The organism is Petroclostridium xylanilyticum, assembly GCF_002252565.1.
Classification (GTDB): Bacteria; Bacillota; Clostridia; order SK-Y3; family SK-Y3; genus Petroclostridium; species Petroclostridium xylanilyticum.
In genome coordinates this window covers 230,686-288,356 of sequence record NZ_NPML01000007.1, presented here as the reverse complement: position 1 = coordinate 288,356, position 57,671 = coordinate 230,686, and the positions used below count along the sequence as shown (strand labels likewise).

The 57,671-nt window shown below is 36.5% G+C and carries 62 protein-coding genes and 1 pseudogene (1 of these 63 running past the window's edge); 56 read left to right on the top strand and 7 right to left on the bottom strand.

All coding sequences use genetic code 11. From position 1 onward, the window contains the following. Positions 1–98 precede the first annotated feature (98 nt). Positions 99–464: a helix-turn-helix domain-containing protein gene (locus CIB29_RS04685; RefSeq protein ID WP_094547284.1), complete on the bottom strand. Its 366-nt coding sequence runs from the start codon at positions 462–464 to the stop codon at positions 99–101. A 131-nt stretch (positions 465–595) separates the two neighbouring features. Between CIB29_RS04685 and CIB29_RS04680 the strand changes: the two genes are divergently transcribed. The 19 genes from CIB29_RS04680 (at position 596) to scfB (ending at position 11,508) form a co-directional block, all read left to right on the top strand. Then, the gene (locus tag CIB29_RS04680) at positions 596–847 is read left to right on the top strand and encodes a helix-turn-helix transcriptional regulator (RefSeq protein WP_094547282.1); all 252 of its coding nucleotides are present in this window, start codon (positions 596–598) and stop codon (positions 845–847) included. Between the two features lie 126 nt (positions 848–973). Further along, positions 974–1,240 (top strand): DUF6291 domain-containing protein, encoded by a 267-nt coding sequence (locus CIB29_RS04675; protein ID WP_094547280.1) that lies wholly within the window; start codon positions 974–976, stop codon positions 1,238–1,240. A gap of 335 nt (positions 1,241–1,575) precedes the next feature. After that, positions 1,576–2,169: a hypothetical protein gene (locus CIB29_RS04670; RefSeq protein ID WP_094547278.1), complete on the top strand. Its 594-nt coding sequence runs from the start codon at positions 1,576–1,578 to the stop codon at positions 2,167–2,169. Further along, positions 2,147–2,575 (top strand): hypothetical protein, encoded by a 429-nt coding sequence (locus CIB29_RS04665; protein WP_198543752.1) that lies wholly within the window; start codon positions 2,147–2,149, stop codon positions 2,573–2,575. The genes CIB29_RS04670 and CIB29_RS04665 overlap by 23 nt, the downstream gene beginning before the upstream one ends. A gap of 82 nt (positions 2,576–2,657) precedes the next feature. Then, positions 2,658–2,969: a hypothetical protein gene (locus tag CIB29_RS04660; RefSeq protein WP_094547274.1), complete on the top strand. Its 312-nt coding sequence runs from the start codon at positions 2,658–2,660 to the stop codon at positions 2,967–2,969. A gap of 90 nt (positions 2,970–3,059) precedes the next feature. Beyond that, positions 3,060–3,854 (top strand): sigma-70 family RNA polymerase sigma factor, encoded by a 795-nt coding sequence (locus tag CIB29_RS04655; RefSeq protein WP_157910206.1) that lies wholly within the window; start codon positions 3,060–3,062, stop codon positions 3,852–3,854. After that, positions 3,826–4,137, top strand: coding sequence for a helix-turn-helix domain-containing protein (locus CIB29_RS04650; protein ID WP_094547270.1), 312 nt, complete (start codon positions 3,826–3,828; stop codon positions 4,135–4,137). The genes CIB29_RS04655 and CIB29_RS04650 overlap by 29 nt, the downstream gene beginning before the upstream one ends. A 115-nt stretch (positions 4,138–4,252) precedes the next feature. Beyond that, on the top strand, positions 4,253–4,723 hold the full coding sequence (locus CIB29_RS04645; RefSeq protein ID WP_094547267.1) for a Wss1p-related putative metallopeptidase: 471 nt from the start codon (positions 4,253–4,255) through the stop codon (positions 4,721–4,723). Continuing rightward, positions 4,689–5,522 (top strand): glycosyltransferase family 2 protein, encoded by an 834-nt coding sequence (locus CIB29_RS04640; RefSeq protein WP_094547265.1) that lies wholly within the window; start codon positions 4,689–4,691, stop codon positions 5,520–5,522. Before CIB29_RS04645 ends, CIB29_RS04640 begins: the two co-directional genes overlap by 35 nt. A gap of 253 nt (positions 5,523–5,775) precedes the next feature. Continuing rightward, positions 5,776–5,985, top strand: a complete 210-nt coding sequence (locus CIB29_RS04635) for a hypothetical protein (protein ID WP_094547264.1) — start codon at positions 5,776–5,778, stop codon at positions 5,983–5,985. Then, complete coding sequence (locus CIB29_RS04630; RefSeq protein ID WP_094547262.1) at positions 5,982–6,284, top strand: hypothetical protein; 303 nt, start codon at positions 5,982–5,984, stop codon at positions 6,282–6,284. The genes CIB29_RS04635 and CIB29_RS04630 overlap by 4 nt, the downstream gene beginning before the upstream one ends. A 190-nt stretch (positions 6,285–6,474) precedes the next feature. Next, complete coding sequence (locus CIB29_RS04625; RefSeq protein ID WP_094547260.1) at positions 6,475–6,747, top strand: type II toxin-antitoxin system prevent-host-death family antitoxin; 273 nt, start codon at positions 6,475–6,477, stop codon at positions 6,745–6,747. Then, positions 6,734–7,048 carry a type II toxin-antitoxin system RelE/ParE family toxin gene (locus CIB29_RS04620; protein ID WP_094547258.1) on the top strand — a complete coding sequence of 105 codons (315 nt, stop codon included), beginning with the start codon at positions 6,734–6,736 and terminating at the stop codon, positions 7,046–7,048. The genes CIB29_RS04625 and CIB29_RS04620 overlap by 14 nt, the downstream gene beginning before the upstream one ends. Before the next feature lie 83 nt (positions 7,049–7,131). Beyond that, on the top strand, positions 7,132–8,262 hold the full coding sequence (gene tgt, locus CIB29_RS04615) for a tRNA guanosine(34) transglycosylase Tgt (protein ID WP_094547256.1): 1,131 nt from the start codon (positions 7,132–7,134) through the stop codon (positions 8,260–8,262). 95 nt (positions 8,263–8,357) lie between these two features. Continuing rightward, positions 8,358–8,864 (top strand): hypothetical protein, encoded by a 507-nt coding sequence (locus CIB29_RS04610; protein WP_094547254.1) that lies wholly within the window; start codon positions 8,358–8,360, stop codon positions 8,862–8,864. 100 nt (positions 8,865–8,964) lie between these two features. Then, positions 8,965–9,246 (top strand): preprotein translocase subunit YajC, encoded by a 282-nt coding sequence (gene yajC / locus CIB29_RS04605; protein WP_094547252.1) that lies wholly within the window; start codon positions 8,965–8,967, stop codon positions 9,244–9,246. A gap of 57 nt (positions 9,247–9,303) precedes the next feature. Further along, positions 9,304–9,741, top strand: a complete 438-nt coding sequence (locus CIB29_RS04600) for a TIGR04086 family membrane protein (RefSeq protein WP_094547250.1) — start codon at positions 9,304–9,306, stop codon at positions 9,739–9,741. Between the two features lie 76 nt (positions 9,742–9,817). Beyond that, positions 9,818–9,955 carry a six-cysteine ranthipeptide SCIFF gene (gene scfA, locus CIB29_RS04595; RefSeq protein WP_094547248.1) on the top strand — a complete coding sequence of 46 codons (138 nt, stop codon included), beginning with the start codon at positions 9,818–9,820 and terminating at the stop codon, positions 9,953–9,955. A 203-nt stretch (positions 9,956–10,158) separates the two neighbouring features. Continuing rightward, positions 10,159–11,508 carry a thioether cross-link-forming SCIFF peptide maturase gene (scfB, locus tag CIB29_RS04590; RefSeq protein WP_094547644.1) on the top strand — a complete coding sequence of 450 codons (1,350 nt, stop codon included), beginning with the start codon at positions 10,159–10,161 and terminating at the stop codon, positions 11,506–11,508. A gap of 569 nt (positions 11,509–12,077) precedes the next feature. Here scfB and CIB29_RS04585 read toward each other — a convergent pair. From CIB29_RS04585 to CIB29_RS04575, 3 genes are all read right to left on the bottom strand, one after another. Continuing rightward, the gene (locus CIB29_RS04585) at positions 12,078–12,956 is read right to left on the bottom strand and encodes an ISL3 family transposase (RefSeq protein ID WP_094547246.1); all 879 of its coding nucleotides are present in this window, start codon (positions 12,954–12,956) and stop codon (positions 12,078–12,080) included. Between the two features lie 3 nt (positions 12,957–12,959). Further along, positions 12,960–13,283 carry a transposase family protein gene (locus CIB29_RS04580; RefSeq protein ID WP_157910205.1) on the bottom strand — a complete coding sequence of 108 codons (324 nt, stop codon included), beginning with the start codon at positions 13,281–13,283 and terminating at the stop codon, positions 12,960–12,962. Between the two features lie 194 nt (positions 13,284–13,477). Continuing rightward, positions 13,478–14,488 (bottom strand): LacI family DNA-binding transcriptional regulator, encoded by a 1,011-nt coding sequence (locus CIB29_RS04575; protein ID WP_094547242.1) that lies wholly within the window; start codon positions 14,486–14,488, stop codon positions 13,478–13,480. 282 nt (positions 14,489–14,770) lie between these two features. On the opposite strand from CIB29_RS04575, the gene CIB29_RS04570 reads away from it, so the two are divergent. From CIB29_RS04570 to secF, 15 genes and pseudogenes are all read left to right on the top strand, one after another. Then, on the top strand, positions 14,771–15,388 hold the full coding sequence (locus CIB29_RS04570) for a hypothetical protein (protein ID WP_198543751.1): 618 nt from the start codon (positions 14,771–14,773) through the stop codon (positions 15,386–15,388). A gap of 1,297 nt (positions 15,389–16,685) precedes the next feature. Next, positions 16,686–18,317 (top strand): class I adenylate-forming enzyme family protein, encoded by a 1,632-nt coding sequence (locus tag CIB29_RS04565; RefSeq protein WP_198543750.1) that lies wholly within the window; start codon positions 16,686–16,688, stop codon positions 18,315–18,317. Positions 18,318–18,457: 140 nt separating this feature from the next. After that, positions 18,458–20,029 (top strand): acyl CoA:acetate/3-ketoacid CoA transferase, encoded by a 1,572-nt coding sequence (locus tag CIB29_RS04560; RefSeq protein WP_094547236.1) that lies wholly within the window; start codon positions 18,458–18,460, stop codon positions 20,027–20,029. Between the two features lie 27 nt (positions 20,030–20,056). Beyond that, positions 20,057–20,794 (top strand): 3-oxoacyl-ACP reductase FabG, encoded by a 738-nt coding sequence (gene fabG, locus CIB29_RS04555; protein WP_198543749.1) that lies wholly within the window; start codon positions 20,057–20,059, stop codon positions 20,792–20,794. A gap of 26 nt (positions 20,795–20,820) precedes the next feature. Then, positions 20,821–21,663 carry a 3-hydroxyacyl-CoA dehydrogenase family protein gene (locus tag CIB29_RS04550; RefSeq protein ID WP_198543764.1) on the top strand — a complete coding sequence of 281 codons (843 nt, stop codon included), beginning with the start codon at positions 20,821–20,823 and terminating at the stop codon, positions 21,661–21,663. A gap of 21 nt (positions 21,664–21,684) precedes the next feature. Further along, positions 21,685–22,878, top strand: coding sequence for a thiolase family protein (locus tag CIB29_RS04545; protein ID WP_094547230.1), 1,194 nt, complete (start codon positions 21,685–21,687; stop codon positions 22,876–22,878). 40 nt (positions 22,879–22,918) lie between these two features. Beyond that, on the top strand, positions 22,919–24,226 hold the full coding sequence (locus tag CIB29_RS04540) for an ABC transporter substrate-binding protein (protein WP_094547228.1): 1,308 nt from the start codon (positions 22,919–22,921) through the stop codon (positions 24,224–24,226). Positions 24,227–24,347: 121 nt separating this feature from the next. Continuing rightward, a complete protein-coding gene (locus CIB29_RS04535; protein WP_094547226.1) occupies positions 24,348–25,223 on the top strand; it encodes a branched-chain amino acid ABC transporter permease in 876 nt (291 codons plus the stop codon). Beyond that, complete coding sequence (locus tag CIB29_RS04530) at positions 25,220–26,212, top strand: branched-chain amino acid ABC transporter permease (protein WP_094547224.1); 993 nt, start codon at positions 25,220–25,222, stop codon at positions 26,210–26,212. The genes CIB29_RS04535 and CIB29_RS04530 overlap by 4 nt, the downstream gene beginning before the upstream one ends. 14 nt (positions 26,213–26,226) lie before the next feature. Beyond that, the gene (locus CIB29_RS04525) at positions 26,227–26,961 is read left to right on the top strand and encodes an ABC transporter ATP-binding protein (protein WP_157910204.1); all 735 of its coding nucleotides are present in this window, start codon (positions 26,227–26,229) and stop codon (positions 26,959–26,961) included. Continuing rightward, a complete protein-coding gene (locus tag CIB29_RS04520) occupies positions 26,948–27,652 on the top strand; it encodes an ABC transporter ATP-binding protein (RefSeq protein ID WP_094547220.1) in 705 nt (234 codons plus the stop codon). The genes CIB29_RS04525 and CIB29_RS04520 overlap by 14 nt, the downstream gene beginning before the upstream one ends. A 444-nt stretch (positions 27,653–28,096) precedes the next feature. Then, positions 28,097–28,597: a gamma carbonic anhydrase family protein gene (locus tag CIB29_RS04515; RefSeq protein ID WP_094547218.1), complete on the top strand. Its 501-nt coding sequence runs from the start codon at positions 28,097–28,099 to the stop codon at positions 28,595–28,597. 39 nt (positions 28,598–28,636) lie between these two features. Next, a pseudogene (locus CIB29_RS18845) lies at positions 28,637–28,932 on the top strand (phosphohydrolase); the annotation flags it as partial. 79 nt (positions 28,933–29,011) lie between these two features. After that, entirely contained in the window at positions 29,012–30,283 is a 1,272-nt protein-coding gene (secD, locus tag CIB29_RS04505; RefSeq protein WP_094547216.1) for a protein translocase subunit SecD, read from the top strand. Between the two features lie 15 nt (positions 30,284–30,298). Next, positions 30,299–31,183: a protein translocase subunit SecF gene (gene secF, locus CIB29_RS04500; RefSeq protein WP_094547214.1), complete on the top strand. Its 885-nt coding sequence runs from the start codon at positions 30,299–30,301 to the stop codon at positions 31,181–31,183. Positions 31,184–31,219: 36 nt separating this feature from the next. On the opposite strand, the gene CIB29_RS04495 is transcribed toward secF, so the two are convergent. Then, positions 31,220–31,480, bottom strand: a complete 261-nt coding sequence (locus CIB29_RS04495) for a hypothetical protein (protein ID WP_094547212.1) — start codon at positions 31,478–31,480, stop codon at positions 31,220–31,222. A gap of 343 nt (positions 31,481–31,823) precedes the next feature. Between CIB29_RS04495 and CIB29_RS04490 the strand changes: the two genes are divergently transcribed. Next, complete coding sequence (locus CIB29_RS04490) at positions 31,824–32,153, top strand: DUF6514 family protein (RefSeq protein WP_094547210.1); 330 nt, start codon at positions 31,824–31,826, stop codon at positions 32,151–32,153. 92 nt (positions 32,154–32,245) lie between these two features. Here CIB29_RS04490 and CIB29_RS04485 read toward each other — a convergent pair whose 3' ends face one another. Further along, complete coding sequence (locus CIB29_RS04485) at positions 32,246–32,899, bottom strand: HAD-IA family hydrolase (RefSeq protein ID WP_157910203.1); 654 nt, start codon at positions 32,897–32,899, stop codon at positions 32,246–32,248. Between the two features lie 390 nt (positions 32,900–33,289). On the opposite strand from CIB29_RS04485, the gene CIB29_RS04480 reads away from it, so the two are divergent. The 10 genes from CIB29_RS04480 (at position 33,290) to CIB29_RS04435 (ending at position 47,962) form a co-directional block, all read left to right on the top strand. Continuing rightward, positions 33,290–35,671: an endonuclease MutS2 gene (locus CIB29_RS04480; RefSeq protein ID WP_094547207.1), complete on the top strand. Its 2,382-nt coding sequence runs from the start codon at positions 33,290–33,292 to the stop codon at positions 35,669–35,671. Positions 35,672–35,691: 20 nt separating this feature from the next. Beyond that, positions 35,692–37,479 (top strand): glycosyl hydrolase family 18 protein, encoded by a 1,788-nt coding sequence (locus CIB29_RS04475; RefSeq protein WP_094547205.1) that lies wholly within the window; start codon positions 35,692–35,694, stop codon positions 37,477–37,479. A gap of 123 nt (positions 37,480–37,602) precedes the next feature. Further along, the gene (lepB, locus tag CIB29_RS04470) at positions 37,603–38,118 is read left to right on the top strand and encodes a signal peptidase I (RefSeq protein ID WP_094547203.1); all 516 of its coding nucleotides are present in this window, start codon (positions 37,603–37,605) and stop codon (positions 38,116–38,118) included. A 47-nt stretch (positions 38,119–38,165) separates the two neighbouring features. Then, positions 38,166–40,676 carry a single-stranded-DNA-specific exonuclease RecJ gene (gene recJ / locus CIB29_RS04465; protein ID WP_094547201.1) on the top strand — a complete coding sequence of 837 codons (2,511 nt, stop codon included), beginning with the start codon at positions 38,166–38,168 and terminating at the stop codon, positions 40,674–40,676. A gap of 22 nt (positions 40,677–40,698) precedes the next feature. Beyond that, positions 40,699–41,211 (top strand): adenine phosphoribosyltransferase, encoded by a 513-nt coding sequence (locus tag CIB29_RS04460; protein ID WP_094547199.1) that lies wholly within the window; start codon positions 40,699–40,701, stop codon positions 41,209–41,211. Positions 41,212–41,339: 128 nt separating this feature from the next. Then, positions 41,340–43,517, top strand: a complete 2,178-nt coding sequence (locus tag CIB29_RS04455) for a RelA/SpoT family protein (RefSeq protein WP_094547197.1) — start codon at positions 41,340–41,342, stop codon at positions 43,515–43,517. Between the two features lie 34 nt (positions 43,518–43,551). Beyond that, positions 43,552–44,004, top strand: a complete 453-nt coding sequence (gene dtd, locus CIB29_RS04450; protein WP_094547195.1) for a D-aminoacyl-tRNA deacylase — start codon at positions 43,552–43,554, stop codon at positions 44,002–44,004. A 10-nt stretch (positions 44,005–44,014) separates the two neighbouring features. Next, positions 44,015–44,632 carry an MBL fold metallo-hydrolase gene (locus tag CIB29_RS04445; protein WP_094547193.1) on the top strand — a complete coding sequence of 206 codons (618 nt, stop codon included), beginning with the start codon at positions 44,015–44,017 and terminating at the stop codon, positions 44,630–44,632. Between the two features lie 96 nt (positions 44,633–44,728). Beyond that, entirely contained in the window at positions 44,729–46,213 is a 1,485-nt protein-coding gene (gene hemZ, locus CIB29_RS04440) for a coproporphyrinogen dehydrogenase HemZ (protein ID WP_094547191.1), read from the top strand. A gap of 84 nt (positions 46,214–46,297) precedes the next feature. Further along, the gene (locus CIB29_RS04435) at positions 46,298–47,962 is read left to right on the top strand and encodes a nucleoside kinase (protein ID WP_094547189.1); all 1,665 of its coding nucleotides are present in this window, start codon (positions 46,298–46,300) and stop codon (positions 47,960–47,962) included. A gap of 34 nt (positions 47,963–47,996) precedes the next feature. On the opposite strand, the gene CIB29_RS18365 is transcribed toward CIB29_RS04435, so the two are convergent. Further along, the gene (locus CIB29_RS18365) at positions 47,997–48,848 is read right to left on the bottom strand and encodes a hypothetical protein (protein ID WP_117434599.1); all 852 of its coding nucleotides are present in this window, start codon (positions 48,846–48,848) and stop codon (positions 47,997–47,999) included. 170 nt (positions 48,849–49,018) lie between these two features. Between CIB29_RS18365 and CIB29_RS04420 the strand changes: the two genes are divergently transcribed. From CIB29_RS04420 to CIB29_RS04370, 11 genes are all read left to right on the top strand, one after another. Then, on the top strand, positions 49,019–49,315 hold the full coding sequence (locus tag CIB29_RS04420; protein WP_094547185.1) for a hypothetical protein: 297 nt from the start codon (positions 49,019–49,021) through the stop codon (positions 49,313–49,315). A 113-nt stretch (positions 49,316–49,428) separates the two neighbouring features. Continuing rightward, entirely contained in the window at positions 49,429–50,034 is a 606-nt protein-coding gene (locus CIB29_RS04415) for a 50S ribosomal protein L25 (RefSeq protein WP_094547183.1), read from the top strand. 14 nt (positions 50,035–50,048) lie between these two features. Then, positions 50,049–50,429, top strand: a complete 381-nt coding sequence (locus CIB29_RS04410) for a zinc ribbon domain-containing protein (RefSeq protein ID WP_094547181.1) — start codon at positions 50,049–50,051, stop codon at positions 50,427–50,429. Positions 50,430–50,521: 92 nt separating this feature from the next. Further along, the gene (gene cobT, locus CIB29_RS04405) at positions 50,522–51,583 is read left to right on the top strand and encodes a nicotinate-nucleotide--dimethylbenzimidazole phosphoribosyltransferase (RefSeq protein ID WP_094547179.1); all 1,062 of its coding nucleotides are present in this window, start codon (positions 50,522–50,524) and stop codon (positions 51,581–51,583) included. Positions 51,584–51,641: 58 nt separating this feature from the next. Further along, entirely contained in the window at positions 51,642–53,489 is a 1,848-nt protein-coding gene (locus CIB29_RS04400; protein WP_094547177.1) for an ASKHA domain-containing protein, read from the top strand. Positions 53,490–53,607: 118 nt separating this feature from the next. Continuing rightward, positions 53,608–54,021 (top strand): zinc ribbon domain-containing protein, encoded by a 414-nt coding sequence (locus tag CIB29_RS04395; RefSeq protein ID WP_094547175.1) that lies wholly within the window; start codon positions 53,608–53,610, stop codon positions 54,019–54,021. 3 nt (positions 54,022–54,024) lie between these two features. Then, positions 54,025–54,705, top strand: a complete 681-nt coding sequence (locus CIB29_RS04390; RefSeq protein ID WP_094547173.1) for a DUF2085 domain-containing protein — start codon at positions 54,025–54,027, stop codon at positions 54,703–54,705. Between the two features lie 46 nt (positions 54,706–54,751). Then, the gene (locus CIB29_RS04385) at positions 54,752–55,327 is read left to right on the top strand and encodes a 5-formyltetrahydrofolate cyclo-ligase (protein WP_094547171.1); all 576 of its coding nucleotides are present in this window, start codon (positions 54,752–54,754) and stop codon (positions 55,325–55,327) included. After that, positions 55,317–56,291 (top strand): CPBP family intramembrane glutamic endopeptidase, encoded by a 975-nt coding sequence (locus CIB29_RS04380; RefSeq protein WP_094547169.1) that lies wholly within the window; start codon positions 55,317–55,319, stop codon positions 56,289–56,291. Before CIB29_RS04385 ends, CIB29_RS04380 begins: the two co-directional genes overlap by 11 nt. A gap of 212 nt (positions 56,292–56,503) precedes the next feature. Further along, entirely contained in the window at positions 56,504–56,710 is a 207-nt protein-coding gene (locus CIB29_RS04375) for a heavy-metal-associated domain-containing protein (protein ID WP_094547167.1), read from the top strand. A 351-nt stretch (positions 56,711–57,061) separates the two neighbouring features. Further along, positions 57,062–57,671, top strand: partial view of a sensor histidine kinase gene (locus tag CIB29_RS04370; protein ID WP_094547165.1) — the 5' portion only. The gene runs 587 nt beyond the window's last position; the window shows 610 of its 1,197 coding nt (coding positions 1–610); it begins with the start codon at positions 57,062–57,064; its stop codon lies beyond the right edge, outside the window.

The following is a 57,671-nucleotide window of genomic DNA, read 5'->3' as shown; positions in this document are numbered from 1 at the left end:
GTTGGACTGTCCTATGTATTGTCCCCGTGACAGTCCTACGGACAGTCCATAGGACAGTCCTGGGACTGTCCTATAGATAATCCTTGAATAATCCAATGCTATTCTTTTATATTGCTTAGGTAAGAAATGCAATTTCTTTCCTCTGCGCTTATATAGTCTTCAAGCAAGCCCCATATAAGCTTACGGTCTCTTTCAGATGCTTTACAGTAACCAGATATAAGAACATTTATTTCTGGGTCCGTTTCTATTGATATAGTGGAATAAGGCGCAAGACCTAAAAGATAATCAACGGAAACATTAAGAGCTTTTGCAATTTTGATAATAAGGCTTATTGTAGGCATGTGAACGCCGTTTACATATCTGGAAATAGTAGCCTCTGGTATATTGGATTCGTCCGCAAGCCATTTTTGATTTACCCCGCGCACGCTCATAATATGTTTTAGGTTTTCGCTGAATGTGAGCATATTTATCCCTCCAATTGAATTATATTATTTGCTTACATACTTATCAATATTTTTATGTTTTTTAATAACCTTATTGACACTTACGATTACGTAAGTTAAAATCATAATAAAGACGTATAGGAGGTGTTAAAATGAATAGCATAGAGCTTAAATTTGCCCGACAGAGAAAGTGCAGAACACAAAAAGAAATGGCCGATATTATCGGGAAATCGCTTAATACATACGCAATGAAGGAGCGGGGCGAAGTTGCGTTTTCCCTTGATGAAATCGTCACTATTTCTTTGAGTTTGGGACTCACAGCCGAACAAATTAACGATATTTTTTTTGATGGCAACTTACCGTTGCGTAAGTACGATTGCGTAATTACCCCTCCCATAACCTAATTGTAGCTAACAAGAGCCGTAAGTGAAATAGAGTATAGTTGATGATTAGAATCAAAAACATCTATTTTTATTGCAGGAAAGAAACTGCAACATACAAATAGGCCATGAGGAGGGGGAATTAAAAACGTGAGCACAAAAAAGAGTTTTATTCTTTACCATGATTACCGACAGCATTTAGAATTGCTTTCCGATGAGGAAAAAGGAAAATTGCTCATGGCATTGTTTGATTATTCTGAGGCCGGAATACTTCCCAATTTCAACGGTATGTTGAAAATGGCCTTCTCTTTTATTAAAGCACAGATTGACCGAGATGCGGCTAAATATGCTGCCGTATGTGAGAAAAACCGGGAAAACATACAACGGAGATGGAAAAAAGAAGATGCCGAGGCATAGAAACGTATAGGAACGTATACCAGCGTATACCACTCTATACTAAATGTACCGATACTGATATTTATAATGATACGGATAAAGATAAAGAAAATGGCACAGATAAGGGGGGTTATAGGGGGGAGGTGCTTTGTGACAGTCCCAGGAATGTCCTACGGACTGTCCTTAGGATTGTCCATAGGACAAAATTTAATTAACAGCCACAAGCCGCTAAAACTGGTCCGGACGTTCATTTTACCGGGTTTTGATTGATTTACCGGTTGTCTCCTCTAATGAATGCGGTTTTAGCGGTTTGTGGGTATTAATAAACCAAAAATAACAATTATGGAGGGTTTGAAATGAGAATACCGGAAATTGTCCCACTAACGCATGACTTGTTTTCTCCATTGTTGGAATTGGAGGAACAGGCAAATAACAAAAAGGCAGAATTTCAACAAGCAGTTAATAAGCTCAATAAGCATGTCTTAAGAGTTGAGACGAGGATTAACCAGGAACGAGAGACTATTAAAAATAGGTTGTTTGAGCTTGACCGGGAAGAAAAGGAGCTTCAAGAGATAATACGGGAAATAACAAAGAAAAAGCTTGAAGCGTCCTTACGCAACACCGCCTTTGATGATGAAGGAGAGCTTCAAACAGTCAAGGCGCGAATATCGGAGATTCCGCAGGAGCAGGAGGCATTAAAAGAGCTTTTGGAAGAAATTAAGGTATCATCAGAAGAAAGGGAAAGATATAACGAGCTATACGACATAGCCAGGGGAAAAGGACAGGAAACCAATGAAGCGATGAAACAAAGATTTCCGGAGATTAAGAAGGTTTTTACTGTAATAAATGACCAATTTCAAGCTTCTGTTTGGAATGAGGGCGGTTTTTCTTACGAAAAGGCTTTAAGCAGCGCAAGCAATAAAATATATGAATTACAGAAAGGGGAATAAAACCATGAAAAGAAAAACTAATGTTCGCCAGTCAATGGCAGACAAAGCAAGGGAGCGCATGATTACCCGCCATGATGGGAGAAATGCTCATAGGACCACAGCAGAGGAGGCAAGAAAACGAATGATTGCCCGGCATGATGGAACCGCAGCCGAGGACACACAAAAGGCGATTGCTGATTCTATGCGGACCGTTACAGATGAAGAATACCGCGCAGCTATTGAAGGGCTGGAGATAGAAGCGACACTTGACGAGATGTTCAAACGAGCCTATAAGGACATATACGGCGGCAGTAACGCACAAGAGAAACCGGAAAGACAACAGCAGCGGACCGCAGACGAGGCCAGGGCTGCCATGATAGAGCGCATGAGCGGAAACTGCCCGGACAGGATACCGGGCGGGAAATAATTCCGAGTAAATGTCACACCATAAAAAAGGGGCAGGAAGAGCATTTTTCAGGCGATAAGACAATAAAAGGGAGGGAAAATCCATGGAAAACAGGCTAAGAGAAATTTCTGAAGAAGCTTACAAGATTAGCCAATCATTTACCCCGGAAATATCCACTTTGAAAACCTCAGAGGACGTTAAAAAAATTGCACTTGCCATTGAGGAAATAGATTTAAAATTTGATGAGCTGGACGATTTACGATATAAGGCCATAAGGATATGCAGCAGCTTTATTAAAGATGCCGTCTCCAGGGTTGGCCGGGAGGCTATAGAAAGGCTTTTGCAAGAAAATGAAGATGACGAACTGTCACGGAAAAGGGTATCCGTTATTTTACGGGACATAATGAACGAATAAAAAAAACAGGAGCCCCCGCTCCTGCCCTGTGCTTAATGGCTTAATTATATGGATTTATTCCATTATAACGCAGGGCGGGAGGTGCTACAAGTGACAAATGAAGAATTGGCTTTGCTTATACAAAGCGGATGCCGGGAATACATACCGCAGTTATGGACCCAGGTTAAACGCTTTGTTTTCATGAAGGCGGGACAATACGAAAAGCATTTATCCGGATGCGCCGCCGATGGGGAGGACCTCCAGCAGTCCGGATATTTTGCCATGATGGAAGCCGTAAAATACTATAGTCCTGAAAAGGGATATAAATTCATTACATACTTGGATTTTACATTAAAAAAAGCATTTAGACAGGTTGCGGGAATTGAGAGCAGCCGCAGGGATGCGGCACTTTTAGCGGTTAGCCTGGATGAGCTCATAGGGCCGGATGATAACGACATAAGGAGAATTGACCTTATTGAGGATACCGCCGCGCAAGCCCCATTTTATAAGCTTATGGAGCGGGATTCTCTTAACGAGGCAAGGAAAATCATAGAAAAGGCACTGGAGAGGGTAAACGAGCAAGCCCGGCAGCTTATAATACTAATCTATTTTGAGGGGAAAAGCCTAACGGAAGCGGCAAGTATAGCGGGATATTCTTCACGGCAGGCAGCGGAGCAAGCGCATTATAACGCCTTGCGAAAAATCAGGAACAGCAGCGCAGCCGATAGACTAAAAACCGTTTTAAATGACTTAAGCGAATTTGATTTATATTCAGAGGCATTAAAGGGAACAGGACTAAAGCCTTTCCGGGAACATTGGGAAAGCTCAACCGAAAGAACAAGTATAAAGCATATGGCATATGAAAGGAGAAAAGCCCATGACAACCAATTTAACGAAAGCATATGAAATGCGTTTTCAGAGTCTTAAAAAGCTTATGGCCGACTATCACACAAACGAACAGGCAAAAAGGATAATTGACCAGGCATTAAAGATTTATAATTCTTTTTATCCTGATTCCGTGCCTTACAACACATTCAGGAAATTTTATATTGAGCGGTCTGGCGTTTCTGTTCGCCAGATTTCCGAAGAATGCAATATTAATCCCAGGACGGTATATAAACATATTGATAAAGTATTACATGACCTGATGCCCATTGTTTACGGCGTGGACGGTATTTTATTTGAATGACGCTTTAAAAGCCTTTTTAAGCGTCATTATATGCTTAGCCTATATTATATTGTCTGTCTATGTCAAATAAAACGATGCCAGACGGCTATAAATTGACTTAAAGAGGGTTTATAGGATGTTATGGAGAGATGGAAACCAATATTATAAAAGGCTTAGGCAAAAAGGCATTATTCCGGAGGAATACCCAGATTTAAAATATAATGCCCAGCTTAATAACATTGTGCATAGTTGCATTTCAATTTTTCGTAGCCGGGTTAAAGCCGTAAGGTTAAAGCTTGTTTATTTGTACTCAATGAAAAGGCAGCATAAGCAATTTAATAATCTATTGGGGATATGTAGCAAATTTAAAACCGGAGGTTACACAATAGGAATAGCAATAGAAGCCCTGGAAAGAGGGGAAAATTATTCCATAGCGGTTTTTTTGCATGAATTGGCACACATGATAACAAGCCAAGGCCACACAAAGGAATTTTATTTAAAATTGAATGAGCTTATAGACCAATACAACCGCGAAACCGGTAAGGAAATAAAGGCTATAGGGGGGCGAGAAAATGCCAAAGATAAGTATTATAATACCCGTTTATAATGTTGCTCCATACCTTAGAGAATGCTTAGAGAGTATCCAAGAGCAGACATTCAAAGATTTTGAGGCGATTCTTGTCGATGATGGCAGCACGGACGGCAGTGGGCAAATTTGCGATTGGTATGCCAGCAAATACAAGCGTTTTAAAGTCATACATAAAAGTAACGGCGGCGTTTCGTCTGCCCGTAACATGGGATTAGATATAGCCCAGGGGGAATTTATAGGATTTGTAGACCCGGACGACTTTATAAGTCATGATTTTTACGAAAAGTTATTGCATAGGATAGAGAGCAGCGGCGCGGATATATCTATAAGCGATGTAAACGTGATAAATAAAAATGGTTTTGCAATAGCTTTTTTTGAACAAACAAAGGCACAATCAAGAGAAAGCTATGCCGGATCCGATATATTTAGAGCCTTAATGAAAGGTGAAATTGCAGGGAGTTGCTGTGATAAGCTTTTCCGGAATTCGCTATTTTACAATACGAGATTTAATGAGGCAATTTCAAAGGGGGAAGATACCGAAGTATTGTTACGAATTTTACCTAAGACAAAAAAAGCAGTATTTGAGGGAAAAGCAAAATACTTTTACAGGATGCGAAAAGGAAGTTCTATACATTCAAATTACACATTTCAAGAAATATCACAAGTATTTTTAGTTTCCGACCTAATTGGCACTACAAAGGAAAAATATTTTCCTGAAGCCGGGGGAGAATGCGAGTTTTTTCAATGGATGATAAAAACGAGCGGTATAATAAGGTTATTCGCGGATAAACGCGAAAACCGACAGTGTATAAAATAATGTAATTAACAGGAGCGGGACAGTTTCCCCGCTTTTTTTATATTCATAACTGTCATTCTTACCAATAAAGCAAGAAAAATTGTAATTTGCGTAAGTTAGATTGTAAAATGGGTAACTTTAATTTACATCATAGAAACCACAGGATAGAATGAAATTAACGGGAGCCCGTCGGCACAGGGGGAAAGATGCCGCCTCTTTTATATAGATTGTTCTTTGAAAATTCAATTATGGTAAGGTAAAAGGGGGCAGCAAAATGGCAAAGATTATTAATCTTTGTACAGTTAAAACATCGGAAAGGCGCAGCAAAGAATACAAAGTGTCTCCAGAAGCACTTTTGACCGTTCTTAAGAGGATTAAAGATACTGACCCGCACGGATACAAGAACATCATTAAGGCGGTTTGTATTTATGGAGATATTCCTATACAACATCTTATAAAGATGAGTAGGGAGGCAGCGCGATGATAAGAGCCATTGATTATGCAAAGGTTGAGACGCTTTATCCGTTTCTTGCCAAACGGATTGGCGAAAATAAATTTCAAGATGCAAAAATCATAAGCATTTACCAGGACATGAAATATTCATGCCTTTGGATAGACCTGCAAGGGCCAAATATAGGTTACGCAGGTTGGGCCGTTGCAAAAGTACAGATGACCCCAAATTGTAAGAAGTCTGCAATGCTTTTGGAATTTGAGGAAGTGGACGGACGGTCTATTATGTGTCATGATATGGGAATTCATTATATGCCCTTCAAATCGATTTAAGACCGCCAAGCAGCGTTTTATTTTGCACTGACGATATTTAATACCTGTTCAAGAAAAAATAGGCCGTATATGGCCTTTTTTGTTTAATAAAAAATAAATGTCAAATTGGTAATAAGTGTATAGCTCTTTTCTTGACAGCATATCAATATTTCGATAAAATTTGAATATAATAAATGTGGAGGTGGATAAAATGCCGATTATTAGACCAAGCTCAGACTTAAGAAACAACTATAACGAGATTTCGGAGTTTTGCCATAAATACAAAGAACCGGTATATATCACAAAGAATGGTACGGGAGACCTTGCGGTTATGAGTATTGAAACATATGAAATGCTTGTCGGAAAATTTGAGTTATATACTATGCTTGAAAAGGGATTGGACGATATTAAACATGGGCGCGTAAAACCTGCAAATGAAGTATTTGCACGGATAGAAAGCAGGTTGCGAAATGCTAAAGTATAATCTGGTTATTGCGGAAGCTGCCGAAGCGGACCTTGATGAAATTGTGGACTATATTTCATATGAGTTAAAAGAGCCAACTACGGCTTTAAAACAGCTTGCAAGAATACAGGAGGCTATGGCGACTTTGGAAGAATTACCGGAACGTCATAGCCTTGTGCAAGATAAATACTTGGCAGCGAAAGGAATAAGAAAGCTGCCGATAGATAATTACCTGATATTTTATACCGTGAACAAAAGCACAAATACAGTTAACATTGTCCGTGTTCTGCATGGTAGACGTGATTGGGAAAGCATATTATAGCGCCTATCCTGCTTCCCGTGAGCATGGGTGATGCGATGTTTATATATTAAGATTTAGATTAAAAAAGTTAAGGAATGGTGTCAGTGTTTAAATTACTCAAGGTGAATGGAAAAGCTAGAAGGGGAGAGTTTCATACTCCGCATGGTGTTATTCAAACCCCTGTTTTTATGAATGTAGGAACACTTGCAGCAATAAAAGGTGCGGTTTCAACAATGGATTTGAAAGAAGTAGGCTGCCAGGTGGAACTTTCAAATACTTATCACCTTCATCTGCGGCCCGGGGATAAGGTTATCAAGGAACTAGGCGGGCTGCATAAATTTATGAACTGGGATAGGCCAATTCTTACCGATAGCGGCGGCTTCCAAGTATTCTCACTGGCAGCACTGCGAAAAATTAAAGAAGAAGGAGTATATTTCTCTTCGCATATCGATGGAAGAAAAATTTTTATGGGTCCGGAAGAAAGTATGCAAATACAATCCAATTTGGCATCTACCATTGCTATGGCTTTTGATGAGTGTGTTGAAAACCCTTCAACCTATGAATATACAAAAGTATCCTGTGAACGGACAGTCCGCTGGCTGATTCGCTGTAAAAATGAGATGGAAAGATTGAATTCCCTTCCTGATACCATTAATAAACAGCAAATGCTGTTTGGCATCAACCAGGGCGGTATATATGAAGACCTGAGAACAGAGAATATGAAGCAGATTGCTGAACTGGACCTTCCCGGATATGCCATTGGAGGGCTTGCAGTAGGGGAGAGCCATGAGGAAATGTACAGGATTATAGATGTGGTAGAGCCTTACATGCCGGTCAATAAACCAAGATATCTAATGGGTGTGGGCACCCCGAGCAATATACTTGAAGCTGTATCACGGGGTATTGATTTTTTTGATTGTGTAATTGTTAGTAGAAACGCACGGCATGCCAACTTGTTTACCGAACATGGTACAATGAATCTATTAAATGCAAAATATGAGTTGGACGATAAACCGATTGACCCCGATTGCGGCTGTCCAACATGCAGGCATTATTCGAGAGCATATATCCGCCATTTATTCAAGGCGAAGGAAATGTTAGGGATGCGGCTATGTGTACTTCATAATTTATATTTTTATAATAAGCTAATGGAGAATATAAGAAATGCAATAGAGAATGAACAATTTCAGGAATACAAGAAAAAGAAGCTTGCAGACTTTAGTAATAGGTTATAATAATTTTATTGTCCGCTGTTCACAGTTTGTAGTTCAGGGAGTTATTACTTGATATCATTAACTGTGAACTTCTTATAGAAGTAGGAGAACATGATATGTATGACAAAGTGTATGGAAGATTGTTAAGATGTATGAGTCCTTTTCACCATAAGGTATTGAGATTTAATTATGATCTGCCGTTAGAACAATTGAAAGAAATATTGAAGACCATTGTTGAAATAATAGACCAGAGTTACAACCTGGATATTATATGCAAATCCCAGGACAGGTTGGAGTATGACGGTAGGGCGTGCAAAGGATATAAAGAATTGACATTATCGGAACTAAAAACCATATTTGATGACGAACAATTGCTATATAACTTTGGGAATGAGCATGCCTGGATGAAAGTAGGACTATTCAGTGAAAAACTGGACTGGTATTTAAGAATATTTATCGAGGATGAGAAAAACTTGAGTCGATTAGAACCCAAGATAGGGAATGTAGAGGTATATGCCTGTGATGATGTAATCGCAAAAATAGCAAAGCAGCTGGAAGATCAAACTGTGGGACATATGCTTATTGAAGGAGCCAAAAAATACATTGAAGAAATTTATATTTAGGTTTATTTAGCATTTGTACTTGAAGGAACAGCATAGAAAAGCTATAATAAATTAAGGCTGTTAATTTAGCATAAAAAAATATGAAACGGAGGTGTAATGAATGCCACAAGAAACTAATATTTTTGCAATCTTAATACCGTACATCATTATTTTTGCCGTGTTCTATTTTATATTAATTCTGCCCCAGAGAAAAAAAGATAAGAAGATTAAGGCCATGCTTGCTGCTTTGAAGGTGGGAGATGAGGTTCTAACCATCGGAGGAATCTATGGTAAGATTGTAAATATTAAAGATGATATTCTTACAATAGAGGTAGGTGCTGATAAAACAAAGCTAAGAATTGCCCGTTGGGCAGTAAGAAGTGTAGAAAATTCTGCACAATAAAGTCATAAATTGAATTCCTCCGAATAAATTTATAGTACGGAATAATTATTCGGAGGGATGATGGTGGGAAAGGCTGATTTTTCTTTTCAAAATCTAACTTCAGAAAATGGGGTAAGTATAAGTACTATTTTAAGAGGAGTAATTTTAGCATATATTATTACGTTATTAATTTTCTTGATATTTGCAGTATTTATTACTTATACCAATTTCCCGGAAAGTGCAATACCAACTGTTGTTGTAGCTACAACGGTAGTAAGTCTAATTATTGCAGGTGCCGGAGTTGCAAAGAGGGCAAAAAGCAAGGGCTGGCTTAACGGAGCAATAGCAGGTATTACTTATATGATAATATTATATTTTATAAGTTGTCTTGCTCTTACAGGCTTTGTTTTTGACAAATATGTAATCTATATGCTAATTTTAGGATTATTTACTGGTGCTTTCGGAGGTATTATAGGTATTAACCTTAAGGAGAGCAGTTCAAGAATAAAAAAGTGAGAAATAAAAAATACTTTTCATAAAAAAAATAATATGCTATAATACCATTTGACAAAAAGTAGAGGGGGAAGTCTTAATGAAACATATAAAAACGCTTAGCGGTGCTACACTGAAAGATAGTGCAGCTCATGGCGGATGCGGCGAATGCCAGACTTCATGCCAGTCAGCTTGCAAAACTTCGTGTACTGTAGCAAATCAAAAATGCGAGAAATAATTAAAAAATTTCTTGGTAAAGTACATAATCGGGGACATTCCTCGGCGCAGGAGAGGTGTGTCTTCGCACCTTAGATCTATATAATTTGCAGTAGCCCAGGCGGTGCCTGGGCTACTGCAATGAGTAGGGGAATTAAACGATAAGGGGTTACTCAGTAAATGGGAGATAAACTCCTGCAAATTAGATTAGTGAGGGAAAGTTCAATGATGCACAAATTTTCAATGAATGGTATTAATATCGTACTGGATGTCTATAGTGGAGCAGTGCATATAGTAGATGATATTGTCTATGAGGTGTTGGACCACTATATTCAAAATAGTAGGAACGATATTATAAAAATACTAGGAAACAAATATTCGGTTGAACAATTAGAAGAAGCGTACAATGAAATTGCTGAACTTCAGGAGAAAGGGTTACTGTTTACCCATGACCCATACCAGGAATATATAAATTTTTGGGACAAACAGTCGGTTGTAAAAGCCCTATGTCTGCATGTATCCCACGATTGTAATTTGAGATGTCAGTATTGTTTTGCTTCTACCGGCAGCTTCCATGGTGATAGGTTGCTGATGAGCAGTGAAGTGGGGAAAAAGGCAATAGATTTTGTAATAAATAATTCTGGGAAACGTCGAAATATTGAAATTGATTTTTTTGGCGGGGAACCATTGATGAATTTCAATGTAGTGAAGGATGTTGTTGAATACGCAAAGGCTCAAGGAGCAAAATATGGAAAAGAGTTCCGTTTTACCATTACTACCAATGGATTGCTGCTCAATGAAGAGATAAAAAAATATATAAATGAGAATATGTCTAATATTGTTTTAAGCCTGGATGGGACAAAAGAAGTAAATGATGAGATGAGAGTCAGGGTTGATGGTAGAGGTTGTTATGACGATATTGTCCCTAAATTTATTGATATGGCAGATTCCAGGGGACAGGATAATTATTATGTAAGAGGTACATTTACAAGAAAAAATCTTGATTTTGCAAAAGATGTGCTGCACCTCGCAGATTTGGGTTTTAAACAAATTTCTGTAGAACCTGTGGTTGCGCCAGAAAGTGAAGGGTACGCATTGAAGGAAGAAGACCTGCCTGTATTATTTAAAGAGTATGAAAAGCTGGCGATAGAGTATCTTAATAGGAAAAAACAACAAAAAGGATTTAATTTTTTTCATTTTATGATTGACTTAACACAGGGACCATGTGTAGCCAAAAGACTTTCCGGATGCGGTTCCGGATATGAGTATCTTGCTGTAACGCCGGAAGGGGATATATATCCCTGCCACCAATTTGTAGGAAATCCGGATTTTAAAATGGGTAATGTAATGTCTGGAGAATTTAATACAAATATTCAGAATAGTTTCCGGAAATCTAATGTTTATACTAAAGAAAAATGCAAAGATTGCTGGGCCAAATTTTATTGCAGTGGAGGATGTCCGGCAAACGCATACCAGTTTAACGGAGATATTAATGAACCCTATTCAATTGGATGTGAGCTGGAGAGAAAGCGTGTTGAATGCGCATTAATGATACAGGCTGCACTTGCACTATAGTCTTATACCTTAAAACAACAGCTACAGGTAAAAAATGTGGAGCTGGTTTTAATTAATACTAATATAACCTATTGTGTTAGTTTAAATATGGTGGAAAGAACGTTGCGGAAAGGCTCTAAGCCTTGTAGCTTCGTTCTTGGAATCATATTTAAACTATATATGTTGCAAAAAAGATTTTACAGAATCGTTCAGGAACGTGACATGAGGAAGGTTTGAAACCACTGAAAAAGTTCGATTTGGCAGGAAGAAGAGGCAAGACTCGGGGACTGGACCTCTTGTCTTGTGTGGTTTTTACAAATGTACGTGATACTCGTCCGGCAAGTCACATTCCTTCTTACGTGCTTTTATGTAACATTTTTGGTTCAACGATAAATTTTGTGATAGATAGCACACCTACTCTGTCAAGAGATAGTCTACAGGAAAATTATTGATATATCTTCCTGTAAATTGGAAACATAAGTTTTCCTACATTCCGTATATTTTCCTATGTATAGCTATTATCCCTATATAGGATAATTATAGCAATAACAGTAGTTATATGTATCCTAAGCACCTTGAAAACTAAAAATTTAAGCACATTCAAATTCGTATTTTACTCTAATTTCCCAATTATCACGGTTACGATATCCATAGGCTCTACGCTTAATGTTTTTAACCTTATGGTTATTGCCTTCTGTAGTGCCATTAGATATCGGATAGTCGTAATAATTTAGGATATATGGCATCCAGTTATCAAGAGTTTTTATGAATTCCTTTAGCTTAGGAATATCATACTCTGCTACCAGGTCTTTGTAATATGATAAGAATGCTAAAGCATCTTCCTTGGTTGTAATATCAAAGAAGATCCTGAATTCTTCTTTGAGGTAATGAAGATTTTCTAACTCCTCATATTTTGAAAAAGCCATCAGCAGATTGTTATATTCCTCAGCGCTAAGGTCTTCTATGTTTTTTAATATAGCCCAGCGTATTTTAAATACTTCACCTTTTTCGCCATGCTTACGTGCATGATTTTGAATATGCTTTCTTTCATCATCTACACAGTTATGAAGATGTTGTGATATATGGAATCTATCTATAACCGGCTTTGCATTGGGCAGGCATTCTAATACCGAATAGCAGTAGCTTTTGCTCATGTCCATAGAAATTGCTTCAATTCCAAGCCTTACATCTTCCGGTAAACTTTTAAGGTAGGATACTACATCTTCCTTCTTTCTACCGGAGAGAATAGCAACTACCTTACCGGTTTCCTGATTATAGATGATCGTATCATAGTTATGGCCTTTTCTAGTGGCGATATCATCAATACCTAAAAGTCTAAGTGGCCCAGGCTTACATGCTGCAAGGGATTCTTTTGCATAATGGCTGTATATCCTTTGGCATGCGCCTTCACTAGCGCCTACAATATTACTGACATTTTTAATAGTGTTTTTATGGGCTAGCGTAAAGATATATTACTCATAGGCAATAGTATAACGCTGATATTTTCTGATAAAAGCAAAGTATTCATCAAATGGATGTTCTGGGTTACAATCGCAGACATAACGCTTTTTCTCAAGCATGATAACCGTATCCATGCCCCATATAGGCAGATGCTTATATGTCTGATACCTTTTGTCATGCACGGTATACGTGATACGACCACAATGGGGACACACGGCAAAATCAAACGCAGATATTGCAAATACTTCAAATATACCATTATTTACATTGGAATAGATTACCTCTATCCCTTGCAATCCAATTAGTTTTCGGATAATATCATAATTGGTATTCATATCCGATACACCCCCTTTTCTATTTTGGATTGCACTTAAAATCATAAGGGATGTATCGGATTTTTTGTACTCTTTTTACCAGTGGACTGGTAATGTAATTTATGGTGAATCTATCGTTTCACAAAATTCGTGGTTGAACCACATTTTTAATGCAACTTATATAGCACAACGAGTTTGATATAGCACATGTGATTTCAATGGATTGATCTGGTAGTCTCTCTAACTACTAATTGGGGATTCAAAATAATTTTTCTATATTCGCACTGTTCATTATTAATACGTTTTAATAGGAGTTCTGCAACCATCTTTCCCATTTCATAAAATGGTTGCCTTATAGTGGTCAGGTTAATGCTGGCTGTTGATGATATAGGTATATCGTCAAATCCTATTATACTTAAGTCCTCTGGAATTCTCATCTTCATTTTTTTGTATGCTTCGATGATTCCGATAGCCATAAGATCGTTTCCTGCCACTACTGCAGTAGGTTTATTTTCTTTTCTTTTAAGCAATGATAGCCCATATTCATACCCTGTCTCCATTTTTAAATCTCCGTGGGTTACAAAATCTTCGCGGTATTCAATACCAAAGTTTTCTAGTGCATTTTTATATCCGTTAAACCGTTCCACGCTTGATGTAGAATTGACTGGACCGGTTAAAATTGCTATTTTGCTGTGTCCCAGTTCTATTAAATGTCTTGTTGCTATATAACCTGCCTGAAAATTATCAAGTATTACTACATCACCTTCAAAGGATTTAAGATATCTATTTAAAAGTACGACTGGACAATTCATGGATTTTAAAACAGAATTAAGATTGTCACTTTCCATAGCTGATGTCATAACAACACCTGCAAAGCCATATTGTTTTGCAGCTTTGAGATATAATTCTTCTTTTTCTGTACTATACTCGCTATCGCACAAAACAACCATATAGCCATTTTGACTTAATATATTTTCTATAACCCATGTCAATTCAGAATAAAATGGGTTTCTAATATCTCCAATGATCAAGGCAATAATATCTATCCGTCCAAGCACTAATCCTCTGGCAAGAGAATTAGGTTGATAGTTATAGATGTCTATTATTTTTTTTACTTTTTCCCTAGTAATCGGGTTAACGTTAGGGTTATTAGTGAGTACTCTTGATACTGTTGACCTTGATACACCGGCTATTTTTGCGATATCATTGATAGTGTTTTTTTTCATTAAAGCGCCTCCTTTCCTTCTAAGGTAGTGTCAAAAATTTTATCAACTTTTGACCTGTACCCTTTGATTTTATTGACTTTTATTTAAAATTTATCTTACCCCTATAAAATTGGAAATTGAGAATGTATAGATTTGAAAAGAGAAAGGTACTTTCCCCCTTTTATCTGGTATAATGTTGTTGTGAAGACTAACACCCCAGAAAGGAGATAAGTACCTTTGAACAACATTATATCAGTTTTACTACTATACATTCAATTACAATATCAAATTATTATATATCTTATGTGTTGCGTTCTTGGCAAACACTCTCCCCGCAAGTATTACGATGAGCCTGTTAAAAAAACCTACCGTAAGCTTGTGGTAGATGAAATGCCTATTATTAAAACCCTTGAGAAACTTGATTACAAAAAGCTTATTGCTGATCAGCTTAAAGCTACTGGCAAACTCATTACCCCAGTGAAGAGAAGGAAACCTTCTACTGTCCCTGAAACTATAACCTGCCCCAGGTGTAATGCCTCTCATGATTACCTGTACGATAATACAGGCGGCAGAGGTCAGTATTTATGCAAGGTTTGTGAGTGTACCTTCAATAAGAAGAACTACTATCTCAAAAACCTTTTATTCTGCTGCCCTCACTGTGGTAAGGTTCTTACTCAACAAAAGCAGCGTAAGGACTTTAATATCCATAAGTGTAAGAATCCTAAATGTCCATATTACCTTAACAAACTTAACTCAATCTCTTTTGTTGCCTATTTTAATTTTCTAAGGCCACACTCAACATTGGAAGGTAAAGTTCCAGTAGTATTGGAAGAACTATCTGCACTTCCCAATATGCCTGCCAGATGGCAGATACTTATTAAGATGCCACAGGCCTATATTGAAACACAACAATCAGCTTAATCATTTTCTCTATATAAATAAATCAAAAAATGATATAGCAGTAGTCACCGGATCTGTGGAGTTTGTGGGTAACCTGTGTGCAAAGTGTTGGCAACATGCTTTTCGTTGTCAATGCTTTGTGCACAGGTTATCCATGCCCCGGGCGGGTTATCCATAAACTCCATAGGTCTATTAGATAGTGCCTCGCCATTCAGGAACATGCCATGGCACATTCCTTCTTCGTGCAAATCTTCAGTATTTAAATCTCAAAGTGCAACATTACAATTTTTGTTATTATTGGTAGCTCAACCCCTTCTAAACCAATATATTTATAGAATTATCCCTAATTTAAATTTAGTTTAATAAAATGGCAAGAAAGCTCTAAAATATAAAGTAGGTTATGGTTTGGAATCGATTTCAATATTCAAGCTAATTCCTTTACTGAAATAATAACACATTTTATCTGAGTAATTCAATAAACATATTAATAATTTATCATACATTTAATTTTTACAAAGTCAAAAAGTAATGCAATAGCAATTATAGACAAATTTGAAGAAGAATCGTGCTATAAAATTGTTAAATTTTTAATGTGAATAAGATTTTCAGAGCAAATCAATGGAAATGATACATAAATAAGCTTAATACAGAATTTTGCTATTTGCAAAAACGTATATGCAGAAAGTATAATCCCATATTTGACACTTGACGAATACAAAAAGCCTGATAAGGCTTGATATTAAAGGGTTTCAGGCTTTTGATTAAATAAAAAATTTGCGTAGTTTTTTAAAATTCTTGCTAATGCTGCATTTGCTGTCATTTAACAAATCGGCAGATATGATTTGAAAATTAAGATTAAAATAATAAAATCACTAGAAAATACGCACTTTTAGAAAATCAAATTTGACACAAAAATGTGCTATTTTCAAGGCTTTGAGCACTGTTTGAAAAGTTGCAACTGTCAAAGACCCGAGAATTTTGCTATTTGCAAAAACGTATATGCAGAAAGTATAATTATTACAACAATACGATATTCTTTGCAGTATTTTTATAGATATAATCTTAGAAATTAATTATCTTTTATTGATTGTTAGGTTCAGCAATCAATTGTGTTCCAGGTAATAATTTCAAGAATGTATTTTAAATAAATTTGGGATCGGTTCCAATAGTCTAGCATAGAGATATTTTTGATTCTTTTACAACCTTGTTGGTCTACTAGGGAAAAACGTTTTCGATGTTTTATTTTCAGTAATATTAGTTCCAGGCGGTTTATTAGCAATTATATGTTTTTATGTTTTATAGAAGGAAGGTAATCCTTATGAATTCAACAGATATTGGTGTTTGGCCGCTCAACATCGTACAAGGTATGATAAAAGAGGTTTATAACAATATAGAATATGATGTTTTTGAGGAAAAGCCGGATAACCTATATATGAGTCTCGTCAATACGGCAAATTTATATCCAGATAAACTGGCACTTATAGAGCAGAATAGAAAAGTGACTTTTAGAGAATTTAAGGAATTGGTGGATATAGTTGCTTCAAATCTTTATTCCATTTATGATGTAAGAAAAGGTGATAGAGTAGCTTTATTAATGGTTAACAGCATAGATTTTTGTGTATCTTTTTATGCTTTAGCGAAATTGGGATCGATCTCAGTACCTTTAAGTACAAAGTCTAAAAGTACAGAATTAATCCATCCTTTGAAGGATTCGGGGGCAAAAATTTTGATCTTAAATGAACAATGGTGGAAAAATGTTAAAGATATTATTCATTTAACCTCGATAGAATATTGTATAATATCAGGTAGTAAATGCTGCAGAAATATTAATGGAAAGGTAATGGAGACATTATATAAAAAAGAAGAAGCTGGCATTGGTATAGAGTACGATTTACCAAAAGCTCATGATCCTGCTGTTATTATGTATACTTCAGGTACAACGGGATCACCAAAAGGCGCATTACTCTCACATTTTAATATTTTACATGGCGTTATCAGTTACAAAAGAATTTTTAATTTAAGCTCTGATGATAGTACAATTATTGCTATTCCAATATTTCATATCACGGGACTTGCCGCACTTTTAGCTTTATTTGTTCATATTGGAGGGACGATATATCTTTTACCGTATTTTGATGCTCAAAAAGTGCTTGATGTAATTAAAACCAATCATATAACCTTTCTACATGGTTCACCAACAGTATTTATACTTCTTCTTGAACAGTCTAGAAATTTTGGAGAATTAAAAAGTTTGAAAAAAGCTGCATGTGGCAGTGCCAATATGCCCCCTGAAGTTTTAGCTAAAATCAAAAGATGGTTGACACATATGGATTTTCATACCGTTTATGGTCTTACGGAAACAAGCTCTCCTGCTACTGTTTTTCCAACAGATGTCTACAGCAGCAGCAAAATTGGCTCATCGGGGTTACCTATCCCTGGACTTGAAATAAAAATTGTTGATGAGCAGGGAAATCAACTTTCTCCTAATGAAGTTGGTGAGCTCCTGGTAAAGGGACCGGTGGTTTTGGAAAAGTACTGGAATAATACTGAAGCCACTGCCAATAGCATAAAGGATGGATGGTTTAAAACGGGAGACCTGGCGAAAATTGATGATGACGGGTATATATACATTTTAGATAGGAAAAAGGACATGATCAATCGTGGTGGAGAAAAAGTTTATTGTCTTGAAGTTGAAAATGTTTTATATGACCATCCTGCCATTAAGGAGGTTGCGGTCATAGGAGTACCGGATTCTGTATATGGGGAAGTGGTGAAAGCGGTTATAGTTCTCAATAAAGGATGTACACTTACAGAAAAAGAAATTAGGGAATGGATGAGTAAAAGGCTGGCTAAATATAAAATTCCCCAATATATTCAATTTATTGATGATATGCCGCGTACCGATAACGGTAAGATAAGTAAAAAGCTAATTCGGGAAATTTATGGTTGACATTTAAGTACAAACGAAGGGTTTTATAGAAATTTGGGAACGATTCCATTAATTATTAATGTGCTGAAAAGTCTAGAAAAGAGTATTGCAATAATTTTTATTATACATTCATTATTAACTTGATACATAGGGGTGAGAAAATGAAAGCAAAATTTATTAGCAGTAAAGAAGCAGCTGCAATGATAAAAGATGGTGCTACCATTGCTACTGTTGCCATGACGTTGATAAGTGCATCTGAATCTGTGTTAAAAGCAATAGAGAATAGTTTTCTAGAGACAGGAAGACCCAAAAATCTAACTTTACTACATTCTGCCGGTCAAAGTGACAGAGTCCGTGGAATACAGCATCTTGCCCATGAAGGATTGGTGACAAGAATCATTGGTTCTCACTGGGGACTTCAGCCAAGATGGATGGAGATGATAGCAAATAATAAGGTGGAGGCATATTGCATGCCCCAGGGACAAATTGCACAACTATACAGGTCAATGGCATGCGGGCTACCGGGAAAATTATCTAAAGTGGGCTTAAGAACATTTATTGACCCAAGGTTAGAAGGTGGTAAGATGAATGAAAGGACCAAAGACCTGCCTGACCTGGTTGAAGTTGTAAATTTCAAAGGAGAAGAATATCTATTTTACAATGCAATACCGCTTGATTTTGTCATAATCAGGGGGACTACTGCCGATGAAATGGGAAATATTACTACCGAAGAAGAAGCCATGAAACTTGAAGTCCTTCCTGCGGTTTTAGCAGCTAAGCGTTTTGGGGGGAAGGTTATAGCCCAGGTGAAGAGAGTGGCACAAATAGGGACGCTTCATCCTAAACAGGTTGTTGTCCCGGGAGTTTTTGTGGATGCAATCGTAGTTTGTGAAAATCCAATGGAAGATCACAGGCAAACCTCTTCATGGTACTTTGACCCCGCATACTGTGGTGATATAAGAGTCCCTGTGAGCAGCATCAAACCACTGCCAATGTCTATCAGAAAGGTAATTGGAAGAAGGGCTATGATGGAACTTAAAAAGGATACTATCATTAATCTTGGCACAGGAATACCCAATGATGTAATAGGCTCAATCGCCGCAGAAGAGGGTATATCCGATGATATTATGATAACGGTCGAATCAGGCATATATGGAGGTGTTCAAGAAGGGGGTATAGATTTTGGGATAGGAAAAAATTTATATGCCATGATTGAACATCATGCTCAGATGGATTTCTATAACGGAGCTGGGGTTGATTTTACCTTTATGGGTGCAGGTGAGATGGATATTGAAGGAAATGTCAACTCTACCAAAATGGGTAACCGGTGCACAGGAGCCGGTGGGTTTATAGATATTACGCAGAATGCTAAACACGTTATTTTCTGCTCTACGTTTACCGCAAAAGGTTTGGAAATTAATTTTGATGGTGGAAAACTGAATATAGTGCAAGAAGGCTCAGTAAAAAAATTAGTTAGTAAAGTTGGTCAAATATCCTATAATGGATTGCTAGCCAGGGAAAAAGGACAGAGAATGCATTTTGTTACAGAAAGGGCGGTATTTGAATTGAGAAAAGAAGGACCGGTTCTAATAGAAATTGCACCCGGTGTAGATTTAAAAAGAGATATACTTGATCAAATGGAGTTTAAGCCTATCATTGATAAAGATTTGAAGATAATGGATTCAAGGATTTTTCAGGAAGGAAGTTTTGGTTTAAAAGATTTATTAAAATAAATTAAAAATAGAAAGAAGGGTTTATTGATGAGGTTAAAAGATAAAATTGCCATTATTACAGGAGCAGGCCGGGGGCTGGGAAAAGGAATCGCTTTAAAATTGGCCAGAGAAGGAGCCAAGGCTGTAGTAAGTGATATTGATGTTGAAAATGCCAATAACACCTGCAAGGAAATCCAGGAATTTGGCGGTACAGCCATAGCAGTACGGACCAATATAGCTGTAAAAGAAGATGTTGATAAATTATTTAAGGAAACAGCAGAAAAGTTTGGCGACGTTGATATATTGGTAAATAATGCTGGTATCAATAGAGACAGTATGCTGCACAAAATGACCCAGGAACAGTGGGACCAGGTAATAGCAGTAAACTTAACCGGCACATTTTATTGTACCCAAACGGCAGCAAAATTAATGAGAGAAAGGCAGTATGGAAGGATTATAAATATAGCATCTGCCAGCTGGTTAGGCAACATTGGACAGGCCAATTATGCTGCATCCAAAGCAGGGGTGGTAGGTCTTACAAAGACTGCTGCAAGGGAACTGGCAGCAAAAAATGTAACTGTAAATGCTATATGTCCCGGCTTTATAGATACGGATATGACAAGGGGAGTGCCTCCGAAAGTATGGGATATTATGATCAGTAAAATACCTGCAGGGAGAGCCGGAAAACCGGAGGATGTTGCGAATCTTGTAGCCTTTTTAGCTTCAGATGAAGCATCATACATTACCGGTGAAGTCATTAATGTAGGTGGTGGAATGGTCTTATAAATCAGAAAGGGGGGGTGAAAATGGAAATTAAAAAGGTTGCTGTCGTAGGAGCCGGCTTAATGGGCAGCGGGATAGCCCAGACGGTAGCCCAGGCAGGAATTGAAGTAATCAATATAGACATTTCCAACGAGCAGATAAAAAATGCCAGGGATAAGATAGCTGCAAATTTGGATAAATTGTTACAAAAGGGTAAGATGACGTTTGAAACGATAAATAACATATTAGACAAGTTAAGTTACAGCAACAGCTATGAGGGTGTCAAGGGAGCCAACTTAATCATAGAAGCAGTACCCGAAAAAATGGATTTGAAGAAAAAGGTATTTAGTGAATTAGATAAATTAGCAGATGAAAATACAATCATTGTTTCAAACACATCAGGTCTTAGTATATCTGAAATGGCATCAGTTACTACAAGAGTTGATAAGATAATGGGAGTACATTTCTTTTACCCAGCCCCCATTATGAAATTGGTGGAACTAATCAGGGGACTGGGAACATCCGATGAGACTTTTAATATAGTAAAGGAATTTTCATTAAAAATCAATAAAGAACCGGTGGAAGCACCGGAATTGCCGGGTTTTCTTGTTAACAGGATACTGGTACCAATGATGAATGAAGGAGCCTTTTGTGTGATGGAAGGCGCAAAACCCGAGGATGTGGATAAAGCAATGAAGCTTGGGGCGAACCTTCCTATGGGTCCACTGGAACTAGCGGATTTTGTTGGACTTGACGTTATGCTTGCCACCATGGAAGGCTTATACCAGGGCTTTGCCGATTCAAAATACAGGCCGTGCCCTCTAATCAAAACTTTGGTGAATGCCGGTCACCTTGGAAGAAAAAGTGGTAAGGGATTTTATGAATATAAATAATGAACACTGGGGGGATGTAAAGTGAGTAATTTAAAGGAGGTAGTCATTGTAAGCGGAGTTAGAACAGCTATAGGGGCCTTTGGTGGAAGTTTAAAAGATATACACCAAACGGATTTGGCCGGCCTTGTAATAAGAGAAGCGGTTAAAAGGGCAGGAATAGAAGATAAACTGGTTGATGAAGTGATAGTAGGAAATGTGGGGCAGATTGCAGAAAATGGATTTATAGGACGCATGTGCTCCCTAAAAGCAGGACTGCCGCTGGAAACAACAGCTTATTCTGTTAACAGGCAGTGCGGGTCGGGATTGCAGGCGGTAGCAGATGCAGTAATGGAAATTCAAACCGGGAACGCCGAGGTGGTAGTAGCCTGCGGTACAGAAAACATGAGCCAATTGCCCTACTATGTCAAGGGGGCAAGATTTGGATACAAAATGGGCCATGGACAGTTTGAAGATGGATTACTTACCATTTTAACCTGGCCGATGGGTCCCTATCACAATGGAATCACAGCGGAAAATGTAGCAGAAAGATTTAACGTAACAAGAGAAGAGCAGGATGCATTTGCGTTATCCAGCCAGGAAAAAGCAATCAAAGCAATCGATGAAGGAAAATTTAAAGAAGAGATTCTTCCTGTGGAGATTTCCTTAGGAAAAGGGCAGACAGCCATATTTGATACCGATGAGCATCCGAGAAGAGGCTTAACCATGGATAAGCTTGCAAAATTAAAGCCTGCTTTTAAACAGGGAGGGTCTGTAACGGCAGGTAACTCTTCAGGTATAAATGATGGAGCCGCAGCAGTAGTGTTGATGTCCAGGGAAAAAGCCGAACAGCTTGGATTAAAGCCGGTATTAACGGTCAAAGGATTTGCAGTAGCAGGAAACGAAGCTGAAATTATGGGATTTGCACCGGCACTGTCAACAAAGAAACTTTTAGAAAAGTTACATCTAAAAGTTGAAGATATAGACCTGATTGAATTAAATGAGGCTTTTGCATCTCAAGCAGTGGCAGTTGTAAGGGATTTAGGCCTGGATATAAATAAAGTCAATGTAAATGGAGGCGCAATAGCGCTGGGGCATCCTGTAGGTGCAACCGGTACTATCTTACCAGTTAAATTAATGTATGAGATGAGAAGGCGAAATGCAAAATTAGGTCTGGTGACTATGTGTATAGGAGGTGGTCAGGGGATATCAATGATCTTTGAAAACAACCTGTTATAAAAGACAAACAAAATAAACAAGTAAACAAGGAGGAATTAAAATGCGAAAAACTTTTAAATTACTTGCTCTGGTGGTTTTATTAACCTTTATGGTATCTGTAGTTTTCAGTGGCTGTGCCTCAAAACAAGTGAATAGTCCGTCGGATAAGAAAGACACAGGAGACAAAAAAGAAATACAACAAAAAGACGCACAACAGAAAGATACTCAACAGGTAATAAAGATTGCTTTCTTAAATCCTCTTTCCGGGCATAATGCCGATGCAGGACAACAGGATTTAAATGCTGCAAAGCTTGCGGTGAAGCATATTAATGATGCAGGAGGAATAAAGGCATTAGGCGGAGCTAAAGTAGAATTGGTTGTTTCCGATACAACCAGTGATCCAACTCAAGCCCAATCAGTAGCAGAGCGTACATTCAGCAGTAACAAAGTAGTGGGAGCTGTTGGTACAGGTATTAGTGCATTAACTTTACCAATCCTTCCGGTTGCAGAAAAGCATCAGATTCCAATCATCACAAATTCCATCAGTAACGATATTACAAAACAGGGATATAAATATGTTTTTGAGCCGGTACCAAAAGGCAGTATGTTTGGAGAAACTCAAGTGGCATTCTTAACAGCCCTTAACACAGACTTTAATCTAGGTATTAAAAAAGTGGCTGTTGTTTATGAAAATTCTGCCTATGGCGTTTCAACAGCAAAAGGAGTCAAAGGTATAGCAGAAAAGGCTGGTTTGGAAGTGGTTCTGGACCAATCCTATCCACAGGGTTTCACCGATGCGTCTTCACTGGTAACAGCATTGAAACGTTCAGGGGCTCAAGCAGTATTCCCGGTTGCATATACAACCGATGCAAAATTAATTATCAATACCATGAAGAGTATGAATTATAACCCGCTCATTATTGGCGGTGGTGCAGGGTTCTTATGGCCGGCCATGGGTAAGGAATTGGGAGAAAACATTAATGGATTGGTTTCAGTAGCATCCTGGAACTGGGATAGCAAAAATATAAGCCAAAACCCCGAGCTGTTAAAAATAACCGAGGACTATGAAAAGGAATTCGGTGAATTTATGACTGAACATGCTGGTCCGACTTATGTGGCAGTAATGTTATTAAAAGAAGCGATGGAAAAAACAGCATCAACAGACCCTAAGAAGATCAGGGATACTCTGGCAGAAATAGAAATCACATCAGGACCTGCATCCTTAATGCAACCCGGAAAACTAAAATTTGATTCAACTGGCTGGAACCAACATGTTCGTCCTGTCATGATTCAATGGCAGAATAACAAACCGAGGACGGTATTCCCGCTAGAAGATGCATCTTCTAAGATTATGGTTCCTAATAAATAACTGTCAATTACTTATAGACATCTAGCTTTAAAGCTAAGTATATCGCATTATTTTAAAATTGCAGGGGCAGGTCTTATGCCTGCCCTCATTATTAAATGAAAAAAATAGAAGGGGTGACAGGATGTCCTGGTTAATAGGTCAATCGATTATTAACGGATTATTAATTGGAGGCGTATATGCATTAATTGCAGTAAGCCTGACCATTATATTTGGAGTTATGAAAATCGTTAATTTCGCCCAAGGTGAATTTTTGATGGTGGGTATGTACGCTACGTGGTTGTTGTATTCTGCCATAGGCGGCAGCCCATACTTGCTAATTATACCTGTAGCTTTCATTATGTTTATATTTGGCTGGTTAGTTTACAAAATATTAATAAACCCTGTAGTAGGTAAAGGGGATACTGCATATATATTGCTAACTGTCGGATTATCGTTTTTTTTACAAAATGCAGCCCAATTGATATGGACTGCGGATTATCATACTGTAGAAACAACAATCAAAGGCCATTCTATACAATTGGGTGAACTTTCTATTTTAACTCCTAGGCTGATAGCATTTCTAGTAGCTATTGTTTTAGTTGCTGTAATTCATATATTCTTGAAGAAAACCGATATAGGCCGTGCAATGAGGGCTACAGCAGAAAATAGTCAGATTGCATCCATGCTTGGTATAAACCCTGTTGTTACTTATGCAATCGCTTTTTCCATAGGTGCTGTGTTGGCAGGCCTGGCAGGTGTTTTGTTAACACCTATGTTTTATGTTTTTCCGAGAGTTGGAGCATTATTTACAACAACAGCCTTTGTCGTAGTTGTACTGGGAGGAATGGGTAATATAACTGGCGCCCTTTTGGGAGGTCTATTAATAGGTTTGGTTGAGGCCTTCACCGGAAGTTTCATTGCTCTTGATTTGGCACCTGTAGGCACATTTGTAGTATTTTTATTAGCATTACTTTTAAAACCTGAGGGTCTTTTTGGGGGAGGTACACGTAAAGCATGAATATTTTAAAATTTCTTTTGAAAAACAAGTTGCTTTCGCTGGCATCAATAGCGTTACTTTTGTTTCCTCTATTTATCAGTTCCAGGTATATTGTTCATGTTATGGTACTGATCTTCATGTTTGCGTCCATGGGCGTGGCGTGGAACATCATTGGAGGCTATGGAGCGCAGATCTCATGGGGACATGCTTCTTTTTTCGCCATAGGCGCTTATACAAGTTTTCTCTTATTTTTAAAGTTTAATATTTCTCCCCTTGTTAGTATATTTCTCGGAATGATAGTATCCGTAATTGTGGCTTTTATTATTGGATATCCGTCATTCAGGTTAAGAGGTGTATTTTTTTCACTGGCTACCATTGCATTTGCTGAAATAGTAAAACTTTTACTCTTATATTTTAGTGATTTTACTGGAGGTGCAAATGGTTTAATGATAACTTTCACCGGTCAGAAACCGTTGTATCTGCAGTTTTATTCAGAAACACCCTACTATTATATTAGTCTGTTTTTAATGGTAATTATAATATTTCTAACATGGAAATTAGAAAATTCCAAGTTGGGATATTTCCTAAAGGCAATAAAAGAAGATGAAGATGCTGCGGAATCTTTGGGTATTAAGGCGTATAAAATTAAATTAATCACGTTTATGATAAGCGCAGCAATGATGGCAGTGGTAGGTACAATATATGCATTTAATATTGCCTATATAGACCCTATCAGTGTGGCGCATCTTGATTTATCTATCAAACTTGGAGTAATAGCGATTATAGGTGGTATCGGAACATTATGGGGACCTGTTTTGGGAGCATTTCTTATCATACCGCTTACTGAAATTACAAATGCATTATTAGGAAGCACAAGAGGCGGTGCAAGTACTGCAATTTATGGATTAATACTGATGATTGTAGTAATATTCCAGCCCAATGGCCTGATGGCATTTTTAAATAATAAAAGAAAAGCAGCAAAAAGTACACCGGTTAAAACTTCAATGTAAATGGGGTGATAGAATTGAAAAAAATTTTAAAGATAAATAATCTTGATAAGTCTTTTGGTGGTGTACATGCAGTAAATAATGTGAGCTTTGAAGTTGAAGAAGGAGAAATTTTGGGGTTAATCGGGCCCAACGGTTCAGGAAAATCTACATGCGTTAATTTAATAAGTGGAGTATACACCCCGGATTCCGGTGAAGTTATATTCAATGGGCAAAATATTACAAAAATGCCAGTACCAAATAGGGCTGATATAGGCATAGGAAGGACATTTCAGTCTCCAAAGCCTTTTACAAACTTAACAGTTTACGACAGTGTTTTTACAATAGCACTTCTTCATCATAAACATATGAAAGATGCAGTAAAAAAGACTAAAGAGATTTTGGAACTTACAGGCCTTGCAAATCTTTCTGACGTAAAAAGCGGTAAGCTGCCAATTGAGAAAAGAAAATGGCTGGACCTTGCCAGGATATTGGCAATCCATCCAAAATTGATTATGCTTGATGAGGTTATGGCAGGGTTAAATCCGTCGGAAATGGAAGAAAGTATAAAGCTTGTCCAAAAGATAAATCGTGAAGGGATAACAATTATATTTATAGAACACGTAATGACGGCAGTAATGAAGCTGTGCCATAGGGTAATTGTATTAAATGAAGGTTCATTATTAAGCCAGGGGATGCCGTCAGAGGTAATGCAGGAGGAAGCAGTTATAAAGGCATACCTGGGAGGAGGTTATGCAAATGCTAAAAATTAAAAATTTAAATACAGGTTATGGTGACTTAAAGGTATTGTTTGATGTTTCTATAGAAGTAAACGAGGGAGAAGTTGTTACTCTTGTTGGTTCGAATGGAGCGGGTAAAACAACTCTTTTAAGAGTTATTTCAGGACTTATTCCTCTCATATCAGGAGAAGTTTTATGGTATGATCAAGACATATCCAAAATACCCGCGTATAAAAGACCTGAATTAGGTATAGCGCATATCCCTCAGGGCAGAGGTATATTAGGAACTTTGACGGTCAAAGAAAACCTGCTGATGGGTGCATATATCAAAAATGCAAGACCAAAACGAAATGAACGTATTGAATATGTATTAAATTTATTTCCTATATTAAGGGAAAGAGCTAATCAAATGGCAGGGACTCTTAGCGGTGGACAGCAGCAAATGCTTGCTATCGCAAGAGCACTTATGATGGAACCGAAGTTGTTAATACTTGATGAACCATCCTTAGGCCTTGCGCCTATAATAGTAGAGGAAGTTTTTGATATAATCAGAAATATTAGGATCGAAGGTGTATCCATACTGTTAATAGAACAAAATCTTCTGCAGGCACTATCTGTTGCAGATAGAGGCTATGTTTTTGAAACCGGGAGAGTTGTGATTGAGGGACCAAGCAGAGATTTATTAAATAATCAAGACATCAAAAAAGCATATCTTGGTATATAATTTGCTAAATATTGCTGTGATATTAAGATTTTAAAAATATGTTCAGCGGTTATAACGGTTACAGGTCAGGGTGAGTCAAGGGATGTTTTTCCCGGTCTTAGCCCTGACCTGTATGTTGTTTTTAATTATTCTGCTTTTACGCACTAATCCTGAAGGCAGCATTTGCAGTATAAAAATGATAATAACATACCAGTTTATTGAAAAAAATACTTTTTATAAGAAAAATAATGTGTTATAATAACTATGGTTCATATGAGAGAATATAGGAGCAGAAATATTTGCAAAATTATTATATTATAAGCCGATCAAAAATGTGGGAAATAATAAGGTGCATGATTGCAGTAGCCCAGGCTCAGCCTGGGCTACTGCAGTAAGCGCAGGAAAGGGGGAATGTGTGCTAATGGTCCAGGCTATACCTGTACAATAAGTAAAGGAGGAAGGTATATGATTATCAAGTACAAAGGTATTAATCCCAAAATCCATGAATCATGTTTCATTGCACCCAGTGCTGATATCATAGGGAAAGTAGAAATAGGTGAAAACTCAAGTATTTGGTTTAAAGCCGTATTAAGAGGAGATATAGCTTCTATTATCATTGGAAAAAATACAAATATTCAAGATGGTTGTATTATACACTGCGGTTATGGAATAGATACTGTAGTAGGTGATGGTGTAGTGGTTGGTCATAATGCGGTGTTGCACGGATGCCAGATTGGCGATAATTGTTTGATTGGCATGGGAGCTATTGTTCTTAATGAAGCAAAAATTGGAGAGAACTGTATTATAGGTGCAGGAGCATTAATTACATTAGGCAAACAGATACCTCCTAATTCGCTGGTTTTGGGCAGTCCTGCTAAAGTTATCCGGGAATTGACACAAGAAGAAATACAGTCAATTGCCCAAAGCGCACAAAGATATGTCAATCACGGCAGGGAGTACAAGTAATGAATAATTTCTATTTAAGTTACAAAAAATTTAATTACTATTTCATCTGCATTAATTTTAGCAGATAAAACGGATGTGAGACGAACCAGGGTAAGGAATAATGATTTTGCTACTTTTGATATCCATGATAGGGTGAATTATGCTGTTGAAAGTTCTGAAATTCAGGTTAATGCGGAAAAAAATCTGTATTGTTAAATCTAACCATTGATACAAAAATAGTGTCACTAATGGACTATTTTGAAATATTTCTTGCACGTATGTTAATGTGCAGGAGAGCAGCAGATTTTTTGAAAGTTAAATTTGTGCTTGTAATTAATGAGGCAAAACTACTTTAAAACAAATTGTAAAGTATTGACTATGCTATAGGGTAGAGATATAATATCTTTATGTTATTACAAAGGAGGCATTATATTAATGATGGCCAAAAGCTTAACTAAATTTATTATTACCGCACTTATAATAGCAGCCTTAACTTATGTGGCATTTTACGGTATTACTTTATTTGGAAAGACAATTCCAAGTGCGCTGGACCCGGAAAATGGGATCCGAAGAGGTCTGGACTTAACAGGCGGATCAGTAATAACTTATGAAGCAGAAGCACAAACTGTTACTGATGAAGAAATGAATACAGCAATTGACATGTTAAGACAGCGATTAGATACATTAGGTTATTTTGAAGCTACAATTACCCGCCAGGGAGAGAAAAGAATACGAATAGAAATACCTGCTATTTCCAATCCTGAAGAAGCAGTACAAAAACTGGGTGCAACTGCCGAATTGCAGTTTGTTGATCCAGATGGAAAGGTTATTATAACAGGAAAAGATGTGGTTGACGCGAAAGCACAATATGGACAGTATGATCCGGCTAAGCCTGCCGGAAACTTCGTTTCATTAACCATCAGTGAAGAAGGCACCAAAAAATTTGCAGATGCTACCGCTAGAGTTAGTAAAAACGAAAACAAAGATGCAGGCAAAAACTATATTGCAATCAAGTTGGATCAGGAAATAATTTCACAGCCTTTTGTAGACCAGGAAATAACTACTAAGGATGTTGTAATCAGTGGATCTTTTACTGCTGAATCTGCAGGATGGCTGGCCAATCTTATACGGGCAGGAAAATTGCCGTTTTCACTTAAAGATGTTGAGTTAAGAAGTGTAGGTCCTACCCTTGGTGAAAAAGCTCTGGAGACAAGCCTTATGGCCGGGGGAATTGGGGTAATCCTGGTTCTTATATTTATGTTAATTTATTATAGAATTCCCGGTTTAGTGGCAGATATCGCTTTAATTGCCTATATTGCAATAGTTGCTATTATAATGGCGGGATTCAGGGTAAACTTAAGTCTTCCCGGTATTGCAGGTATTATTCTTTCAATAGGTATGGCTGTTGATGCCAACGTAGTAATATTTGAGAGAATAAAGGAAGAATTAAGGGCTGGCAAGACGTTAAGAGCAGCTATTGATGCCGGATTCTCCAGAGCATTTACAGCCATTATTGATGCCAATATTACCACCCTTATTGCAGCGGCAGTATTGTGGAAATTTGGTACAGGCCCTATAAAAGGTTTCGCTGTAACCCTTTCAATCGGTATTCTTACCAGCATGTTTTCTGCAATTGTGATAACAAGGTTCTTGTTAAGACAGACGGTTGGAATGAATATTAAGAATCCTAAACTATATGGGGCATAAGGAGGGTAATATAAGATGAATTTAATAAAAAGCAGTAAGATATTTTTTATAGTATCGGCAATAGTTATTTTAGCTGGTATAGCAACAATATTGGTTGCAGGCTTAAACCAGGATATTGACTTTGCAGGCGGTACGGCTATGCATGTCCGGATAGGTAAGCAGTTTGACAATAATGAAATTAATGCGATTGTTACAGACGCAATAGGTATTGCCCCTTCTTCCATTCAGAAGGTAGGTGAAGGAGACGAAGTAATTATTAAAACCAAAGAAATTGATACTATCCAGAGGGACAAGGTTTTTCAAGCTTTGAAGCAAAAATACGGGTTAGATCAAAAGGACTTATTTTCAACAGATAATGTTAACCCTACGATTGGTAATGAGTTGAAATACCAGGCTCTTATGGCCTCTTTAATTGCTTCTATATTGATGTTGATATACATTACCTTCAGGTTTGAATTTAAATCCGGGGTTGCTGCAGTTATCGCCCTGATTCATGATGTACTTGTAATGCTTACGGTATATGCAGTTTTTAGAATACCCATCAATACTTCCTTTATTGCGGCAATACTGACAATTTTGGGTTATTCAATTAATGATACGATTATTGTATTCGATAGAATAAGAGAAAATAGAAAGTATATGAAAAAAGAAGAGTTCAGCAACGTGGTAAATAAGAGTATATGGCAAACCATGGCGCGTTCTATCAATACATCACTGACAACCTTGTTGACAATTACTGTTCTATACATTTTGGGTGTTCAATCTATAAAGGACTTTGCCTTTCCTCTCATAGTAGGTATTGTAAGCGGTACGTACTCTTCAATATTTATTGCAAGTCCTATCTGGGTAATGTGGAGAGAATGGGAAGCTAAGAAAAAGTCCAGATTAAAAGCAGTGTAATTATAAAAAAGTATAGCGATACTTCAGCGTGTATCGCTATATTTTTTTTACAAAATGATCAACTACCAGGCCGCCTATAACCGCTTCAGCAAAAATAGTCAGGCCGGTTTTTGCTATGGAGAAGGTGATAAAAGCTATATTATAGTCGAAATTATAGAGGCTGTTATTTATAAAATACAAAACAAGGGCAATGGTGAGCAAACCGGTAGCAAACTGCACCCCATGTATTATTATTTTTCTTGACAGGCTGCCTATACTGTTTATTGATGTAACTATTTTTTTGATAGTACTATTCATTATATCCCTCCTTCATTTTATAAAACAAACGCTAATGCCTCCCTATATGTTAACATAAAGCAGATGGTATCTTCAAGCATAAAAGATTTCCAAATTTTCATAGTGTAGTATGAAAATAGTGGTTGTACAAATTTTTTATTTACATATTCCATTTCTAAATAACAATATACGACAAAATCATTGTTTAATCTATCGGCAGAGTGTCATCAAATGCCGAATTTGACTGAAAGTTGCGATATTTTTTTCTAGAAAAAATGTTTATCCTCTTATATAATAAGGCATGATAAGACAATACCTGGCAGCATATCAGGTATATATAAAATTTTCAGGAGGGGTGTTTTTAATGTTAAATAAAAAACTTCAGGCTGCAGTAAATATAAATAATGATGGCACATTCTTACCGGTAGATTTAAAAGAACTCTATCTTGAGTACTATATCATAGAAAGCGAATTAATAGATGAGGAACAGAATTTTCATGGAAAAAGCTACGGTGTAGAAATAATAAAAAAGGAGTTAGGTGTAAACAATAATATATATATAGAAAACAAGCTGATAGATAATATTTATTGCTGCGAGAGCAAGACAAAGGAATTGATAGATAAGTTGGTTTATTACACTGTTACGCCAGTGACATTAAACAATGTATTGGAAGATATGATTGGAGTAATTTGATTTTTGAGGTTGAGGTTAAGATTAAGATTAAGATCGGGATTAAGCAAAAAGAATATAAATCGTTAATCTCAATCTTAATCTCAATCTTTTTTTTACTGATATTGAGCTGCCTGACTTTGAACAATATTAATAATATCAGAAGGTTTGTCAATTATATAATCAGGTACAATCCCCTCAAATTTCTCTTTAGGGAAAATTGTCCAAGACACCAGTGCAGTTTTAATTCCTGCATTAATACCGCACAGGATATCATAAGGACTATCGCCGATAATAATTATATCTTCCTTTTGACATTTAAAATATTCTAATGCCTTATAGATACACTCGGGGTGAGGTTTTTTATTTTCTACGTCATAAGCACTTACTATGAAGTCAATGTACTGTTTTAAGTTAAATAATTCTAATCCATGGAGGATACCGTTACGTCCCTTTGCTGAGGTAATTGCTATTTTACATCCCAGAGATTTTAACTTCTTTAAAAGCTCATCAATTCCTTCAAACTTTTTTACCATAGTATCTTGATGCATGCTATAATAATTTTTATAATACAACATCATTTCTTCATACTTTTCTATACTAAAATATTTCATCTGGTCATCCAAATACTTCCCTAATACAGCAAGCAAATCATGCCGGCTAATTTCACGGTTCAAGATATTTCTTACGGTTTCATACAGTGCGTTAATAATTAATTCATTTGTATCAATAAGAGTACCGTCAAAATCAAATATTACATGTTTTAGCAAGGTAACTTCTCCCCTTTTTATATGGAACGCAATAAATATTTTGCATTACTGTTACAATTAACCAACTTTAAAATTAAATATTTATATATATAACACTAAGTATGTTACATTATTGTTATTTTGTTCACGGTTCACAGTTCTCAGTTCACAGAAATTAGCCAAGAAAATCCTGTGAACCATGAACTGTGAACTAAAATAGACAATGTAAAGTACTTAGTAATACTTATATAGATATTAAAATTGGTTAATTTCATCGATAACTACATTAATTTATTTTTAACTTTAATATTGGTTATCGATATAATATTAAATTATATCTTAAATTAGGTGTTTTTACAATAAATATGTTATAATAAATAAAGTTGATTACTATTAGAATGAGGTATAAGAATGAATCAAAAAGTTTTAAAAGTTTTAGAGTATAATAAAATATTAGACAAATTAGCCGGCTTCACAACTTCTGTTCTGAGCAAAGAAATAGCATTAAATCTTTGTCCGGTAACAGATATTCATCAAGTCATTCATTTGCAAAAAGAAACAAGTGAAGCCGTAAGTATGGTTATACGGAAAGGGAGTCCACCTATTGATGGCTTAAGTGATATCAGGGGTTCATTAAAAAGAGCTGAAATTGGGGCAGTTCTAAGTCCTAAGGAACTGCTGGAAATTGCCCATTCCTTAAGAATTTCACGTAATATGAAAAGGTACGCTGGTGAAGACCGGAGGGAACAGGTGTACCCTATCTTAGACGCTTTGATTGAGGAATTGCAAATATATAAAAAGGTGGAAGATGCCATTACCACCTCTATCATAAGTGAGGATGAAATTTCGGACAATGCAAGTCCCGAATTAAGTAATATAAGACGGCACATTCGAAATGTAAATAATAAAGTAAAAGATATATTAAATGATATTATTCATTCTCCCAGGTATCAAAAATATTTGCAAGAACCTATTATTACAGTGCGAGGAGATAGGTATGTGGTCCCTGTTAAATCAGAACATAAAGGAGATATAGCAGGCCTTGTCCATGATTCATCGGCCAGTGGTGCTACCCTGTTTATTGAACCTATAGCTGTTGTAGAAGCAAATAACGAACTTCGTCAATTAAAGATAAAAGAAAAAAATGAGATTGAACGGATTTTATCAGAACTAACTTATATGATAAAAGAATGTGCTGAAGGTATAAAAAATAATGTAAAAATCATTACAGCGCTGGATTTTATATTTGCAAAGGCTAAGTTAAGCCTGGAGTGGAATGCTGTTGAACCCAAAATCAATGATCAAAGATATATTGATATCAAGAAGGCCAGACATCCTTTGTTGGACCAAAAAGCGGTCGTTGCTACAGACATTTATTTGGGAAAAGATTTTAATACGCTGGTAATTACCGGGCCAAACACCGGTGGAAAAACAGTCACCCTAAAGACCATAGGGTTATTCACTTTGATGGCCCAGTCCGGTTTGCATGTTCCGGCCAGCGATGGGACGGAATTGGCCGTATTTAAAAAAGTGTTTGCAGATATTGGAGATGAGCAGAGTATTGAACAGAGCTTAAGTACTTTTTCATCACATATGACTAACATTGTAAAAATACTGCAAGAAGTAGATGATGAGTCTTTGGTATTATTTGATGAATTGGGAGCAGGAACAGACCCAGTAGAAGGTGCTGCTCTTGCAATGTCAATATTGGAATACCTTTACCAGATAGGTGCCAGGACAGCAGCTACCACCCATTACAGTGAACTAAAACTGTTTGCTTTATCTACCAAAGGGGTGGAAAATGCAGCCTGTGAGTTTGACGTAGATACTTTAAGACCGACTTACCGGCTGTTAATCGGGGTTCCGGGAAAAAGCAATGCTTTTGCAATATCAAGCAGATTAGGGCTGGACCAAAACATTATTGAAAGGGCAAAGGAGTTTATTTCCCAGGAAGATGTCAAATTTGAGGACATCATTTCAAACCTTGAGAAAAACAGACAGATGGCTGAACGGGAAAAAGAAAAGGCCATACTTTACAAGCAGGAAGCAGAGGCCCTAAAAGATGAACTGATAAGGCAAAAGGAAAAATTACATGCACAAAAAGAAAAGATGCTGGAGGAAGCCCGCCGGGAAGCTCGAAAAATTATACAACAGGCAAAAATAGATGCAGAAGAAATAATTAGGGAAATAAGGAAAATACAAGAAGAAACAGAGGAGAAAGAAAGGAATAAGGCGATTGAGCAGGCAAGAATGAAACTGCGAAGCAAGCTTGATCAAATCGATGATTCTCTAGCTCAATCCATTCTTCCAAAAAATAAATATTCAAGCCCACCTAAAAATCTTAAGCCTGGAGATTCCGTGCTGATTACTACTTTAAACCAGAAAGGAAATATTATTTCAATCCCTGACGAAAATGGAGAGGCACAGGTGCAGGTAGGTATCATGAAAATAAATGTGCATGTATCTAATTTAAGGCTGATAGAAGATAGTAAAGACCAAATGGTGAGCAGTACGGGTGCGGGGAAGATTAGTATTGCTAAATCTGCACATATTTCGACTGAGTTGGATTTGAGAGGTCAAACATTGGATGAAGCATTGTTAAATACGGATAAGTATCTGGATGACGCTGCTTTAGCCGGACTGCAACAGGTAACTATTATTCACGGAAAAGGTACGGGGGCATTGAGAAACGGTATTCACAATATGTTGAAGACACACAGCCATGTAAAATCTTTCCGCCTGGGGAAATATGGAGAAGGTGAGACAGGGGTTACCATAGTAGAATTGAAATAACGAACTTGGAGGAGTTACGTATGAAAAAATATTTAGTAATGTTAATTGTATTATCCATGCTATTGACAATGCCATTTGCATCCAACACCTTTGCACAGCCGGAAAACTCTGAAGAGTTTATTGATGTTCCACGGGACAGCTGGGCAAAAGAATATATTTATAAATTAAAAGAGCTAAATATTACCAACGGCAAAGGAAACGGCATATTTGGATATGATGATCATATAACCCGTGCGGAATTTTTAACTTTTTTGGTCAGAATTTTAGGTATAGATATAAATAACCAGGAAAGATCAGATGTATTTAGTGATGTAAAATTGACGGACTGGTACTATCCGTATGTGAATGCCGGCCTTAAAAATTCAATTATCGTTGCAGAAGAATATTTAGGAAATAAATTTGAACCGGGCAAAGATATTACCCGTGAAGAAATGGCAGTAATGATTGTAAGAGCATTACAATACGACTACCTTGCACAGCTTCTGGGTGCAGAACCGGAAATTATTCAATTTAAAGATGTGCAATCATATAAAGGTTATATTGCGGTAGCAAAGGATTTTGGTATTATTACAGGTAAAAATGCACATTCTTTTGCGCCGCAGGGTAATGCTCTTAGACAGGAAGCTGCTGCAATGCTCGTAAGAATGTATAATGTATTAAATCATAAAATACAGAGCCTGAATGGGTTTTATGCTATCAAGGCATATCCTCAAATCAATAAGATGAATGTATTTGATACCGTTAGTTTTGGTTGGAGCAGGCTGGAGTATAATGCTAAAACCGGACTGGTGGAACTGGCAACAAACTTCCAGACTAATAAAGATTTTTGGATTCCTGAAGCATTTGAAGAGCCTATAGCAGAAGCTGAAAAGAACCGTTTAAAAAAGTATATTATGGTATTTGCTACCAATGAGAATAAGGTTAACATAAATAATGAAAATATTGGATTAATTTCCCTTTTGCTAAGCAACCATCAATCTATTCAAAATGTTAAGGAGAGTATCATTAATTTGGTTAATAATATGCAAAAAGATGGCGTTACGCTTAATTTTGATGGTGTAGTTGTTGATTTTGAAGCTCTAAAGGATTCAGGAGAAGATAAAAAAAGATTTGTTGATTTCTTATCTGAGCTTAAACAGGAATTAGACAAAAAAGATAAAGAGCTGATAGTAAGTGTCAACCCGAAAAGGCAGCCGGAGCAAGTATTTTATGATGGATATGATTTTAAGTCAATTGGAGAAATTGCTGATAAAGTAATTTTAATGGCCCATGACTATGAGCCTAAAAAGTTAAGGGAAGAAGAAATAAGTTACTTTACCTCTGAAACGCCGACTCCTCTTGCACCTATAAAAGATATTTATTATGCTTTAAAATATGCTGTTGATCCGCAAACGGGTATCCCTAGGGATAAATTGGTACTTCAAATAAACTTTGGTACCGCCCAGTGGAATTTTAAAGATGGAAAGTTGGAAAATACCGTGCCTTATACCCTTTCTTCCTACCAGATTCTAAAAGACAGGATGACAGATGGAAGCATAAAAGACAAACAGTTTAAATATTCAAACACCATGCAGTCACCAACCTTTACATTTACTGACCCCAATACAGGAGTGAAAAAAGTGATCTGGTACGAGGATTACAGGAGTGTAGAGGCAAAAATACGAATGGCAAAAATATTTGGAATTAATGGAATTTCCGTATGGCGTTTAGGTATAGTGCCGGATTTTGAAGATTCACAGCAGCAGGAGCAGCCGCATTATTTGAACTTGTGGCCGCTGTTTGAAAGTATTTCAAAATTATTATTTTAAGGTTGAAGATACCACATGTAAATGCTATAATTTTTTTATGTCCAACCTTATGGCTAGAGGGATAAACTAATTTTATAGATTGCTGTAGCCTTTAAATTATATATAAGAGAAGAGGTAAAATAAATGCAGATCAGTAGGCAGGTTATAGTAAAAGAAGCGTGGGATTGGATAAAAACGATTATTATATATGTAGGTATTGCACTGTTTATTCGTTTTTTTATTTTTAATCTTTCCATTGTCCCTACCGGCTCTATGATACCTACTATTCAAATAAAAGATAAGATTATTATTCTAAAATTCAGCTACTGGTTTCAGCCGGTTAAAAGAGGAGACATCGTTGTATTCAGGTCTCCCAATGAAAAAAATGTACAGTTGGTGAAAAGGGTTGTTGGTATGGGAGGAGAGACAATTCTTATCAAAGATGGGAAACTTTATATTAATGGAAAGCTGTATATGGAACCCTATGTCTATGAGAAAATGAAGGAAGATTTTGGTCCATATACTGTCCCTCAAGACGGATATTTTGTTATGGGGGATAATAGAAACCACTCTTATGATTGCAGGAAATGGGAAAAAAAGTATATTACCAGGGATATGATAATAGGTAAAGCGGTTTATAAATTTGGAGCATTGAAGTAAAATGATGAACCATGAACTATGAACTATAAAAGTATTGGGTGGAAAAAATGAACAATAAAAAATGGATATATAGCAAGCCTGATAAATATATTGTACAGGAAATTTGCAAAACCTTTAAAGTTTCTCCCTTGACTGCAACTGTCATTTTAAACCGTGGTGTTCAAGAGCCGGAAGATATAAAAATGTTTTTGGAAAGTGACATAAATAGTCTTCATGATCCGTTTTTAATGAAGGGCATGCGGAAGGCTGTTGATAGGATAAAAAAGGCAATTGCTGAAAATGAAAAAATAACAGTTTACGGGGATTATGATGTAGACGGCGTAACAAGTACTGCAATATTAGCAAAATACCTGTCCCAATGTGGTGCATGCGTTGATTATTATATTCCCGATAGAATAGATGAAGGATATGGTATAAACAAGCAGGCTTTGGAAAAGATTCGAAAAAATGGAACATCTCTTGTCGTAACTGTTGATTCGGGTATTACAGCATTGGAAGAGGTTGAATATGCTATTCAGCTAGGTCTTGATATAATCATAACCGATCACCATGAGTGTAAGGAGGAAATACCAAAAGCTACTGCTGTACTAAATCCTAAGCAAAAGGATTGTAGCTATCCTTTTAAAGAACTGGCAGGGGTAGGTGTTGCTTTTAAACTTATCCAGGCGCTGGCAGGCAAAGATAATTTTTTATCAATCGTGGATCATTATTGTGATATTGTTTGCCTGGGTACCATTGCTGATGTAGTGCCATTGCTTGGTGAGAACAGGCTGATTGTCAGCAGGGGGCTAAAAACAATTGCAGCTACTAAGAATGTAGGTTTAAAATCATTAATAAATGTTTCCGGGGTTAAAGATAACAAAATAAGTACGGGAACAATCGGCTTTATCATTGCCCCCCGAATTAATGCTGCAGGTAGAGTTGGGAGTGCCCTGAGGGCGGTACAGTTATTTTTAACTGATGATGAATTTATTGCTGATGAAATTGCACAGGAATTAAATGAGGAAAATAAAAACAGGCAGGCGACTGAAGCACGCATTTTACAGGAAGCGTTGGAAATTATAGAACAGGAATTTGATTTAGGACGTCAGAAAGTAATCGTTCTATCCGGTGAAGACTGGCATCATGGTGTCATTGGAATAGTAGCATCAAGAATAACAGACAGGTTCTATAGACCTTCGATACTCATAGCCCTGGAAGGGGATGAGGGAAAAGGCTCCGGTAGAAGTATAAGCGGCTTTAACCTGTTTAAGGCATTACATGAGTGTAAAGATTACCTTATTAAATTTGGAGGGCATGAACTTGCTGCGGGTTTAAGTATTGAGAGGGAAAAAATACCTTCTTTTTTGGAAAATATTAATAACTACGCAAATGAAATACTTAGTGACGATGACCTGGTGCCGCGAATTTATATAGACTGTGAGATAGATACTGATGATCTTACTTTTGATACTGTAAATCAGTTGGAAATATTAGAGCCTTTTGGAATGGGAAATGCCGGGCCGGTATTTTCTTTTTGTAATGGGGTTATTGTCGATATACGAACCGTTGGGGACAATAAACATTTAAAATTGGTGATAGAAAAGAACGGTAATTTTGTTGATGCAATAGGATTTAACATGGCAAATTATTCAGAACAATTCATTGTAGGAGACGTTGTAGACATAGCTTGTTCTTTAGATATTAATTTATACAATGGACTTAAAAGGGTACAGTTGATTTTAAAAGATATAAAGCTGCCTGACAATAAAATAATTGAGTATAAATATTATAAATCATTTGATTCGTACATTAGAAGTGATATAATAGGTAATGCCCAAAGCGATAAAAATGGTATGGATGTAGTAAATAATCTTAACCTATTTAAAGGTAATATAGCAGATATAGCAATACATTTAAATAATAACAACAGCTGCCTTATTATAGTAAATACATTGCCGGGTATACAGGAGGTAATAAAAGAACTTAAAGCAATTGGATTAGATGATGTATATTTTAATGTTCATTTTAACGTGATTAATAAAAAAAATTTACTGGATATCATCATTAATCCATTGACCGATCAGTGTAATTTTGATAACTATGATTATGTATATATCTATGATCCGTGTTTTAATTTCAAAACTTTTCGCGAGATATGCCAAATGCACAATAATGTTACCACCTTGTTTGGTGATTGCGGATTTGAATGGTGTGAAACAGTTCTGGATAGTATAATACCAGAAAGACAAGATTTTGTAATAGTATACCAATATATAAAAACCAGGAGTATAAATAATACATATTCTGACAGCTTACATCTATTGAGCCGGCGTATATGCATAAGTTACAATGCGTCGATGAATTATCTGAAGTTAATGCATTGTATTAACATTTTTGAGGAATTAGGGCTGTTAAAGTATACTTTATGCGGCCATCAAATTACTATACTGCAATGTAATTACAAAGGCGAAAAAGTTAATATTGAAAGCTCATCGAAACTTATAGAGCTTAGGAAAATGAGAGACAAGTTTAGAGAATACAAAATATTCTTTAACAATAATTTAAAATATATTTAAACGTAAGGAGAGGGTTATTATTATGAATTTAAAAGAGAAATTTAGGCATGTTATGGATTTCCCGAAAGAAGGCATAGATTTTATTGATATAACAACGGTATTGCAAGATAAAGATGCTTTCAAATATGCGATGGATAGTTTGGTTGAAACAGTTAAAGACAAAGAATTCGACCTTATTGTGGGACCTGAGTCCAGAGGTTTTATTTTTGGCGCTCCTATAGCTTATGTTTTAAATAAAGGCTTTGTACCTATCAGAAAAAAAGGAAAATTGCCTTATAAAACAATAAAAGTGGAATACGAATTGGAGTATGGCACTGACATTTTAGAAATGCATGAAGATGCAATTCAACCCGGGCAGAAAGTTGTTATTGTTGATGATTTATTGGCAACAGGAGGAACTACCCTTTCGAATATTAAGCTGATTGAACAACTCGGGGGAATAGTGACAGATATTGTATACCTCGTAGAACTTGAGTTTTTAAAAGGTAGAGATAGATTAAAAGGGTATGATGTACACTCTATTGTGAAGTTTTAGTTCGCAGCTCGGAGTCCGGAGATAGGAGAAATTTTTATGTAAAAAATTTTGGTGATTTTCAAAGCCATTATTGCGAACTGCCGAACTCCTAGCTCCAGACTCCGAACTTTATTAAAGTGGGGATAATAATGGATGAAGCATATAGAAAGCTGATTGAAAAGGTTAATAAATATAATCCTCAATGTGATTGGGATATGCTGAGCAGGGCATACAAGTTTTCCAAAGAAGCTCATGAAGGTCAGCATAGAGTTTCAGGAGAGCCGTATATTATGCACCCGTTGGAAGTTGCACATATACTGGCTGATTTGGAATTAGATTGTGAGTCATTGGTAGCGGGTATACTTCATGATGTTATTGAGGACACCTCATATAGCTATGAAGAAATCAAAAATATGTTCGGTGAACAGGTAGCTTTACTTGTAGATGGTGTTACGAAGTTAGGGAAAATACCATATACCACGAAAGAGGAACAACAAGTAGAAAATTTAAGAAAAATGTTCCTTGCAATGGCTAAAGATATAAGGGTAATTCTCATTAAGCTGGCTGATAGGCTTCATAATATGAGGACATTAAAAAGTATGCCGGAAGATAAACAAAGAGAGAAGGCTAAAGAAACACTTGAGGTCTATGCACCTCTGGCGCACAGGCTTGGAATCACCAAAATCAAGTGGGAACTTGAAGATCTATCTTTGCGTTACCTGGATCCTATTGCCTATTATGAAATAGTAGAAAGCATTGCACAAAAAAGGCAGGAAAGAGATGCCCATATAAAGGCAATAATAGATACTATCAGTGCGCGTTTAAAGGAAATAGGAATACAAGGGCATATAGATGGAAGACCTAAACACTTTTACAGTATCTATCGAAAAATGTTTGCGCAAGGTAAAAGCATAGAAGAGATATATGACTTGTTTGCTGTAAGGGTAATCGTAAATAGCGTGAAGGACTGTTATGGCGTACTGGGAATGGTCCATGAATTATATAAACCCATACCGGGACGCTTTAAAGATTATATAGCCATGCCGAAGCCTAATATGTACCAATCCCTTCATTCAACGGTGATTGGTCCGGCAGGAAAGCCTTTTGAAATTCAAATACGTACGTGGGATATGCACAGGATTGCCGAATATGGTATAGCTGCGCATTGGAAATACAAGGAAGGGAAAACGGGAACTTCTGACCTCGATTCAAAATTGGCATGGGTACGACAGCTTCTTGAGATACAAAGAGATTTAACCGATGCAGAAGAATTCATGCAGACATTAAAGATTGATTTGTTTGCTGATGAAGTATTTGTGTTTACGCCTAAAGGGGATGTCATTAATTTGCCGGCGGGGTCCACGCCTATTGATTTTGCCTATGCAATCCATAGCGCTGTAGGAAACCGGATGATGGGCGCAAAGGTGAATGGAAAAATTGTGCCTATTGAATATGTCCTCAAAAACGGTGACATCGTAGAAATACTGACTGCGGCTACCGTACATGGTCCCAGCAGGGATTGGTTAAAAATCGCAAAGACTTCCCAGGCACGAAATAAGATTAACCAATGGTTTAAAAAGGATAAACGGGAAGAAAATATCGCACGGGGAAAAGAATTAATTGAAAAAGAATTAAAAAAGATTGGGTTAACGCACAATCAGTTATTTAAAAATGAATGGGTAGAAATAGTTTTAAAAAAATATAGTTTTAACAGCCTGGATGATTTATATGCAAATATAGGATACGGTGGTATTTCAGCTTCAAAGGTTGTAACAAGACTCCGGGATGAATATAAAAAGACTATAAAGCCTGAAACGCCTGAAGTGGTGCCGGAAGAGACAGATGTACCTTCTAATATTAATAAAAGAAGGAAACAAAACAATAACGGCATTATTGTAAAAGGAATAGAAAATTGTCTTGTAAGGCTGTCCAGGTGTTGCAACCCGGTCCCGGGAGATGAAATCATAGGTTATATTACCCGGGGAAGAGGGGTATCCATTCACACAAAAGACTGTTCAAATGTAAGTTACAGCGATGATGAGAGGAATCGCCTCATCGAAGTTGCATGGGAAACCTCTCAAAGTGCTGCATATTTGTCTGATATTCAGGTGCTGGCTAATGACCGCAGCGGATTACTGGTTGAAGTTACAAATAGTGTAGCCGATTCTAAAATACCTCTAAAGGCTATGAATGCAAGAACATCAAAAGAAAAAATTGCTGTTATTAATCTTACTCTCGAAATAACAGATACAGAACAATTAGATAAGATCATTAAAAAACTTCGCAAGATAGATGGTGTGTTTGAGGTTAACAGAAGCAGACAATAAAGGAATTGAGAATACTGTAACAGGAGGTGTCGCATTGCGGGCGGTTGTACAAAGGGTAGCAAGTTCAAAGGTAACTGTTGAAGGAAATGTTACTGGTGAAATTAACAAAGGCTTAATGGTGTTGTTGGGAGTAGGACCTAACGACACTTCCAAAGACCTTGATTATATGGTGGAAAAAATCTTAAATTTGAGAATTTTTGAAGATAGTGAGGGTAAAATGAATTTATCACTTCTTGACGTAGAAGGAGAATTACTTGTAGTGTCTCAATTTACCCTTTATGGGGATTGCCGGAAAGGACGCAGGCCCAGTTTTGCCGGTGCTGCCCCTCCTGAACTGGCAAATAAGCTTTATGAGCAATTTATATCAAAGTGCAGGGAAGCCGGGGTTAAAAAAGTACAGACAGGAGTATTTGGGGCACACATGCTTGTCAATATCTGTAATGACGGTCCGGTAACACTGTTAATCGACAGCGAGAAACAATTTTGAGGTGAAAATAATGATACTAAAAGTTTTACCTGTTGGACAATTGAAAGCAAATTGCTATATTTTCGGAGATGAAAATACGAATGAGGTAGCAGTAATTGACCCGGGGGATGAAGGCCAAAGAATATATGATGTCATTGTTCAAAATGGTTATAAAGTAATATATATTATCGCAACTCACGGCCATGTAGACCATATATCTGCAATTAAGTATTTAAAAGAAAAAAGTGGTGCACAGGTTGTAATCCATCAAGAGGACAGTGAAGCTTTACTAGATAGCCAAAAAAATCTCTCCGCGCTTTTGGGTTATCATTCTATCCAGGTTCCTGCAGATATAAAAGTTATGGATGGTAAAGTTTTAAATGTAGGGAAATATCGTTTGCAAATCATCCATACTCCCGGACATACACCCGGGGGAATTTGCATTCTGGTTGACAAGATATTATTTTCCGGTGATACGTTATTTGAACATTCCATTGGCAGAACTGACTTGCCGGGTGGAAATCATCAGCAGCTTATAAAGTCCATTCAGGACAAGCTTTTTGTATTGCCCGATGATGTCCAGGTGTATCCGGGACACGGAGATAAGACAACCATGGGAAGTGAAAAAAAGTTCAATCCATTTTTTTAATTTTTGTTTTTGAGGTAGGACAGGTTTCACTGTCCTTTTATTATAGATTAAAATGTGGCATAATATAATTAGTATTATACAAGGTGGAATTACTTTATGAAAGTATATCTGGAAGGACATAGATACGAATATGAGATAGAAAATATGATTCATCTGTTTTTTACAAATAAAAAAATTGAATTTATTTATGACAAATACCAACTAAATGAAACGGATATTTTTATTAGCAGTATACTTAAAAATACAGGCGGGCAAATATCAGTTTCAACGAGAATCGTGTTAAATGGAGATGTTAAAGAAAATAATATTATACAAAAATATGACAGCAGCATGAGCCCGGATGAATACAGCAAACTGTGCAAATCAGCAGTAAAACTTTCGTTTTATAGGGCGGCCAAACAAGTCAGTCCGGTGAATGTTCCGTGGGGAACCCTAACCGGTATACGTCCGACCAAAATTGTGCACAGCCTGATTCAGGAAGGCAGAAGCGACAAAGAAATAGAAAAAATATTACTTGAGCAATATGAAGTGAGTACTGAAAAAGCTAAACTTGCCCTGGATGTAGCGTACAATGAACTTAAAATTTTAAAACAGTCCCAGCCTAACAGTATAGGGTTATATATAGGAATTCCTTTTTGTCCTACAAGATGCTTATATTGTTCCTTTGTTTCCAATTCAGTCCAGCGTGCACAAAAATTTATAGAGCCTTATATGGAAGCGCTTATCAGGGAGATTCAGCATACCGGGACAATTATAAATAATATGGGCTGGCAAGTAGAGAGTATATATATAGGAGGGGGCACACCGACTGTACTAACGCCGGTCTTTTTAGAAAAACTTTTATCTGCTGTTTGTGCTCATATAAATTTGCAATCGGTAAAAGAATTCACTGTAGAGGCAGGAAGGCCGGATACGATAGATCAAGAAAAATTACGCATCATAAAAAAATATGGAGCAAGCCGCTTAAGCATTAATCCTCAGACTATGAATTTAAGTACGCTTCAAACGATTGGGAGATGCCATATGCCGGAAGATATTGTAAAATCCTTTGGAATGGCAAGAAGTTTAGGTTTTGGCAATATTAATATGGATGTCATAGCGGGTTTGCCTGATGAAACAGTTGATATGTATAAAAATACATTAATACAAGTCCAGGAGCTCGACCCGGAAAGTGTTACAGTACATACCATGAGTATAAAAAGAGCATCCAGATTAAATGAGAAAATAGATGAATATACGATTACCCAGGCAAATGCGGTACAGGATATGCTGCTGTTTACGCAGCAATTTATGAGGGAGCATAATAAATACCCCTATTATATGTATAGACAGAAAAATATTCTTGGTAACTTAGAAAATGTGGGATATTGTAAACCAAATTTTGAATGCATCTATAATGTCCAGATTATGGAGGAGAAGCAAAGTATTATTGCGGTAGGATGTGGAGCAGTTACTAAAATGGTAAATTTAGAGAATAACCGTATTGAAAGGATATTCAATGTGAAAGATGTTGAAGAATATATAAAAAGAATAGATGAAATGCTTATACGGAAAAATAAAATTTATGAGTATTTTTCATAAGCCAACAGCAAAACATGGAATACATTGGAATACATGATGTTAATTAAACATATATCTAATATATAGGGAAGGAAGGGAGATGTTATGAAAGAAGGTTATCCAGCAATTAAAGTTAACATTGAAGGAAAAGTTGAAGAATTTCAAAAAGATATTGCTCTCCTGGAATTAAGCCGTTCATTCAAAAATAACAGAAGTTTAGAAATTTTAGCAGGTAAAGTGGATAACAAAATTAAAGACCTGAGTTATAAGTTAGAACATGATTGTAAAGTTGAATTTATCGATTTATCATCGGAAGATGGAGTGCGGGTATATAAGAGAAGTTTATTTTTTATTCTTATGAAAGCAGTAAAAGAGCTATATCCCGACAGGAAGCTTACCATAAGACATTCTATCAGCAGAGGTACGTACTGTGAACTAAATGGCAGTCAAACAATAATAGAAAAAGATATTCAGAAAATAGAGGGAAAAATGAGAGAAATAGTATCTCGTGAAATTCCTATGGAAAGGTGCACAATACCACTGGAGGAAGCCCGGCAGATTTTTCTCCAGAGCGGAGATTATGATAAAGTAAGTTTGCTTAAGCATTGCCAAAAAGAATTCATAAGCATATACAAATGCGGCGATATGGCAAATTATTTATACGGGCATTTAGTGCCGCATACAGGCTATATAAAAAACTTTGAACTGATGTACTATCCCCCTGGATTTATACTAAGGTATCCGGATAAAAATTCACCTTATAAAATCCCCGAATTTGAAGAGAATAAAAAACTCTTCCAGGTTTTAAATGAATATAAGAGGTGGGGAGAAATATTAAATGTTTCCCATATAGGTTCTCTAAATGAGATTATAGCTGCCGGAAATGCAAAGGATTTAATTCATATCTCAGAAGCTCTCCATGAGAAGAAAATTGCATATATCGCGGATATGATTAAAGAAAATGCAGATAACATTAAAATCGTACTTATTTCCGGTCCGTCTTCATCAGGCAAAACGACTTTTGCCCACCGTCTTGCTGTACATCTGAGGGTCAATGGTCTGAAGCCAGTAACCATTTCATTGGATGATTATTTTGTGGACAGGGAACATACTCCGCTGGATGAGAATGGGGAGCCTGATTTTGAAGCGCTTGAAGCTATAGACATTCATTTATTTAATGAACATCTCCGTCAATTAATAGATGGAAATGTGGTAGAGATTCCCATATTTAATTTCCATCTGGGGTGCAGGGAACCTAAAGGTAGAAAGTTAAAGCTGGAACAGGACCAGATTATTATTATTGAAGGTATCCATGGTCTTAATGAAAAACTGACATCGTCTATTCCAAGAAAAAACAAATTTAAAATTTATGTCAGCGCGTTGACGCAATTAAGTTTAGATGATTATAATCCTATTTCTACTACAGATACCCGGCTGATTAGAAGAATGGTAAGAGACTTTAATTTCCGTTCCAACTCGGCTTTGCGGACTTTAGAAATGTGGGGTTCGGTAAGGAAAGGAGAAATGAAAAATATATTTCCGTTCCAGGAACAGGCTGACGTTATGTTTAACTCTGCACTGGTTTACGAACTTGCTGTATTGAAGAGTTTTGCATTACCACTACTGGAAGGGATTGACAATACTCATGAGCAGTATTCAGAAGCCAGGAGATTGATTGATTTTCTAAGTTATTTCTTGACAATCTCCACTGACAATATTCCCAGTACATCCATCATGAGGGAGTTTATTGGTGGAAGTTCTTTATACTAAATTATTAATAAAAAATAACCAGCTGTACGGCTGGTTATTTTTCAAATGTTTCTTCTAATTTTTTCAGGTTTTCCAGTGCAATATCGCTTTTGAGTTTGGTAAGATTCATATTTGACTGTGCCACTACTTTTTCTAACTCATATATAGAAAACTCCATTTTACTTGCCTGGTTTTCCTGCTCCTTTTTAACCTGTGCTTTTACTATGGGCCAATGGGATTTTAAGTTGTTTATACTGGATTTTGATTTTTCCCATTGATTTGCCATTCCATTATATTTTGCGTCTCTTATAAAATATGCTATCCTTTTTAAATCCGGTGGAGTTTTATTCGTATACTGTCCCATAAATTCTGGAATAAATTGATACAGTTCGTTGGCAGTAAACAGGGTATTTAGCATATCTTTAGCTTCCACATAGGTTGTCAATATATTAAGAGAATTACTGAAATCATCAATAACTTTCTTAGGTGCTCCAGCCTTCACTGCTTCCGGTTGAAACGAATTCCACTGCTTGTGAATGTCTTCAACTTTTTTAGTTACTGTTTTCCATTTTTTATCTTCAGGAGATTCTTTCTTGACTTCTTTTTCTGTTTCTTGCTTGGTTTCAGCTTTGGCTTTATCCTTATCCTCTTCCTGTTTTACTTCGGTTTTTGTTTCAGTCTTGATTTCTGCTTCCGATTTTTCTTCTTCTTTTTTATCTAATTCCTTAATGACATCTTGTATTGAAGATTCCAGTCCTTTAAGGGTATCCGGGGCTTTTTTTTCTGATTCACTTGTACTTTTGGGCGCGGGTTTAGCAGCCTTTTTAGAACATCCGGAAAAAGCAGCTGTAACCATGGAGAGGGTAAATACTAATATAATATAAGTTATTATACGATTTTTTTTCACATAAATCACCTCAAATTTAGTCTAACCACTAAAAATATAATAAATACTACTTTCATATAATATCTGAGGATTTAATAAAAAGAAAAAATTACATAAAGGATTTTTCATTATTTTGTTGAATATTTATATTTGTAGTTTTGTGTTTTTTAATTCGTTGAGAGGAGTTTTTTATGTTGATTACAGTGAATTTAATGTCTAAAAAAGAGGGGGAGATCAAAAGATTTTTAAGTAAATATTTTGAAAAGGAATCTGCTGTAGATGAAAATGTAATAGAATGGATATATGTTTACAGAAATGTTGTTAAAGCTCTTGATGTAATAGATTCGGTTATGGATAATTACAGCGATTATAATATATCTTTATGGGTACAGGTAGGTGATGAAGATATAGTGGAAGTTACAAAATATAACAGAAATAAGTTAACGGCAAAAATTTTAAAAAGCACTGAAAATGCAGGAATTTTCTAAGCATAATAAAAGAGTATATAGAAGTATATGTCAAAGACAGCATTTTTGGTGTTTAAAATTTTATAGTATGGGAATACTCCTCAAATAGATATATGATATGAGGAGGAATACATATGGAAATACCAGTTTTAAATGCCAACTATAGAATTGGGGTAGGTAAAAATAGTGCCCGTCGTTCAAGAAATATTGGACAAATTCCCGGGGTAGTGTATGATTCTGATTTAAATAAACTGATAGGAATTGACAAAAAAGATTTAGACTCAGTTTTAGCCCATTATGGAGAAAATGCTCTGGTAAATATTCAGCTTGGTGGAGATACAATAAAGTCTATGATTGTTGAAGTGCAGCATCATCCGGTGAGCAGGCAGGTAATGCATGTGGATTTTAAGCCGGTAAGAGATGACACAAGAGTACGCGCCCATATTCCTATCAAATTTATCGGAATGGCTGAAGTTGAGCGCAGCGGTGGAATTTTACAGCGGCAAAGACAGGAAATCGAAGTAGAATGTGCTGCGGATAGAGTACCCAAGTTTATTAACATAGATTTAAGCAGGCTTGCTGTCGGACAGAGTTTTAAAGTTCTGGACATTGAAATTGCCGAAGAACTCTCGATACTGACTAAGCCGACGGAAGTAATTGCAACGCTGACTGCAGCTAATAATTTTGTAGAACCCGGAAACAGCGTAGTTGCAAATAAAGCTGAAGAAAAAGAAGAGTAAAGGGGAATGACATAATGACAATACTTAATGAGATTAGAAACAAAATGACTGAGACAGCTAAAAGTGCAATAAAAAAGTCAAATGAGATTGTAGAGGTCACCAAACTTAGTATTTCGATAGGAGATGCCCAATCCCGGATTGATAAATTACTAAAAGATATAGGAAAAATCATGTATGATGCCTATAAATCGGGAGAAATTTTTTCAGAAGAAATCTCAACGATATGCTTAGAGATTGATGAGATTGCAGATGAAATCAACAGCATGAGACAAAAAATTGCGCAGCTTAAAAATGTCAAGGTCTGTCCGGTATGTGAAAAAGAAAACGAGAGCGATGCATCTTTCTGCTCCAGGTGTGGTCATAAGATCAGTGAGGAAGCAGCTGGTGAAGAGTAAAAGATAGTACAAAATATATAAAGATTGTATATTGCAGATAGCCTTCTAGGTATTATATGATATATTCAAAGTAATACTTAGGGGGTTTTTTTATGGTTGCATTAGAAGAAATAGCCGCAGTGATTACGCCTTTATACATAGATATTATGGGTCAAGTTAAAAAAAGACTGGATAGTTTAACAAAACCGATAGGAAGTCTCGGGCGATTAGAAGACATTGTTATGCAATTGGCGGGTATCAGCGGGGAAGTATTTCCTAAAGTAGACAAGAAGAATGTTATTATTATGTGTGCTGATAATGGTGTTGTTGAGGAGGGAGTCAGTTCCTGCCCTAAAAGTGTTACTGCTGAAGTTACGCGAAATTTTACCAGAGGCATTACAGGAATAAATATATTTGCAAGACATGCAAATAGCGATATAACGATAGTGGATATTGGTGTAGATGCTGAAATTGAGTGCCAGCAAGTGTTGAATCGAAAAATAAGGTGGGGTACCGGAAATATTGCAAAAGGCCCTGCCATGTCAAAAAGTGAAGCAATAAAAGCTATCGAAACAGGTATCGATATTGTTTCTGCTTTAAAGAAAAAAGGAGTTAATCTTTTAGGAACAGGAGAAATGGGAATAGGTAATACCACCACAGCGAGTGCAATTGTTGCAACGTATGCCGACTGTCCCGTTGATAAAGTAGTGGGTAAGGGAGCAGGTCTAACCAAGGAAGCCTATCATAATAAGATTGCCATAGTGAAAAAAGCTATAGAAGTGAACCAACCGGATAAAAAAGACCCGATTGATGTTTTATCCAAAGTTGGGGGGCTTGATATTGCGGGACTAGCAGGGTGTTTTATAGGGGCTGCGTATAACAGGATTCCGATTTTAATCGACGGGTTCATTTCAGGCTCAGCAGCATTAATTGCATGCAAGATACATCCTCTGGTAAAAGAATATATTATTCCATCCCATGGGTCTGCAGAACCAGGCACAGAAGTCTTGATGAGTTTACTGGAAATGGAGCCAATGTTAAACCTTAAAATGAGACTTGGAGAAGGAACAGGAGCAGCACTGGCCTTTCATATCATTGATGCAGCAGTTGCAGCATACAATCAGATGGGTACTTTTCAAGATGCAAATATAGAGCAATATGAGCCGTTAGAATAGGAATAGTGGGTTGTGGGTGAACCCCTGGTCTTTTTGGTATTAATGTTGAAAGGGGCAAATGATGTTGAAAGGGAATAAGTGCAGAATAAATCTATTATATGGTGAAGCGCAAAAAGAACTTCAATGTGATCAAGGCAGCATCCTCATGGACGTTTTGAATAAAAATAATATTTATATTGATGCTCCCTGTGGGGGAAATTGTCTATGTGGAAAGTGTAAGGTGAAAGTAATAGGAGAAAATGTCTCACTGCCTGCTCAGGAAGAGCTTAAGCTTATCACTCAAAAAGAAAAAAATGAAGGATATAGACTTGCATGTACAGTACAAATATTAGGTGATGTTGAAATAATTTTGGAGGATAATCGTGATAGTGCTCAAATCATGTCTGGAGGGATTGACCGTACAGTCTCAGTTTCTCCGGCGATAAGAAAAAAGGTTGTTGTATTGGATAAGCCTGCTATACAGGATCAAAGAGATGACCTGCAGAGACTACTGGATGCATTAGACCTAGAATGCCGCCAAATCCCTTTAAAAATACTTCAAAAACTGCCGGATTTAATCCGGGACCATAACTGTACGGTTACAGTTGTGTATAATGATAAAGAGATTATTTCAGTTGAAGGCGGGGACACATCTCACTTATGTTACGGAGTTGCCGTAGACATAGGGACTACAACAGTAGTTACGTATCTGGTAGATTTAAATTCAGGAAAGCAGGTGGATGTAATATCTGAGCTTAACTCCCAGAAATCTTTCGGGGGAGATGTAATTTCAAGAATTAGCCATACCCTTCAACAGGTTGATGGGTTAAGGCAGCTTCAGGAAAAGATTGTTTCCCAAATAAATTGTATGATACAGGGAATAGCCAATAAAAATAAAATTGATGTTGAACATATATACAGCATTGTACTTGTTGGAAATACCACTATGATGCATCTGTTTAGCGGGGTGCCGCCCAAAAATATTGCAGCTTCGCCTTTTACACCTGCTTTTACTCAAAATATGGTTTACCATGCAAAAGAGTTGGGATTGAAAATTAATGATACATGCCTGGTTTATTTACTTTGCTGCATTTCAGGGTATGTAGGTGCTGATATTGTTGCTGCAATTTCAGCCAGTGGAATGATGGAAAAGGATGAACTAAGTTTACTAATAGATATAGGGACAAACGGGGAGATTGTTTTGGGCAATAAAGAACATATCACCTGTTGTTCAACAGCTGCAGGGCCTGCCTTTGAAGGTGCGCATATCAGGAACGGCGTAGGTGGCATTGCAGGAGCAATCAATACGGTTAAATTGGAAAATAATCAGATAAAATATACCACAATTTCAAATGGCAATCCTCTTGGAATTTGCGGTTCCGGGATTGTTGACATAGTGTCAATGTTAATTGAGACGGGAATTGTAGATGAAACTGGAAGAATTGTAGATGAGGATGAAGTAGAATCAGAATTGGGCAGAGCGTTGATTAAAAATGTCATAGAACTGGACGGGATGCCTGCCTTTGTAATAGCGCAGGACACCGAAACAAAAAATGGGGAGCCCATCGTTATTACCCAGAAAGATATTAGAGAGGTCCAGTTGGCAAAAGCTGCAATTGCTGCGGGCATTAATACATTGATTAAAACAATGGGGAAAAAGGTTGAAGATATAAGTAATATCTATCTTGCCGGTGGCTTTGGTAGTTACATTGATAAAAAAAGCGCAGTGCGTATTGGATTATTACCAGGGGAGCTTGAAAATAAAATCACTGTACTTGGTAATGCAGCCGGAATGGGAGCAGTCATGGCTTTATTATCCGAGCAATATTATTTTTATAGTAATGAGATAAAAAGATTGGCAACATATGTTGAACTGTCAACCACTCCAGAATTTCAAGATGAATATGTAAATTGTATGTATTTTTAAAAGTGTACATTTCTCATGTGCACTTTTTTATTTTTTTAAAGATTTTGCTATTATAAAAAAGGATTTTTAATGGTAATATAGAATAATTAGACATTATAGAAAAAAGGAGATGATTTTTATGCGGCAATGCCCTTATTGTGGGGAACACATAGACAGCAGTACCTCGAAATGTCCGTTTTGTGGAAGTAATGTAGAGCCCCGGAACGATATCCAGGAAGTAGAATTAATTAATTCTGGCAATATTCCTTCACAATCTCAGAAGAATTCACTAAGCAACGGCCTTAAAGTACTTTTTGCAATGATATCTACTATTCCTCTTGTCGGGCAGCTTTTTGGCATTATATTGGCAATTATATACATGAATGCTGAAGGAGATGCGGATAAGAAATCCTATGGGAAAGCATTGCTTACGGGTACACTTATTATAACTTTGGTTACCTGCTTATGTTGTGTTGCTTATTTTGTTTTTTCTTTATATTTCATTTCTAACAATATGCCGGAATTATTTGAACAATTTAAGCAGATTCAATAATATATGGATATTTTACTGTTAGAAAAAATATATTATAGATTGGGGGCTCTCATTTGCCACCAGATTACTTCAAGGACTCTTGTTGTAGATGGAAAATACTTACCTGTGTGTGCAAGAGATACCGGTATTTATTTAGGGATGTTTCTAAGCCTTGTTTTTTTGTATCTTAGTAAAAGATGGGACTGTGATAAACCACCAAGATTAAGTTTAACTATCATATTGTGTGCATTTATAGTTTTTATGGGATGGGATGGGATAACTTCCTATTTGCAAATCCGGACCACCAATAATATGGTTAGGCTTATTTCTGGAGGACTATTTGGAATGGCAATTCCATTTTTTCTTATGCCTATTGCTAATTTTAAGATTTTCAATTGCAATAAGAATCCGGCGCTTGGAACTTTTAAAGAATTAATTATACTTGCATTACTGCTTGTTCTGGTGTGTATGACCATATATTACGGGTTGATCAAAAATTGGTGGCTTATTTCATCTATCATTATTTTTACCATGTTGTTTATTTATTATAGAATTTGTTACTCAATCACTGTGCAGGTATTTAAGACTGCAAAGATTAATCAATTATTTATTTCATTACTATTGGAAATACTAATATTTACCTGTTTGTATTTGTTTTCAGAATACATACTGGCACCAATTAAAGAGGTAAATAACTTATTGTAATCAGAAGTCATAAACTAAAAATATACACCCATACAGGAGGGATCACTTGAATAAAAAGGAATTACGGAATAAATACCTTAAGATGAGAAAAAACTTACAATATGAAGAAGTAGAGAAAAAGAGCAAAAATATCATTCAAAAACTAATGGACACTGCATGGTACAGGCAGTCCAATACCATTATGAGCTACATAGATTTTAGAAATGAAGTAATTACACGAAGTTTTATAAAGCATGCTTTGAAGGATAATAAAAGGATAATAGTCCCTATTACCGATATGTCATCCAAAATACTTATTTTATCAGAATTAAAAGATTTTGATAATGAGTTATGTCAAAGCAGCTACGGTATTTTAGAACCTAAAAAGGAATATGTTCGGGTAGTAAGCTGCAATTTGCTCGATCTGGTACTGGTCCCCGGTCTGGCCTTTGATACTAGTGGTTATCGAATAGGATATGGCGGCGGTTATTATGACAGGCTGCTGCAGCGCTTGCCACAAAAGACAATAACCATAGGCCTGGCCTTTGAATTCCAGATAGTCGGTAATATACCTGTTGAAAGTTTTGATAGAAAAGTAGATTTCATTATTACAGAAGAAAGGATTATTCGTCATGAACACTAAGGGTAGAGTTACGGTAAGAGGAGCAAACTGGCTGTTCCTAACTACATTAATTTTGCAATTTGTCATAGCTTTTGCAATAAGTATACCTATTGGCTTACTTTACTTTCTTATTAGTCAAAATGAACCTCAAGAAAATGATTTAATGAACTACTTACTAATCTTTACCCAGATCTTTGCAGTTTTTTTGCCGGCATTATTATACCTGAAATTTAAAGAAGTGGACATTCCAAAAGTTATACGGTTAAAACCTTTGAGCCTTCTTCACATCATACTGGCTTTCATTATAGGATTATCGGGACAATTTATTGCTCAAATGTTAAATTTACCTGTCTTGTATCTCTTGAGCCTGCTTGGTGAAATACCACCGCCTCCGATACCTATACCACATACTTTTAGCGAATTAATCATTAGCCTGCTGGTTGTTGCACTTGCTCCTGCTGTCAGTGAGGAAGTTATGGTAAGAGGAATTATCATGAGAGCCTATGAAATCAGGGGTACTAGAGCAGGTTTAATCATTTCTGCTTTATTGTTTGGTTTTATGCACGGTGATATCAAAAATTTATTGGGCCCCATTTTCTTTGGGGTGATTTTTGGATACCTGGTAATCCGAACAGGTTCTCTTTTTGCAGGAATGATAGCCCACTTTACTAACAATGCTTTTGCTATGTTATTAGCTTATTTAGAGGAAAATTTTCCTGAACAATTTCCTTTTTTGCAGAGTGATTTTTTTATACTGGGAGCTTTCGTATTATCAATCATATTATTTGTCCTGGCAATTATAGTGCTTAATAAGACAACTTTTTTGGAGGTAAAACCTTCAATTTCCAATATGAAACAGGATTTAAGAGCTGCTTTTATTAATATGCCTATTATGATAACAATGGTTATTTATATGATTCTTCAAATTTTTACTATCGTTGAAATATTGCAAGGCAATCCGCAATTGTCTATTAAAATTTGGTGATCTGCGCAGTGAAAATCTTCATCAAAATGAATAAAAACCTTTTATTTTTCAAAATATATTAGCGAAGAATGGATGTATGGCTCTAAGCCTTTTCGCAACGTTCTTTCCATAATATTCTTCAAATAAAAAATATGCACTTACGAAGAATGCAGGTATTTGTGACCTTTAAATTCGGGTTATGGTGTACATTAAGAATACAAGGAGAGGTTTAAGTGAATTCAGCAGTTTTCAATGTGGAGGGTATGAACTGCAGCAATTGCGTGGATATCATCAGAAGTTCAGTTGGAGCAATAAAGGGAGTGCAGAATGTAAAAATTGACTTTGACAGTAAACAGGTGAAAGTAGATTATGATTCTTCTGTCGTTCAAGAACAAAAAATAAAAGATACAATCACTGAAATGGGATATGGGTTAAAATAATTGAATTTAATCTTGTAAACATAGCTAGATAGACTATATAATAGATTATATAGTCTATTTTTGTTGTTCTGTATTAGATTTGCCATAAATCACCAGAGGTGCTTTAAAAACTTATATAGAATATAGTAATTGCAAAAATATTATTATAGAAGCTGAAAAAGCATTATTTGTTACAATGACTGCAACAGAAAACCTGTCTGCTTGCAGACAGAATGAATGTCGCATAAAGTTTCATCAAAATCTACCGCTTAAATAATTTCGAGTACGGCACACATCTGCGTTATTTCAAATGAGTACCGTACACGAAGAATAAAATTGAAGATTTTGATATTTTTTGAGAGGAGAAAATTTGTGGGGAATAATAAGCTTGATATTACCAAGCTGGATAAAATTATTAAAAAAACAATAGAGGCGATTAATGCCAGTAAAAATCAAATATATGATATTGCAGAAGGGGCACGTAAGGAATGTAAGCGGCTGGAACAGGATCTGGCAGAGTTAAAAGAGCAGGCAAAGCAGATTATTAAGGCTGTTGAAAAATTGGAAAAAGAATTAAAAGAAAGTCGCAGAAATTTAATGCTGCTGAGCAAAAACTTCGCGAATCGTTCGGATGCGAAATTAAAAGAAGCCTATGAAAAGGCAGATAGTTTAAGAATTGATTTAGCAATCAAGAAGGAGCAGGAACAAAATATCATTGTACGGCGCAATGAGCTTGAAATACGGCTTCGGGAAGCTTACAAAACCGTTGAAAGAGCAGAGGACCTTATCACTCAGATAGGGACTGTAATGGAATATCTTTCGGGTGATTTATTAGATTTGAGCTTTCAATTAAAAAATATTCAGCAAAAGCAAAATCTGGGAATTAAAATTATAAGGGCCCAGGAAGAAGAACGTCAGAGGGTTGCCCGGGATATTCATGACGGACCTGCCCAATCTATGTCTAATGTAGTCCTTAAGGCAG

Bases quoted from the DNA above. Each gene is read 5' to 3' on its own strand.
- CIB29_RS04685 (WP_094547284.1), bottom strand. From the start codon at position 464: ATGCTCACATTCAGCGAAAACCTAAAACATATTATGAGCGTGCGCGGG.
- CIB29_RS04680 (WP_094547282.1), top strand. From the start codon at position 596: ATGAATAGCATAGAGCTTAAATTTGCCCGACAGAGAAAGTGCAGAACA.
- CIB29_RS04670 (WP_094547278.1), top strand. From the start codon at position 1,576: ATGAGAATACCGGAAATTGTCCCACTAACGCATGACTTGTTTTCTCCA.
- CIB29_RS04665 (WP_198543752.1), top strand. From the start codon at position 2,147: ATGAATTACAGAAAGGGGAATAAAACCATGAAAAGAAAAACTAATGTT.
- CIB29_RS04660 (WP_094547274.1), top strand. From the start codon at position 2,658: ATGGAAAACAGGCTAAGAGAAATTTCTGAAGAAGCTTACAAGATTAGC.
- CIB29_RS04650 (WP_094547270.1), top strand. From the start codon at position 3,826: ATGACAACCAATTTAACGAAAGCATATGAAATGCGTTTTCAGAGTCTT.
- CIB29_RS04645 (WP_094547267.1), top strand. From the start codon at position 4,253: ATGTTATGGAGAGATGGAAACCAATATTATAAAAGGCTTAGGCAAAAA.
- CIB29_RS04640 (WP_094547265.1), top strand. From the start codon at position 4,689: ATGCCAAAGATAAGTATTATAATACCCGTTTATAATGTTGCTCCATAC.
- CIB29_RS04635 (WP_094547264.1), top strand. From the start codon at position 5,776: ATGGCAAAGATTATTAATCTTTGTACAGTTAAAACATCGGAAAGGCGC.
- CIB29_RS04630 (WP_094547262.1), top strand. From the start codon at position 5,982: ATGATAAGAGCCATTGATTATGCAAAGGTTGAGACGCTTTATCCGTTT.
- CIB29_RS04625 (WP_094547260.1), top strand. From the start codon at position 6,475: ATGCCGATTATTAGACCAAGCTCAGACTTAAGAAACAACTATAACGAG.
- CIB29_RS04620 (WP_094547258.1), top strand. From the start codon at position 6,734: ATGCTAAAGTATAATCTGGTTATTGCGGAAGCTGCCGAAGCGGACCTT.
- CIB29_RS04610 (WP_094547254.1), top strand. From the start codon at position 8,358: ATGTATGACAAAGTGTATGGAAGATTGTTAAGATGTATGAGTCCTTTT.
- yajC (WP_094547252.1), top strand. From the start codon at position 8,965: ATGCCACAAGAAACTAATATTTTTGCAATCTTAATACCGTACATCATT.
- CIB29_RS04600 (WP_094547250.1), top strand. From the start codon at position 9,304: ATGATGGTGGGAAAGGCTGATTTTTCTTTTCAAAATCTAACTTCAGAA.
- scfA (WP_094547248.1), top strand. From the start codon at position 9,818: ATGAAACATATAAAAACGCTTAGCGGTGCTACACTGAAAGATAGTGCA.
- scfB (WP_094547644.1), top strand. From the start codon at position 10,159: ATGATGCACAAATTTTCAATGAATGGTATTAATATCGTACTGGATGTC.
- CIB29_RS04580 (WP_157910205.1), bottom strand. From the start codon at position 13,283: ATGAATACCAATTATGATATTATCCGAAAACTAATTGGATTGCAAGGG.
- CIB29_RS04575 (WP_094547242.1), bottom strand. From the start codon at position 14,488: ATGAAAAAAAACACTATCAATGATATCGCAAAAATAGCCGGTGTATCA.
- CIB29_RS04570 (WP_198543751.1), top strand. From the start codon at position 14,771: ATGTGTTGCGTTCTTGGCAAACACTCTCCCCGCAAGTATTACGATGAG.
- CIB29_RS04565 (WP_198543750.1), top strand. From the start codon at position 16,686: ATGAATTCAACAGATATTGGTGTTTGGCCGCTCAACATCGTACAAGGT.
- CIB29_RS04560 (WP_094547236.1), top strand. From the start codon at position 18,458: ATGAAAGCAAAATTTATTAGCAGTAAAGAAGCAGCTGCAATGATAAAA.
- fabG (WP_198543749.1), top strand. From the start codon at position 20,057: ATGAGGTTAAAAGATAAAATTGCCATTATTACAGGAGCAGGCCGGGGG.
- CIB29_RS04540 (WP_094547228.1), top strand. From the start codon at position 22,919: ATGCGAAAAACTTTTAAATTACTTGCTCTGGTGGTTTTATTAACCTTT.
- CIB29_RS04535 (WP_094547226.1), top strand. From the start codon at position 24,348: ATGTCCTGGTTAATAGGTCAATCGATTATTAACGGATTATTAATTGGA.
- CIB29_RS04530 (WP_094547224.1), top strand. From the start codon at position 25,220: ATGAATATTTTAAAATTTCTTTTGAAAAACAAGTTGCTTTCGCTGGCA.
- CIB29_RS04520 (WP_094547220.1), top strand. From the start codon at position 26,948: ATGCTAAAAATTAAAAATTTAAATACAGGTTATGGTGACTTAAAGGTA.
- CIB29_RS04515 (WP_094547218.1), top strand. From the start codon at position 28,097: ATGATTATCAAGTACAAAGGTATTAATCCCAAAATCCATGAATCATGT.
- secD (WP_094547216.1), top strand. From the start codon at position 29,012: ATGATGGCCAAAAGCTTAACTAAATTTATTATTACCGCACTTATAATA.
- secF (WP_094547214.1), top strand. From the start codon at position 30,299: ATGAATTTAATAAAAAGCAGTAAGATATTTTTTATAGTATCGGCAATA.
- CIB29_RS04495 (WP_094547212.1), bottom strand. From the start codon at position 31,480: ATGAATAGTACTATCAAAAAAATAGTTACATCAATAAACAGTATAGGC.
- CIB29_RS04490 (WP_094547210.1), top strand. From the start codon at position 31,824: ATGTTAAATAAAAAACTTCAGGCTGCAGTAAATATAAATAATGATGGC.
- CIB29_RS04480 (WP_094547207.1), top strand. From the start codon at position 33,290: ATGAATCAAAAAGTTTTAAAAGTTTTAGAGTATAATAAAATATTAGAC.
- CIB29_RS04475 (WP_094547205.1), top strand. From the start codon at position 35,692: ATGAAAAAATATTTAGTAATGTTAATTGTATTATCCATGCTATTGACA.
- lepB (WP_094547203.1), top strand. From the start codon at position 37,603: ATGCAGATCAGTAGGCAGGTTATAGTAAAAGAAGCGTGGGATTGGATA.
- recJ (WP_094547201.1), top strand. From the start codon at position 38,166: ATGAACAATAAAAAATGGATATATAGCAAGCCTGATAAATATATTGTA.
- CIB29_RS04460 (WP_094547199.1), top strand. From the start codon at position 40,699: ATGAATTTAAAAGAGAAATTTAGGCATGTTATGGATTTCCCGAAAGAA.
- CIB29_RS04455 (WP_094547197.1), top strand. From the start codon at position 41,340: ATGGATGAAGCATATAGAAAGCTGATTGAAAAGGTTAATAAATATAAT.
- CIB29_RS04445 (WP_094547193.1), top strand. From the start codon at position 44,015: ATGATACTAAAAGTTTTACCTGTTGGACAATTGAAAGCAAATTGCTAT.
- hemZ (WP_094547191.1), top strand. From the start codon at position 44,729: ATGAAAGTATATCTGGAAGGACATAGATACGAATATGAGATAGAAAAT.
- CIB29_RS04435 (WP_094547189.1), top strand. From the start codon at position 46,298: ATGAAAGAAGGTTATCCAGCAATTAAAGTTAACATTGAAGGAAAAGTT.
- CIB29_RS04420 (WP_094547185.1), top strand. From the start codon at position 49,019: ATGTTGATTACAGTGAATTTAATGTCTAAAAAAGAGGGGGAGATCAAA.
- CIB29_RS04415 (WP_094547183.1), top strand. From the start codon at position 49,429: ATGGAAATACCAGTTTTAAATGCCAACTATAGAATTGGGGTAGGTAAA.
- CIB29_RS04410 (WP_094547181.1), top strand. From the start codon at position 50,049: ATGACAATACTTAATGAGATTAGAAACAAAATGACTGAGACAGCTAAA.
- cobT (WP_094547179.1), top strand. From the start codon at position 50,522: ATGGTTGCATTAGAAGAAATAGCCGCAGTGATTACGCCTTTATACATA.
- CIB29_RS04400 (WP_094547177.1), top strand. From the start codon at position 51,642: ATGATGTTGAAAGGGAATAAGTGCAGAATAAATCTATTATATGGTGAA.
- CIB29_RS04395 (WP_094547175.1), top strand. From the start codon at position 53,608: ATGCGGCAATGCCCTTATTGTGGGGAACACATAGACAGCAGTACCTCG.
- CIB29_RS04390 (WP_094547173.1), top strand. From the start codon at position 54,025: ATGGATATTTTACTGTTAGAAAAAATATATTATAGATTGGGGGCTCTC.
- CIB29_RS04380 (WP_094547169.1), top strand. From the start codon at position 55,317: ATGAACACTAAGGGTAGAGTTACGGTAAGAGGAGCAAACTGGCTGTTC.